We start from the raw sequence: 51,239 nt of genomic DNA, 5'->3' as shown, positions 1-51,239 counted from the left end.
ATTAAATTATTTCTAAGCATTTCCTCATTTTCTAAAAAACTGGTAAGCATTTTGCTCTTATGGATTACCGATAGCGTAAATAACTCTGTATTACACCGATTACAGGGAATGAATTACCAGGACAATGAGGTTTTATGATGCAGAAAAACTTATCATTTTTTATCAACCAGACGCCGTTTACCGAACACCCTAACGCACCGCTGGCACCCTTTAGTCGCCAGGAACTGGTAAAAGCGTTGAATTTTCATCGGTCTATTCCGGGATATGCTCCGACGCCGCTGTATACGCTGCCATCACTTTCTCAAAAACTGGGCGTAAAAAATATTTACCTCAAAGATGAGTCTCAGCGTTTTGGCCTGAAAGCGTTCAAAGCGCTGGGCGGCGCCTACGCGATGGCATGCCATATCGCGGAATTAGTGGGGAAGGATATCAGCGAATTACCGTTTGATGTCATGACCAGTGAAGCAGTACGCCATGACCTGAAGACCGTGACATTTGCCACCACCACCGACGGTAATCACGGGCGCGGAGTGGCGTGGATGGCACGCCAGTTAAAGCAAAATGCGGTGGTTTACATGCCGAAAGGGTCTTCACAGCAGCGGCTGGCATCAATCCGCAATGAAGGCGCTACCGCTGAAATCGTGGATATGAACTATGACGATGCCGTGCGCATGACCGCGGATCAGGCGCAAAAGTATGGCTGGATCGTTGTCCAGGACACGGCCTGGGAAGGGTACGAAAAGATCCCACTGTGGATTATGCAGGGCTACGGCACGCTGATGCTGGAGGCGATTGATCAGCTCCATCAGGTTGCTCCGACGCATGTTTTCGTCCAGGCCGGTGTGGGGTCATTTGCGGGAATGGTACAGGGGATGGTGACGGCCGCGTGGGGCGAAAATCGTCCGAAAGTGATCGTCGCTGAAGCGCTAATTGCTGACTGTCTCTATCGTTCAGCCCGTGCAAAAGAGGGGGATGCTGTTGCGGTAGGCGGCGATTTACAGACCGTGATGGCAGGTCTGGCCTGCGGTGAGGCAAACAGCATTGGCTGGAAGTTACTGCGTGATTATGCCACTGCATTTGCTTCCTGCCCTGATGAAATCGCAGCGCTGGGGATGCGTATGTTGGGTAACCCGCTGGCGGGCGACCCACACATTATTTCAGGTGAATCTGGGGCCGTCACGACAGGTCTTCTGGCGCTGTTGATGACCTCCCCGGATTTGGCCCAAACCCGTGAGCAACTGGGTCTGGATGAGCATTCCCGCGTGTTGCTGATCAGTACCGAAGGTGATACCGACCCGCAACAATATTTGGATATTGTCTGGGGCGGTCAGTACCCGGGCATCAATAAATAATTTCCTGATTGAGAGCATTAACGGAGAAACCCATGTTATCTGCAACCCGTATTGAAGAAGTTATTAAAAATTGTCAGGCGCTGATCCAGCAAAAAAGCTATTCCGGTCAGGAAGGGGACGTGGTAGATGCCATAAAAACAATGATGCAGCATTACCAGTTCGACGACATCCATGTTGATAAGTACGGCAATATCGTCGGCGGTATTGTGGGAAATAAGCCGGGGAAAACGCTGGTTCTGGATGGGCATATCGATACTGTGCCGGTGAACGAAGAGAAGTGGACCCGCAACCCGTACGGCGGTGATATTGACGATGGCAAAATTTATGGCCGTGGCACCACCGATATGAAAGGTGCTGTTGCTGCGATGATCTCCGCCGTAGGCTTTTTTGGCCAGGATAATCAGCGTAATTTCGCCGGGAAAATTTACGTCGCCTGTATCGTTCATGAAGAATGTTTTGAAGGCATTGCCGCTCGTCTGGTCAGTGAGCGCTATAAGCCTGATTACGTCATCATTGGCGAAGCTTCTGAACTGAATCTGAAAATCGGTCAGCGTGGTCGTGCCGAAATTGTGGTTGAAACCTTTGGTAAGCCAGCACACTCCGCCAACCCGCAGGCAGGAATTAACGCGGTGTACAAAATGGCGCAGTTGATCGACAAAATTCGCACCATCACTCCGCCAACCCACCCGGTGCTTGGGCCCGGTATCCTGGAACTGACAGACATTAAATCGTCGCCATACCCAGGTGCATCAGTGGTACCGGATTACTGCCGCGCCACCTACGACCGCCGCTTGCTGGTGGGCGAAACCAAAGAAAGCGTTATTGCGCCACTGGAAAATGCACTTGCGGAGCTAACCGCCCAGGACCCGCAGTTCAAAGCCCGCGTCTCTTACGCCGTTGGCAAGGAGTCTTGCTATACCGGAGCCACCATTGAGGGTGAGCGTTTCTTCCCAGGCTGGGTTTATGACGAGTCCGACGAGTTCGTGCAGGCCGCTCTGGCGGGCGTTCGCGAAGCGGGTTTCTCGCCAACGATTACTCAGTACTCATTTTGCACTAACGGCAGCCACTACGCGGGGGAAGCGGGGATCAAAACCATCGGGTTTGGGCCGTCGCGTGAAAACCTGGCGCATACCATCGACGAGTATATCGAGATCGATCAGTTGACCGGCTCGGCCAGCGGCTATTACAGCATCATCCAGACACTCTATTGCCGTTAAAAAATAAAGATAAAGACCTCTTACCTTACAGGTGGTGCTGCTTCGCGGCACCGCAACGGAGAATAACGATGAAAACCATTTTTAAAAACGGAAATGTGATTGATGGAACGGGGAATCCCGGCCGAATTGCCGATGTAATGGTTGATGAAGGGCATATTGTCGAAATTGGTCAAATTGATGTGGGCGTTAATGAACAGGTTATTGATGCAACAGGGAAAATTATTTGTCCGGGATTTATTGATACTCACACACACTCTGACCTGTCAGCCATTATTAATCCTGCGCTGTCAGCGAAAATCCGCCAGGGCATTACCACCGAGTTGCTGGGGCAGGATGGTGTAGCGCTGGCACCATTGCCGGAGGAATATATTCCGGCATGGCGTAAAAATATTGCCGGACTGGACGGCGACACCGACAAAATTGACTGGAAATATAAAAACACGGACGGCTATCTCAACCTGTTGGCATCCCGGCATCCGGCGACAAACCTGGCGTATCTGGTGCCACACGGTAACGTACGCATGGAAGCGATGGGCCTGGATGGACGCCCTTCCACACGTGAAGATGTGGCGAAGATGTGTGAAGTCCTTGAGCGTGAGCTAAAAGCCGGCGCGTTTGGTCTTTCTACTGGGCTTATCTATATGCCGTGTGCTTTTGGTGATACCGCTGAAATGATTGAGTTGTGCAAGGTCACGGCGAAATATGACGGGATCTTTGTTGTGCACCAGCGCAGCGAGGCTGACGATATTATCAGTTCCACGCAGGAACTGATCGATATCGCCAAAGCCACCGGCGTTTGGTTGCATATTTCACATATGAAAGTCTGTGGGAAGAAAAACTGGGGGCTGATTGACCAGATGCTGGGCATGCTGGAGCAGGCCCAGGAAGAGGGGATCCGTATTTCTTACGACCAGTATCCGTACGTGGCGGGAAGCACCATGCTCGGCGTGATCCTGCCACCGTGGGTCCACTCCGGCGGGACGGACAAATTACTTGAGCGTCTGGCCTCGCCGGAATTGCGCGCCAAAATGATAGAGGATATCCAGCAGGGCATTCCTGGTTGGGATAACTTCATTGATTTTGCAGGCCTGGACCAGATTTTTGTCACCAGCGTCAAGACAGAGAAAAATCAGGATGCAGTTGGTCTGAACCTTGTTCAACTGGGGGAATTGCGCGGTAAAGATCCGTACAACGCCACCTTCGATCTGTTGTTTGAAGAAGAAAACGCCGTTGGCATGGTCGATTTCTACGGTACTGAAGAGCACGTTATTAAGTTTCTCTGCCGGCCGGAACAGAACGTGTGCACGGACGGACTGATGGGCGCGGGTAAACCACATCCACGTGTGTTTGGCGCCTTCCCGCGGGTGCTGGGTAAATACGTGCGTGAAGAAGGATGCCTGAGTTGGGAAGCGGCAATCCGCAAGATGACAGGCAAACCCGCTGAAGTGTTGGGTCTGCAGGATCGCGGATTACTGAAGGTAGGGTATGCGGCGGATATTGTGATGTTCGATCCTAATACTATTGCGGATAAGGGGACATTTGTTGAACCTAATCAGTATCCGGAAGGGATTGAAATTGTGATGGTTAATGGACGCATTGCCTTAATTAATGGCACGGAAAGTTATGCCTGTAGCGGTACTGTTATCAGAAAACAATATTAATAAATAACGCTAAACACGCATTGATCTATCGCGACCATTTTTGGCCGCGGTAGATCACTACACCCCAAGGACATCACAATGAACCTACAAACATCTTTACCTTCAGGTAAACCTAAGACCTGGAAAGCAAGATATACCGTCCTGACGTTAATCTGGCTGGCGTGGCTACTCTCGTTCCTCGACAGAATGGTCATGAGCGTGTCGTTGCCTTATATCGGCAAAGATTTAAATCTTGATACAACCCAACAAGGTTTAATTATTAGCGCCTTTTTCATTGGTTACGCCGCGTTCCAAATCCCCGGTGGTTTACTGGCGGATAAGTTTGGCTCACGTAAAATTATGGCCATTGGTATTGCCTGGTGGTCTGTCTTCACCAGCTTAACCGGTGCGGTATTAACGCTGCCGTTGATGCTGGCTGTTCGCTTCTTCTTCGGTATTGGCGAAGGGTGCTTCCCGTCGGCTTCCTGGAAAATGATTTCCACCTATTTTCCTTCGAAAGAGCGCGGTCGGGCTACAGCAATTCAGTCAACGGTAAATACCTTAGGCCCCGCACTGGCGGTGGTGGTCGCTGCAAGTATTATCGGAGCGTTTGGCTGGCACATGGTCTTTATTGTGCTGGGGATCCCGGGCCTGTTTATTGCTGCGGGTATCTACTTATTTACGCGTGACAACCCGAAAGATCACCCTGCAATTACGCAACAGGATCTGGCCGATTTAGCTGCTGACGATCAGGGGAGCCTGCAAAACACGAGCGCTATCGCGTTTAAAGACGTGCTCAGGATGCCGGTGCTCTGGCAGATGGCCAGTATCTGGTTCTTGTTTGATATCACCTTCTGGGGGTTTTCAACCTGGTTGCCAAGCTATCTGATCACCGTTCGTGAATTCTCACTGGCGAAGACGGGGGTGATGGCGGCAATTCCGTTCCTGTTTGGTGCGGGTGGGACATTAATCGGCGGATATTGCTCAGATAAATTCAAACCGATGCGCAAAACGTTGTATGTCGTGACGTCGGTTATTGCGGCGGGCTTCCTGTATCTGACTTTCAGCGTGAGTAGCGCGGATATGGCGGTGGTTTATCAGTGTATCTCTGCGTTGTTTATGTTCTTTGCCATGGCGACATTTTGGGGCATTTTAATGGATACCATCCCCAGCAATATCATGGGGCGGGCTTCCGGTATCGTTAACTTTGGCGGTCAGATGGCGGGGGTAGTTTCTGCGCCGATTATTGGCTGGCTAATCCAAAGCAGCGGCGGAAGTTACAACAGCGCGTTTATCTTTATGATCGCCGCACTGTTATGTTCCGCCGTGGTGACGTTGACCGTAAAAGGTTCACATGCCGTAGGTGCAATACCTAGTAAAGCCTGATTAGTATCAAACGCCTGTGGCTCTGCTGTTCCAGAGTCACAGGATTTATCGTTATGCTGTTAAATTAAACCTTTAATCGTTCTCTCTAAGGAAAACAATAGCGGATTTTTTAAACTGCAAAAATAAGATGTCTTACTGTTTATTTCACCCAGATCGGGATAGGTGCGTATAACATTGTTATTAGGGAAACAATTTGTATAAACGTCAAGGTGATTTAAAACCTCGGCATTTAATGGCCTGGCTCTTTTATATACCTCTTTGGTGAATGAGCTGCATTTAGAGCAATTGCATTGGCACTCGGTATTTTCAGGGGTAATGATGAAGTCATCATTGTTGATAGTAAAGCCTAGCTTTTCTCGTCTGCTATAGGCGTCCATTATTCCTTTGGCTTCATGCTTGAGTAGTATACCGACGCGTTCACTCCGCTTTAAATAGGGTGTTAATATATAACTCAACAATAAAATAGTCCGTTCATTCATGGTTGGGTATTGATTGAGATAGCTCATTTGCCTGGTCTTGATAATAAAATAGGATGCAATGACAAAGCCAAGGCAACGGGATGTTTTTGCCAGCAGATCCCTGTTTTGTTTTTGCCGGCTATCTGCATAGGCTAATGGTATGAGCGTGTTTTCGAAGGCTAAAAAATCGGCAATAAATTCCATCGTTCTGATGTAGGGAAACAGATTTCCGTTATGCTTACTCAACTCATGCTGGCGGCAGGTGAGATGAACCAGTTCATGGAAAAAAATGAAGTTCATAAAAGATTTTGCTGTGTTAAGTGATATATCTGCTGATTTTATGTCAACTCTATTGGCGATAATACAAAGAGCCGTATCAGCTAATGCGGTGTGTTTAAATATGGTCGTTAAGTCGAGGCTGATGTTTAAATTGTAGATGCCAGCCACAATAATGACCCATGAATAAAATCTTCGATTGACTGCAACATAAGCAATTTCATCTTTAATATTGATCTGGACCAATGGTTCATTCTCGTAAACGAACCCCCAAACTGTCTTCCTGACAGGGACCAGCGAGTCCTTTCCTGGCCAAACATCAAGGATTAAATCGAGTTCAGTAAAAGAATACCAGGTGATATCGGTATCAATATCTGCAGGTGAACACCAGGACTGATAAGGCCATGAGTCGGGCATAATATCAGGGAAAACAACATTGTGTAATGACTCTCGTATTTGATTCATTTTACTCTACACCATCAATCAAATGCTTCGCTTACGACCAGAAGGGCAGCGTAAGTTGCTATTCCGGCACCCTATTTTTCTCCTTTGTGTGTGAAAGTGATGCTTTTAACGTTGGGGGAAATATCCTGCCTGGTTACGCTATTATTTTACTACCCAGTTCCTCAAGCACCTCCTGATCGCCAGTGAGTCAAATTGTTATCACCCAAAAGTATGAGAAAGTATATTTACTGATATATTAACTCATGCCGCACCGATGCAACCCGGCGGGGTGTTCAGAGGTCGCTCCGGCAATATAGAGATGTAGAAATAAGTGTAGGGCAATTTTATGTAGAAATAAAACGCATGGGCAATAAGATATGTGCAGTATGTTGAAAAGTAATGTTTTTATTGATGGATAATTTAGAATATATACGAATATGTCACTTCCCAGCGTAGCGGGTATTTGGCCTCGGAAATCGGACAATTTCAGATTCTGCGGCTTTGCGAAACACAGCCGCAGACGATGTGTTGAAAAATTAAGGTACATTAGGGGGGATGTTTACAGAAAACTACCCGATTTAATGGGTGTTATCTATTTTACATACGATACTCGATCATCCCACTCTTGCTGGCAACCCAGTCATAAAGGCGCTGACCGCGGAGGTTTGTTTCATGTGTGTGCCAGTATAATCTTGAAGCATGGCGCTTGCGGGCGTGCTTTTGAACATACTCGATAAGCTGCTTGCCGATGTGTTTGCCCCGGGTTTCTTCACTAACAAATAAGTCCTCCAGATAGCAATAATCAGACTCCGCCCATGTTGAGCGATGAAAGAGATAATGCACCAGACCGACAATTTTACCGTCAGATTTTGCGACAGCACAAAAAACAGGCTCCACAGGATTGAGAAAACGACCCCAGGTTAATTGTGTGACCTTGTCTGAAATTTCAGTACGATAAAAAATCTGGTAATTTATCCAAAGCGGTAGCCAGCCCGCGTAGTCTTGCTGGGTGACGGGTTCGATGGTAATCGGCGCAGTTGTGTTTGGGTTACTCATAGGTCTCCTGATAATTTTAGTCAGAGTGGTTTTCTATGGCGGTTATCCTAAATATTGCTTAAGCCACCGCAAAGAGACACTTTGCATATATTTCCAGGATCCACTTTTAACGTAAGAGCGAGTGCAATGAAAAAAAATAGTGCACCTTTATTTCAGGAACTTTTTTTAGAGCAAGGCGTTATTAAGGAACAGGTGTACCATGCGCTACGCAACGCAATTGTAGAAGGCCGTCTGCCGCCAGGGACAAAGATACCTTCAACCCGGGGACTGTCCGAGATGATGTCAATTTCACGGAACTCGGTAATTGCGGGTTATGACCGACTGTTAGACGAAGGGTATATTCAGACGCGTAAAGGCGCTGGAACCTTTGTCACGCCAAGTCTTCCTGACCGCAGCATCAGCGGTCTCTATCCTGAAGCGCTGCAAGGCGGTGAACTGCCCGCTGATGGGCAGCTAAATGCGGATATCGTATCCGTTCGTGGATTATGGTCTGGCGATGTTGAAGGGCGTGAAATGAACCGTCTGTTCGCCGTCGGTGTGGGCTGTACCGATCTCTTTCCTCATTCATTATGGGGCAAGTTACTGGGGCGAGTCTGGAGACAATCCCGGCATCAACTCGGATCTCATACCAGCCCCTGCGGTTTTTATCCCTTACGGAAAGCAATTTGTCACTACGTGAAAACGACGCGAGGGGTTAACTGCAGTGAAGATCAGATCATTATCGTCAACGGTATTCAGCAGGCGTTAAATATTACTGCCCGAGCGTTGCTTACGAAAGGAAATGACGTTTGGCTGGACGACCCTGGTTATAAAGGCGCGCGCGGGGTATTTATGTCAACAGGGGCAATGGTGAGACCTGTACCAGTGGATAGCGAAGGAATGAATGTTCAATACGGCATCGATCATTTCCCTCATGCGAAACTGGCCTATGTTGTTCCTTCCGATCAGTACCCACTTAGCGGGACCCTCAGTTTATCCCGACGACTTGAGCTACTGGAATGGGCTCGGGTTAACCGGGCATGGATATTTGAAGATGATTACAATAGTGAATTTCGTTATGCCGCACGTTCTTTGCAAGCCTTGCAGGGATTAGATCAGCATCAGCGGGTAATATATTCAGGGACATTTTCAAAAATGATGTACCCAGAATTTCGTTTAGGTTTTTTAGTTGTCCCGCCAGGATTAAAAGAACAGTTTATCGTGACAAAATATTTCTCCGATATTGGCTCCAGTTATCTTGAGCAGGCGGTACTGGCGAGTTTTATTGAAGAAGGACATTACGCCAGCCATGTGCGACGGGTTCGTAAGGCATGCTACGAGCGGCGAACGGCGTTGGTTAATGCTATTCAATGCTATCTTGCCGATAAAATGACCGTCCAGCCTTCTGATTCTGGGGTGCATATTGTCTGCTGGTTGCATGACGGGTTGACTGGCGATGGGGTCGAACAGAAAGCCAGAATGCTGGGGATGGGGATTCAATCATTGAGTCATTATTATCATGGGGATATCTCCCGGCAGGGGATTTTGATCGGTTTTGCGAATCACCCGCCAGAGGTTATTGTTGAGGGTATTCGTCGTCTTGCCCATGCCATGTAACATCGCTTTGATGCTGATAGCGATGCGCGTAATAATGTCATTAATGGCAGTATTTCTTATTTCCACAACAGTTGCATGATCGGTATTTTTTAATTGTGGATAAGCAATACGGTGCTGGAGTTGGGTATAGCATTGTCATGTGGATCTGTTAAAAACATCTATTGTGGTTCTTTTTACCCCGTCAGATGTCTCTTATTCTGCTGTCATTTGACACTCTATTATGAGAGGTAAATAGCATGTCATCCACGTTTAATGAATTCCAGCAACCCGTTGGTTTAGGGTTACCGGACTGGCAAGGTGCGCGACTTCCCACGGCTCAGCACATCACCGGTCGTTATTGCAAACTTGAGCGTATTAACGTCGAACGCCACGCAAAGGCGCTTTATGACGCCTATTGCGATACGCCTGACTCTCGCGACTGGACCTATCTCGCGTCAGGGCCATTCACGACCTTTGATTCTTTCTTAAGCTATTTAACGACGATTGCGGCGCAGACCGACCCCATGCATTTTGCCGTAATCGATTTGGCCAGTATGCAGGCTGTCGGCACGCTGGCACTTATGCGCATTGATACATCGAATGGCGTAATAGAAGTGGGTTGGGTGACCTATTCATCACGCATGAAACGTTCGCGGGTTTCAACGGAGGTCATGTCGCTGCTGTTAGATTATGTTTTTGTGGTGCTGGGGTATCGTCGCGTTGAATGGAAATGTGATGCGCTTAATGCGCCTTCTCGTGCGGCAGCCACGCGCTTTGGTTTTACTTTTGAAGGCATATTCCGTCAGGCTGTTGTCGTACACCAGCGTAATCGGGACACCGCATGGTATTCAATCATTGATAGTGAATATCCGGCGCTACGCGAAGCGTTCACTCTTTGGCTTGATGAGCGTAATTTTGATAGCGCAGGGCAACAGATTAAGCGCCTGGCAACATTGATAAATAATGAAAGCATGACGCCATAGATGCCCGCTCCGCCATAATACGCCGACAACGTTATATCCGCTCGCGACACCTTGCCGGGAGCGGTTTACTGCATTAATACATCTCTTCCACTTCTTCGGCCAGCAGCGCTACCATCTCTTTACCATGACTGATAATCTCCTCCTCACCCCACTGCTTATTGCGCTTCATCAACTCGAGCATCGCCAGAAGTTTCAGACTGTCGATCTCTTTACGAGCCAGGCTGGCTTCAAAATGCTCTCTCTTTTGCTGGGGTTGGAAATTACTTAGCCGCGAGTTTTTACTGTGGCTAATCAGGCAGAGATTCCCAAAAGCATGTAACTGATCTTCATCCATTCTGGGATGGCCATCTATAGGGTGCTGTGGATAAAAATGTTCCACCGAGCTTCGGAAGGTAAACTCAAAACGGCGGGCAATATCATTATTCGTGTTTTGTTTTTTCCACAGTAGATAGTCAAGATAGTTAAAAACAAAGTTATTTTCGATAGTCCCGAATCGTAATTTAGCGTTGATAGCCTGCGACCAACGTTTGTCACAGATGATCTCTGGAAGAACATCATCATCACCAAAAATCATATTGTAATATGATGCAGCTTCATCCTGGGATAAAAATCTCATAAAGACAAAGCGGCGAGCCATGTTCTCAAGATAAGCCAGGTAGTCTCCAGCATCAATTTCATCTTCCGGGCTGTGCTCATCAAACAAATATGTTAGCGCACCATTGAGCCAGTGTTTATAAACCAGTGTTGGTGTTGAGACATGGAAAGCTGATAGTAACATCAGGACCTGGCGGTTTATATCCTCAAACTCTCCCTCGTTATTATCAAAGGTATTAATATAACCTACACTTTGGGGCGAGTATTGATATAAGCGTTTCAGGCTCCATCCGTCTGTGCCCTGAGTGAATTCTCGTTTAATAATATAGCGATCAAAAAGATATTTGCATTTCAGTAAACTATAAATGAAAGCTTTTGCCGCGGCGATTGGCTTTTCCTGCTTCAGCAGGCGTGACTCAAATTGCTCAACGAGTTGCTTGTCATCAAGTGGCACTCCCTCAGTTGTACCTGGGTCTCTGCTGACAAGACGGAGTACATGAAGAAGGAAATTTGAAAAATTTATCACGCTGTTAAAACGCTCTGAGCCTGCGCTGTCTTCCTCTTGCTGGAGAGTACTATCCAGACGAGTGTCACACAATATTTCTTCCAGAGTTTGCCCCTGGCGTTGATGTTGTGCTTCTGTGGCGTCGGTATCTGGAAATGAGCCCGCTTGATCCAGCAATTCAACCAAATTGGAGAAACTGGTTGGATTAAATTGATGTATATGCTTTTTGCCAAACAGTTGTTGACGTTCTTTTGGCGTAAAACCGTATTGGACGTAACGTTCCATATTCGAACATGCGTCCCATACTCTGGCCAGAGTATCAAGACTTTTGTGTCGCTCTTTGGTATTCCTAATCCCATTCAGGACATTCATCAGACGCGCTTTGACGATTTCGTGTTTTTCGAGTTGTTCGCCGCGATTGTTCATCGCCTCAAAAAAATGATTAAGATCGGTATCTGCTGGCACTTCGATGCGAGAAATCTGCACGTGATTGAACAGATACTTGCAAAACACCTTCAACGCGCGGCCTTTAAGCTGAAGCTCAGCCAACGCTTTGCCGATCATTTCGTAACCTCTGATCAAACCTTCGTTGTAATCGTCACCGCGCATATGTTGCACATCTACGCCTTGCCATAACTTTTCGAAGGTGAGGGTAGAGACAGGGCGACTTTCGAAAGTGAGATTGAGTTTTTGATACCACTGCATATCAACAGATTTATCTGCGTGGCATTTCAGCCAGTTAGCAAGTAGGGAGAGCGTTGTAAAGCGTTGTTGCCCGTCAATAACTTCATAGCAGTCATCCCCCCGGGAAAACACCACTAATGTACCGATGTAATAAGTCTGCGGATGCCTGGCGGAAGCGGATTTTTTCTGATAATCCAGCACATCCTGTAAAAGCTGAGTGATTTCGCCCTGGCCCCAGGCGTAATTACGCTGGTACATTGGAATCAAATATTTTGCGCGGTCGCTAAGTAAATCGTTTATAAAAAAAGGCCGTACGTGGGAATTACTCATAATATCTCATCTTCCTGAATAGCATGATTAGCTCATCTTCAGTTCCATTGCGATTATTTTTATTATCCTGGATGCCGAGCGTGCGCAGGGGGAAAGCATGTAGATCTTTGGGGTGGCGTGCATCACGGATAGTACGTAGTAGGTTGTTATGTAGCACATAGTTATCGACGGTAGCTAATTGAACCACCTGCTGACCGATACGGCAGGTATATGCCCAGATAAAGCATTTTTCTATCGCCAAAGACAGTTCCTGAGTCCCGAATTTATCAATATAAAAAATCAGTGCGCAATCGAACATCGCCCGGACATAGCGATCGCCAGTGCGGGTGCGCCTGACATAGCTGTTCAGGGTGTATAGAATATTACTTGCGCAGGGTTCCAGCACCTCATTCAATAGCGTAATTGGCTTATTCTCATCAGCATCTTTTTCTCTGTTGATAATAACAGCGACCTGCTTTTGATAATGTTCGGCCATTTCAAAGAAACGGCGGCCATTGATGATCATCTGATCCAGACTGAAGGGGAAACTTAGGCTCTGACCGTCAATTTTGCGTTGGTATTGACTGTTGTAATCATCGACATAGTGGTGGGCGATCCGCAATGAACTCACATACGGGAAATGCGCGATCTGAGAAATATTGATCCCTTTAAACAGGTCAACTTCACCTTTGCCAAAGAAGCGGGCTGATTTACCCTCTGCCCACTGACGAACCCGGAACAGGTAATTGGCAAAGAGCGTTGCCAGCCTTTCGCTAGGCATCCTCTCCCAGTGAGCGACGGCTTCAGCTTTTAGCCCAGCTTCATCAGAGGAAAACTCACGTAAGTGGAAGGCTTTAAGTAGATCGTGGGGAGCCAGATCTTTACCGCGTGCATTTTGTGAATCGAAGAACTGAAATGCTTCTGAAACTTCATTCAACACGAAAGTGACAACTTCGCAGCGGTTCAGCATAAAGTCGATAAGTTCTTCGCTGAACTCGGTGCGTTCAACAAGCCTGAGTAACTCCAGGTAATTACGTCGAAGATTGGCTTGTGAATCCAGACTGGCAAAACGCTGACGTGCCATAAAAGCATCGACATCAGGTTTGAGTTTGGTAAGTTGCTCGACCAGGTCTTTGCGTTTGAGGTTGTGCAGGCGAGTTTCTGTCAATGCTTTGACTGCCAGCATTAAGGTCAGGGTTCGTTGTTGACCATCAACAATATCCAGCCACGTTTTTTCTTCTTCCAGGTGCTTATGGAAAACAACGGAACCTAGTCGATAGGCCGTTTTATCGCGGTGCGATCCCAGATCGGCAAAAAGGTCAGCTATATTTTTGCTATTCCAGCGATAAGGGCGCTGGTAACTCGGAATCGCTAATTGCTTAACAGAAAGTAATTGACGAATGGATATGACCTGTTTATCAAGCTGCTCCATCATGCCTCCTGCATGAATTTAAAATGGAGAACAGCTTTTTATTGTCCATGAAACATTCTATTAATGCAATCAATGATGTTCTAACTTATTGTTATTGCTTGACTAAAGCTAAATTTTCATGGTTCGCGGTTTTTTGTTTATTATTAAATTCACTAAGAACTTTACCATTATTTTGGGATGTTATGATTATTATCTATTGTGCCATGTGGTTTTCATTTTTTGTGGATATGTATATTAAAATCGAATGTATTCATTCTATTTTATTCGCCCAATTGAATGGCAGCAAGCAGATGGTATGTTGTTCTAACCACAATTTTTGTGGGGCTAAGGTTAAACCGAACAGAGACAAAACGTCCTCAGCTTATGCCAGGGGCTTTTCACCGGTGTTTGGTGGGCAGGCCGACTTTGAATGGGAATATTGCGAACAGTTCATTGCCGGTGACGAACCGAGCCAGCGCAGAATGCAGGGTTTGCGCAACAGTATCGACGTGACAAAATGGGAGATTAATCAGGCCGCCGTTCGCTATCGCTATATCCGCTCACATGAGGCGGTGCACAATTTTCTCTGGATTTAGCTGGATGTTCTCGGGCTGTAACGGGCACAAAAAAGCCCGCAGGGCTTGCGCCGTGCGGGCTCTTAGGACTTCATCGGATGACTCTGGTAATCACCGATGGCTGGCGGCAGTGTGGTTGGTGGGGAAGGTGATTGAGTTTGTTGGGGATTTTGGTTTTTTACGTTGAAAGGAGGGGGCAAAAGGGGATGATGATATCGATATGGAAAAAGTGTTATATGTTTGATTTTTAATATTATATTTTTGACTGAATTGTGCGTTTTGACTGATGCTTTCAGGACAAATCGTAGGCTTGTCGTTTGCACCTGGACTGTTTGTGGGCCCGTTTCAGAGTTCTCTGCCTGGAAGGGGCTCATTAAGTCGGTAAGGCCAATTATTACATCAATATTTCCCTGTAAGGAGAGAATCCATTGATGCTTTTACTGGTTAATCGCAGGATGATAATACCTGGTATTAGTACTTTTTTTTCAGATGTCGGGTAGGCAGTACGGTTGTATATTTCACCTGATTCAGCGCGAAGCTGGAACGAATACTCGCGACGCCTTCAATTTGTGTCAAACATTCCATAATCAGCACCTGGTATTTTTGTAAATCTTCCACCACTACCCTTAGCAGGAAGTCTGCTTCTCCGGTCATCAGGTAGCACTCCATGATTTCCTCGCGATCGCTTATCGCTTCAGTAAACTTTTGCAGTGAAGTTTTATCCTGCTGGCGCAGGGAGACATGCACGAACACATTGACCGCTAACCCCAACTTCAGAGGATCCACCAGCATGACCGAGCCCCTGATAACATGATTCTCTTTCATCTCTGCCACACGACGCCAGCAGGGGGATACTGACAGGCCGACTTTTTCAGCCAGTTCCGTGTTACTGATATCCGCGTTATGTTGCAGGATATCGAGAATACGTAGGCTAACTTCATCAAGTTGAACAGGATTAGTGGACATAATTTTCCTAAAATAATAGCTACGTGGAAATATTTATTCTTATTTTTGCCATTTAACGGTCAATATAGAACTAATCTACCCTGATAAAGAAATTAACATGGTACGGTCGTTTCTGCTATCAGGAGTCCGTCTTATGTCCATACAAAATTGTGAAAGTGCGAGCGTTTGCCACTCATCTACGACGAAAATGCATACGCTGGGCTGGCTTGCGGTGATGGTTGTCCTGTGGGGAACCAGTTGGCCGGTTACGCGTCAGGCTCTGGATAGCGTTCCGCCACTTTGGCTGGCGACATTACGTTTTACAACGGCCGGAATTTGTTTGTTTGCTTTTGTGGCTTTCAGGGGGAAACTCCGCTTACCGGTTGGTCAGGACTGGCCTGTTATCCTTAGTGTTGGGATTCTGCAAATGATGTTGTTTACCGGATTGGGGATGATTGCGATGCAATATACGGACACCAGTCGCGCGGTTTTGTTGGCTTATACCACGCCGTTATGGAGTATATTGTTGACGGCTATTATGCTGAGAGTTCGCCCGGGTCGTGGGCAGTTGCTGGCATTAATGGCCGGACTCTCCGGGGTGGCGCTGATTTGTTCGCCATCGGAGATGCGCTGGGATCATTACAGCCTCTTAGCGGCGTTGTTATTACTGATTTGTGCAATGGCCTGGTCAATTGTGATTTATCATGTCCGCCATCATCGTTGGGTCTCCACACCGCTGCAACTTGCGCCCTGGCAGATGTTAATCGCGTCGGTTTTATTGGGGATTGTCGCCGTGCTGTTCGAGCGCCCAGTGTCTGATATTCACATCACACATGGCTTACTGTGGCAGTTACTGTTTATTGGTCCCGTCGCAACCTCTTTCTGTTTCGTGATCTCTTCTGAATATGGTCGACGTATTACTACGTTTGCCATGTCCAACTTTACCCTTGGCGTACCGATTATTGGTGCGCTTGCCTCCGCCTTGTGGCTGCAAAATCAATTATCACCTTTATTTATTAGCGGGCTGATACTTATTTGCCTTGGCGTTTTTTTCACTGCATTAAGCAGTCGTCAATAAAGAGAATAACAGGCATCGTTCCTACCAGGAACGGTAATGAAAATGGCGTTAATCCTCAGGGGGATTTTCGTTTTTTGAGTATAACACCTGTCTCTGTTACAAGGTTTTTCTTCCCTACAGACCTGTTTACCATGGCACAGGACAATAATTACATATCTGTTGCTCAATGCAGTGGAAGTCGATTTCTATTGACTGTGTTTTAAGCGCTGTCTGTGCCCATGATGTGTTTACCTGATTATGGAGAATGAAATGAATAAGAAAACGTTAATCGCCAGCTTATTATCTGTACTGATATTTAATTCAACGACTGCATTTGCAGAGACACAGTTTAAAAAAGGTGACCTGGAAGTTGTTGCTGCACTGAATATTCGGCCGGGAAATGTCACCGTCTCTGATGATGGCCGCGTATTTGCAACGGTACACCCTTTGGATCGCCCCTCACGCTGGCGTCTGATTGAGATCACAGGCAAAGAGACCTGGAAAGCTTGGCCCGATGACTCCTGGCAAAAAAACGAAGGCCAAAGTTTATCTCATCAAATTGATACACCATTAGGTATTACACGCGACGCGCAAAATCGTTTATGGCTGGTAGATATGGGTCTAAACTCTGGCAAAACCCGTATAATTAGCTTTGACATAAAAAGTGGTAAGCACCTGATGACCATCGAACTGGATGACACTATCGCGCCTCGTGGTAGTTTTATTCAGGATTTGGTTGTTGATGCACGCGGTGGGTGGATCTATCTGGCAGATATCAGTAATCCTGGACTGATTACCGTTAATATCGCCAGTAAAAAAGCCAGCCGTTTTTCCGGCCATCCTGCATTGCAAAGTGAAAGATCGGCGGTGATGCATATTGATGGTCAGGATACTCTGTTTAATGGCAAGCCAGCTTCGGTTGGCGTGAATCCAATAACACTTTCCGCAGATGGTAAAACCTTATTTTTTGGCGCAATGAACGGTACCACCTGGTATGAAATTGATACTGAGTACCTGCAGAAGGCTGATGATAAAGCCATTGCTCAACATATTCGGACTGCAGGTACAAAACCGGTTTCAGATGGTGCCGCTATTTCTGCGCAGGGCAGGCATTACTTTACTAATCTGAATAATAACGGTGTTGATATGATGGATAGTAAAGGGAAATTGATCCCGCTGGTGCGCTCAGCGTTGCTTGACTGGCCTGACAGCGTGCAATTTGGCGATCAACACTGGCTGTATATTTCGGCTAACCAACTGCATCGAAGCGCTGCGTTTACTGGTGCTGGCGATAAAGGTGAGCCCCCCTATCGTATTCTGCGTGTATGGACAGACGATACACAACCGTTCACATCCAGTCAGTGAATCGTAACAGGCTGGCCGGCACCTGATACTGAGATAATATGATGGATACTCCTCATTTTACGATGCCATAGAACCTGGCTGGATTGTGGCAACACATCCCGAAAAATGAGGAGCATCAGCATGAAGGTATCAACTCCTTGTATTGACCATGCAAAAGTATCCTCTTTTGCCGGAGCTAGTCTCTGCTGGCTGGCTGAACATATTCAGATAATTGAAGCGCAGATTAAACAAGTCGAAGATCTATTAACCTCCTGTTGTTACAGTACAGTTTTTCGCAAACATAAAAACAAGACTTAAATCACATAACTTACTTTGCATTATTCATGTTGCGTGAATTATCCATTCAGTATTGATTGATAACCAAAAACGAACCGCAGTGTTATAAATTAAATGTATTTACCAATGCCCACTTCATATTTCAGCATGGAGGATATATGCATTTAAAGAAAAAAAATTATAATACTGCCGCTTGTCCTGTTATCGGGTTTATCAACTGCCACCGGTTACGCAGCGAGCATGTCTCTTAATAGCGCAGAAGTGAAAGAAGGTGAAAATATAGCTGTTGATTTACTGGCAAATGATTTCGGTTGTACAGGAAAAAATATCCAGCCAGCCCTGGCATGGCAGTCTGCCCCCGAAAATACACGCAGTTTTGCTATCACTTTTTATGATAAAGATGCGGATACGGGGAGTGGGTTCTGGCACTGGATGATGATTGATATTCCTTCATCCCGTCATCATCTGGCAAGAAATGAAATACCGCAGGGAGCATGAGTACAAGCTAATGACACTGGTAACAGCCGTTTTCTTGGTCCCTGCCCACCGGCCGGAGAAGTCCACTCGTATATTTACACTCTGCATGCGCTTGATGTTGAAAAACTGGAGGCCCCGGTAAACTCTACAGCCCCCTTGACCGGTTATTTTATTAACAAGCATTCTCTTGCTAAAGCCACACTAACGCTTCGGGTGTTCAGGACAACTCAGACAAAATAACCTGTTAAAAGGTAAAAAAATGAAAGCGAAAATTTATTATTTGACTTTTATTACAGGGATGATCTCCTTCATCGTCTCAGTTAGCTATCTGAATAACTATGACGGAACATGGTCTGCCATAACGATGGCATTATTCTCATTATTGATCCCGCTGACTACACTTTTATGGCGTAAAAACCGCCTTATCAGCTTTATGCTGACGCTTTTTTTTACGCTGATAGTGGTCAGAAATGCCGATCAGCATGACTGGTCGCGCGTGGGATGGTTAACATCTATGACGTTTATTCCACTACTGATCCAGGCTGTCATAATTTTTCGCGATGGGATTCATCAGTACAATAACCAGGAAGTTGCACTCTCTTTTTTAAGAATGTTTGTTGGATTTAATTTCCTGACACACTGCACGGAAAAATTATTTGTATCATATCATGATGCCGGTCTCGTGAGCTTTTTCCAGAATGTTGTGGGCATGCACACATTTGGCACAGTGCTCAGTGCAAATATGGCATCAGGTATGATTATTCTGGGGGGGCTGGCTGAATTTACTTCAGCTGTTTTAATTGGCTTTGGTTTACTCACCCGGGCAGGTGCTTTCATTGCCGCGATATACCTTATTGCCGCAGAAGTGATGAGTGGACATTTTGGTATTGGTTATACCTGGATGATGTCCGGTGGGGGATGGGAATTCCCGTTCTTTTATTTTATGGTCATTATCCCGTTTTTGTTGCCTGATACCGCCGGACGATTATCACTGGATCAGGAATGGAAAACGGCCTTCCATCCGGCCTTATCTCCTTTCTCGGGTGTAAACACGCGTTTAAAAGACTTCTGATTACGGACAATCGTAAGCGGTAAACAACATGAACCTGTCGTTGTTTACCGTTTCATTATGCAACCAGGCTATCAAATCCGGGAATGACGTTGATACCAGGATTCAACCGCCTGTCGTGGCGTTTTATTCTCTCTGCAAATGAGATAATCCAGTTCGCTGATTGCGTCATTACCTGGAGATAAAGCTTTCAACTCCGCCAGTAACGGGGGTTCAAAATCTCCGATAACCGACCGGGATACAATCAGCGTGGCCTCATCCTGTCCGCCAAGTAATCCTTTTGGCTCTTCTAATGCCCGAATGGTGTATCGGTAATGCAGGAACTGCGGATGCCACAAGGGAACAACGATCCAGCGCTGATCGCTGACAGCCTGTTCAAAATTGCTGTAGCACGCAGCTTCACTGCCATTTTCAAAATAATAACCGGAATGGGTAAGTTGATATTCCTCGACCATAGTACGAGAAAAACGGCTGATTCCTGCCCCCGGATTAATACCCAGGATCCTTTTTTCCATTTTCAACAGGACATCAGGTCTGAGTAAGTCTTCAACAGAGGCCACATCGCTGGGGGAGATATAATCAGGGACTCCCCATATACAGTAAGGATGATACAGGACTGTTAATTTAACCGTATTATCCCGATAAGGGGCCAGATAGACATCGTGGCTGGCAGGGAGCCAGGCTGAAACCAGCATGTCCACTTCTCCTTTCCCATAGCGCTTAAACATCTCTTCATGAGGGCTGGCGGTCATTTCAACCTGCCAGCCATATTTTTCAAATACAGTACAAACCAGCGCTGCACTGGCAGCATGGAAACTTAAATCAATATGACCGATACGAAGTGTTTTTTTCATGCTTGTCCTCAAAGGAATATAGTCGGATAAAAAAAACGCTATGCTGTATTAGCCATAGCGTAAAAGTAACATTTCTGTTACTACGTCGAACTTTAATACCGGGGCGCGGCTGAATAATATTTTTTGTAGAGTATGCGGACTCATAGGAACCATCCCCAACAGAGAACATCCGCTCTTGTCTTTCTTAATGTGTAGAACTCAATATAAATATCACAGAAGTGATGACTGTTAATTTATAGCAAGAGCAGGCTCTCTTATTAATACCGTTAAAAGCTCAGGTTATAAAGTAGCGCAAATCGAACCGTTTAAAAATAATGACTTAACATTAAGACTTATCTCTCAAAAGTGAAAATAACCGGGATAACTGGCCTCAGATTTGCCCATTATCCCTGCATGGTGATATTTAAATTCGATAACCTGCCATACTGCCTGACAATAGATACCGCCATAAACCAGATGCTGACAACAAAGTGACATGCGTACAGACCCGAACCGCTTCAGAAAATAGCATTGTCCATCATGCTGACTCCGGTACAGGTTCACTGAACACCGCTTCAACTAACTGCCCTCCGGGTGCTCGTATAAAAACTCGCCGCTCCTGAATATCAGCCAGGTCCATCAGAGAATAATGTATCCCAAGACCCTGGAGCTTTTCCCGAAAGGCTGTGTAGCCTTCAAGATGAAATGCCACATGGTCAATGCTTTCTTTTAACGCCGTAGCGGGTAACGGGTGCCCTTCGTCGCCCGCAGGAATAATATGCACCAGAGGTTTGTCCTGCGCATAGAGCCAGTAACCGGGAATGCGGTTGCTGATAAGGCCGGGGCGCGCCCCGGGCAGTAAATTAAAGACTGAGATAAAAAAGTCTCGTGTGGCGTCCATGTCACTGCTTCGGAATGTCGCGTGATCGATGTACATTATGACCTCGCTGCCTGAATGTTCAGGCGGGTGTGGCGGCGGTTGAACAGTACATACGCAATGCCGGCAAGCGGTATCAGCGTGGCTACCCAGGGAATACCGGCCGCACCGAAGGTACTGTCAACAGTCAGTCCGCCAATAATCCCTCCCAGGGCATTCGCCAGGTTGAATGCCGAAATATTGGCAGTACCTGCCAGCTCTGGTGCGGCACTGCCGTGTTTCATCACGTTCATCTGCAGCGGCGGAACATTGCCAAAAGAAGCAATGCCAAACAGGAACGTCGCCACCATAAACAGCCAGTAATGACTGCTGACCAGGCCAACAACAATCAGGGATACCACCATCAGCACTGGCCATAAAAGCTGCGCCTGACGCAGATTGCGGTCAGCGGTGATACCGCCAATATGGTTGCCTGCCACCAGGCCAATACCCACCACAAACAGCAGGGCGGTCAGCGCCCCGACACTGTAGCCAGCGACCTGCTCAGCCAGCGGTGCAATATATCCGTACAGGGTCATGAAACCGGTCCAGCTCAGGACGGTAATCGCCAGGCTTGCCAGCAGGGGACCATGGCGAAACACAGCCAGTTGCTGACGGATACTTTTACCTTCCTCAATGGGCTGGCGATGAATGGTGGATATGATGGCAATCAGCGCCACCGCGCCCAGGGCTGCGACCGCGTAAAACGTCACATTCCAGCCGAAGATATTGCCAATCCATGACCCAAACGGCACCCCCAGAACGTTCGCCAGCGTCAGTCCGGCAAACATCTGACCGACTGCCCGGCCTGCCAGGTTTTCTGCCACCAGTCGCGTAGCCACCACCGCGCCGATGCCGTAAAACGGCCCCTGTACCAGTCCTGCCAGTACCCTGCTGACCAGCAGCACCGGATAACTGGTCGCTAAGGCACTGACAAGGTTGGCGGCAATAAACAGCACCATCAGCCCGGCCAGGACATTACGTTTTTCAAAACGGGCGAGCCACAGCGTCAGCACAGGTCCGCCGATAACAATCGCCATAGCATAAGCAGTGATAACGTTTCCCGCCTGGCCGTCGGTGATATTGAGGGCGTGCGCCATGGTGGTTAATAACCCGGCGACCACAAACTCAGCGGTGCCGATAGCAAAAGCGGATAAGGTCAGTATCCAGACCTGTAATGGAATACGTTGCGGTTTCATAAGTGACTCTGGCAGATGAATGATGGGATTCATTCTCGGACACGGAGCTACATTTGATAATGGCAGTAAAACAGAATGGATTATTTCATTTTAATGAATAAACCGGTGACCACTGCGTTATTCATTATCCAGCCAGTGAATAAAGAACTCGCTGAACGCCGTCACCTGCAGGGGCTGAAATCGCCTCTGCGGGTAGACAAACTGGAGACCCACCTGTTTTTTATCATTCCGGCTGAAGCCAATAAAGGTATCGGCAAATAACACGGTGAGCCGGCCTTGTTCGACATCTCGCTTCACATCCCACCATGATTTGCTGGCGATACCCGCACCTGCCAGTACCCACTGACGTAACAGCGCGCCATCATCACATACCATGGCCGGTGTAACCCGCACCACAGAGGGCACATCATGCTCTTCAAAGCGCCACTCGTTCATCAGCGTGCCACGCTGCTCCATCACCAGGCAACGATGCCCGTGAAGTTCATCCGGATGCACAGGTGCCCCGTGTGTTTCAAGGTAGTCTTTTGACGCGACAAGTACCCGATGATTGGGGCGGATAAATTTTGTGACCAGATTGCTGTCCGGGAGGTTGCCGAAGCGCACGCTCATGTCCAGACGGTTAGCAATCAAATCCACCACGCTTTCACTCAGATAGACAGAGCTTCTGACTTCAGGATACAGGCGGGAAAAATCGAGCAGTGCGGCTGAAAGATACTGCCGACCAAAATCTGAGGGGGCTGAAATACGCAGGCTGCCGCTGACTATCCCGTCTTTCTGTGCCAGTTTCGACTCTGCCTGCGCCACTTCCTCCATCACGCGAAGTGCGGCGTGGTAAAAATCCTCACCTGCACGTGTCAGTGCAATTGCACGGGTGGAGCGATTAAACAGCCGGGTCTGATAGCGTTCTTCCAGCGCCTTTAACCGTGCCGTCATGGTGGCAGGTGAAAGATTCATCCGCCTCCCTGCGGCAGCCAGTCCACCGGCTTCAACGACTTCCACCAGTAACGTCATGTCTTCAAACTTACCCATTATTCCAATTTCCTGAATAGATAATCAGTCATCACTGCCATTATCAAAGCGACTCGCAGGACGTAAAGTCAAGCACAATCAACCGTTCCGGAGAACAGAACATGCCTCAACACACACTTTTCGAGACCACATCTGTTGGTACACACACACTTAAAAACCGTATTGTGATGGCTCCTATGACCCGGGCCCGTACCGCGCAGCCAGGCAATGTTCCTACCGCGCTGATGGCGGAATATTATCAGCAACGCGCCAGCGCTGGTCTTATCATCACTGAAGCAACGCAGATTTCAGCCCAGGGGCAAGGGTATTCCTGGACGCCAGGGATTCATTCAGCTGAGCAGGTGACAGGATGGCGTCTGGTAACGGAGGCTGTCCATTGCACGGGCGGCACTATTTTTTCACAGCTGTGGCATGTGGGGCGTATGTCCCATGAAAGTTTTCACCCGGACGGTAAACCGGTGGCTCCCTCTGCGCTTTCACCTGATGCAAAGGTGTGGGTAGTAAACCAGGAGGGCGTCGGTGAAATGGTCGATTGTCCGGTGCCGCGTGAGCTGACCCGTGACGATATTCAGCAGGTGATTGCGGATTACCGTCAGGCGGCCATTAATGCGATGGAAGCCGGATTTGATGGCGTGGAAGTCCACGGTGGTAACGGGTACCTGATTGACCAGTTCCTGCGTCGCTCCTCGAACAAACGTACTGATGAATACGGTGGCAGCCTGGCAAACCGCGTGCGTTTTGCTCAGGAAGTACTGGAAGCCATCAGCGAAGCCATTGGTCCGGAGCGTACCGGTATTCGCCTGGCCCCGTTTATCACCCAGCGCGGCATGGATGACCCACAGGCGATTGAGGCGATTCTGGTGCTGGCTGCCTGGTGCGAAACAAAGGGTATCGCCTTTATCCATCTGGCAGAAGCCGACTGGGATGATGCGCCGCAGGTCCCTTATGAGTTCCGTGAAACCCTGCGGGCGACCTTCAGCGGCACGATTGTTGTGGCAGGAAATTACACCCGGGAAAAAGCGGAAAAACTGCTGGCTGCGGGAATTGTGGACCTGGTCGCTTTCGGCCGTCCGTTTATCGCCAACCCGGACTTTCCTCACCGTCTGAAAGAAAATCTGCCGCTGGCTGCGATGGGTAACCCGGCAACATTGTTTGGCGGTAGTGAAGTGGGTTATACCGATTATCCCTCCCTGACAACCGAGGTCTGAGTTATGACGCAGCGTACACTGATTATTGGTGGAGCAACCGGTATCGGATTTGCAGTGGCGCAACTGCTGGCCGGGCGGGGCGGGCACGTTATTCTTGCTGGCCGGGACGACAATAAACTCTCGGATGCGTGTCAGCGTTTGCAGGTAACTGGTGCCAGTGCGGAAACTGTCGTGTTGAACATCGCGGATGAAAAACAGGTGGCGATACTGGGCAAGACGCTGGAACCAGTGGACCATATTATCGTGACGGCAGGGTCGCAGGCACCAGGTGGCGTGTTGACTGCACTGGATTTATCTGCAGCAAGACAGGCCTTTAATACCAAGTTCTGGGGTAGCCTGGCCGTAGCGCATCATCTGAGTGGAAAAATCAAACCGGGCGGTACGCTGACCCTGACCACAGGTTTCCTTTCGCGGCGTACCGTACCCGGTACGATAGTGAAAACCACCATTAATGCCGCGCTTGAATCCGCGGTGAAAATGCTGGCGAAAGAACTCTCTCCGTTGCGGGTTAATGCCGTCAGCCCTGGTCTCACGAATACCGAAGCCTATGCGGGTATGACGCTTAAGGACCGTCAGAAAATGCTGACCAGAGCCGCTGAGAATTTGCCGGCTAAAGCGTATGGTCGCGCAGAAGATCAGGCAAAAGGGTATTTGTTTGTGATTGATAATCCGTATGTTACTGGCAGCGTGGTGGATATTGACGGAGGTGCGCTTATCAACTGATAACGCCTCTGCCAGCCGATGCTATACCGGGACCTGCTTAAAGGCCCCTTAATCGATACGGCTGACCACACCGACTGTCCGGTGAGGTCTTTCGCTGGTAAAGATTTATCTGTACCCATATGCCTCTCTTTGCATCCCTTCCTTGATTTTTGCAACGAAACGCGCATATCTCAGTAATAATTTAGCGATTTATCGCATGGCACTCGCTAGCATATCCTGTGATACATGATTTTGATTCTAAGGTTACAAGATGACTCGGTGCATAATCTTGTCATTTTTTATGTTAACGCATAGCGTGTGGTTGGTGTGGTCGAACCCTCTCCTGAGGCGAAGTGTTGGCTTTATTGATACCGTCGGTAATCAGGCCTGGTTTGACGCTCATGAGGGCTCGCGTATTGTGTGTGAGAAAATGGTGAAGAAGCATCCGGTTGGTCGCTCCGGTCGACCGGAAGAGGTAGGGGCGCTGTGTCTGTTTTTGAGCAGTGATAAAGCGGGTTTTATTGCTGATACCACCATTTTGATGGACGGTGAAATATTAAATGAGCTGGTGGAAAACACTGAGGTGAGTGAGTCAACTCGAGTGAGTTGATATTATTATTTTTAGGCATATGCTGCATATGATCGAGTAAAGAATTGAAGCATGACGGGATAATATAATTTCCATGATTATGTGCAAAGGGTGATTAACATTTAATCGTAATCTAAAGATATATAAATTATATCTTTAGATTATTGAGTAATGCGATTAGTGGAACTTATTACTGAGACAAACTGAGGATGGTGCGTATATTTCTCGCGCTGGTCGCTATGATATCAATTGCCCCTGTCCGTAATGCTCCCATGATTGACATTGCTTTGGTGTTTTCTGAAGCGATAGCAATCACACATGGAATTTGTCGCAACTCTTCGATACTCAATCCAATGACGCGATCATCCATCACGGTATTGACATGTTTACCCTGGGCATTAAAGAAGTCATAACCCGCGATATCGCCCGTCACCCCTTGATGGAGACTAGCATCGTTGATTTCCTGTGGCGTGAACCAACCGAGTTTTACCATATAGCTGTTCTCGTTCATATCGCCAATACCCACCAGGGCGATATCCGCTTTGCGAGCACGATCAAGCGTCTCCTTGATAGTGCCATTGCGCATGAGTGCCACTTTAAGTTCAGGATTCTCAACATAGGCTGGGGCATAGAGAGATTCACTGCTGCCGCCAAACTTCTTCGCCAGCAAACGGCTAATATGGTCGGCGTTGATAACGTCTCCAGGCCGATGCGTCCCGCCAATGCCGCAAATGAAACGGCAATCTTTTGCCTGGATAGGGCTGGTATATTCAGCAACAGCTGCCACATTACGCCCCTGACCGACCGTGACCACCATATTGTCGCGCAGATTATTCGCCAGATAATTGGAGACCAGAGCAGCCACCTGACGGCGCTGTTCATCTTCGTCATTATGATCAAGGGCAATTAATGCGCGGGTGATAGGAAAGCGTTCCTGCATCTGCTTTTCAAGCTGGGTACTGAACACCGGATGATAGCGGACGTTAATCTCAACAATGCCTTCTTCTTTAGCACGCTTCAGCAATCGTCCGATTTTAATACGTGAAAAGCCAAATCGATTGGCAATCTCTTCTTGTGTCACCTCATCGCAGTAGTACGCAATGGCTATCTCGGTGAGTAGTTCAAAATCCTGAGTCTGGCTGGATTTATCCATGCGAGGTGGGTTCTCCATAAGAAGGGAAAGAATGTTGACACTGCCATTTGGCGTAAATTGTACCAGAACTACTGCAGTAGATAAAAAGATCTACTCCGCCATCAGGGGATGGCGGAGTGTTGCATCAGCGTTTGATTCTGTCGATTTTCAACATTCTCGCGATAACTTTATCCAGTTCCTGCTCTTCAAAAATCACTTTCCAGTCTGGTTTGACGATTTTTTCACGGCCATATTCCATTGCGATCATACAAGCGTCAGAGAACGGGTTGGTTGCGCGGAAGGCGACGGCAAGGGCAATCTGAATGTGCCCGTATAGCATTGCTTTTGCGGCTTCTTCCGGAACACCACTGTGCTTCACCGTCTCATCCAGGGCTTCTTTCATAAAAGCACCGACCATACAGGCCACGGTTTCTACAAGCGTTGGTTCCAGGTAAGCAAGCTGTTTTACCGTGACCCAATGCACCTGCTCAACCGGACCATACATACAGCTGATAACTTTCCCTAATGCGGCTTTTTGTGCATCGCTGCCAGTCTCGTAGGAAGCGGCAACATGCTGTACTGCCGCAATGCCGCCAAAGGCATCTTCATGTTCTTCTTTGGTGTAACGCTGCAGAAATACTGAAGGGTGGCATGGATGCGCAACGGCGTACTCAATGTCCTCGCGTTGGGCGATGAGATTAGCGTAAGCGGCGGCTGGATCCAGGGTCAGCAAAATTGCCCCGGGTTTCATCTGTGGAACTACGGATTCAGAGACTTTCCCTAAAGCAATATCGGGCACAGCCAGAATCACCACATCGCTGAGCGGAACAACGGACTGCGCATCGGAAAGCTCTCGTCCTTTAGCCGTTATCTGTTGCTGCGCAGTTGGTGAGTTTTCACAATAGAAAACGTGGTATGCGCTTTTCTGGAAATTGGCCGAAATACGCATGCCCATTTTTCCGCCGGCACCAATGACGGTAATCGTTTTTAATTCAGCAGACATGATCAGACTCCTTGGATTTTGTTGAAGAAACATTCATTAAGGTTTGTTTATCAAGCAGATACTTCATGTTATGTTCGGTCCAGGCAGCTTCGAGACGACACGTGCTTTCACTATCGCCCTGCCAGGGTAGCCAGTGCTCAATGATCTGGTTAATGTCGCGAGCCTGCGGCTGAACATGCTGATAAATATCGTCATAGCGCAGTAGCCCTTCACCCAGCGGACAACCAGCCAGCGTAAAGCCTACCCACCCGTCGCGGCGGGAGAAGGCGAAATCTTTCACGTGCCAGTTCAGTACGTAAGGTGCAGTTTTCGCCACCACATCCATGGGTAATTCCAGGCTGGCGACACAGTTGGCCGGATCAAGACAAATGCCCACCTGCGCTGCGTTAATCGCTTTCACCAGCGTAATGTTGTCGTCGGTAGGCACCTGTTCATACGTTTCAAAGCAGATCGCCACGCCCAGCTCCATAAACGCCGGCAGCACCGCCTCCACGCTGCGCTGTGCTTCGCTTAGCGTCGGACGATGATCAGGACTGTTGATCATGGTGCGCAGCAGCGAGCAATTCAGCTCGCCAGCAATCGCCAGATAACGTTGCAGATGCTCCGTCTTTACGCCTTTAGTGCCCAACTCCAGCGTGATACCTGCGCGCGCGGCATGTTCCCCCAGACGTACCCGCTCCCGGGAGGACCACTCGGTGATTTGCGGATAATCGCAGATCTGAAATACCGTCGCGCCAAGTCGTTTGCTGTCATCTATGGCGTCGAACAAGCTCATGGGTTTGACCGCTTTTTCTGATAATTGCCAGAAATACGCGTAGGTGCTGAGTCCAGTTTTCATGCGTTTTCCTTCGTCTCGGCGTGAGTTAACAGGGAGTAAGCTTCATCAAGGATTGCCTGTATCGCCGCCGGCTGATGGGCGAAGCGTCCGAGGAACAAACCATCGACATTCGGCCATAGCGCGCTAAGCAAACCGGGTCCGGCGCTGCCGCCGTAAATCACGCGGTGATTGCCCGCGACAGACGACAAATGAGCCCGTAGCCCAGCACACACAGACCGGATATATTCGGCAGAAGCGGGTTGCGGCGCACCAATGGCCCACTGCGGCTCCCAGGCAAAAATCAAATCCCCGGTGAGGGCATGCTGTTGCAGAAAATGAATAATGACGCTCGCCTCCTGAATGGCGAACGCAGTGGCACCGGCAATGGGCAGTTGTTGAGGCTCGCCAATACAAATAACCGGCGTTAACCCATTCTCCAGCGCCAACTGGACTTTGCGGCAAATAACCACATTGTCCTCATGAAAATGACGACGACGCTCAGCATGGCCGATTTCAACAAACTTTCCGCCCATTTCGGCAACCATCGCCGCGCTGTTTTCTCCGGTCCATGCGCCCGGTGCCGTGGGTGCGATATTCTGCACCCCTACCTGCATCGCCGTACCGTCAAAAGCACGCAGCGTTGCATCAATCGCGGGAGTGGAGGGAAAGGTAAACAAGGTGGTTTGCGCATAAGCCTTCAGCAACGGATGTTGCCGAACGATGTCTGCTACCTGTCGGCTCCAGTCAAGGGTTTGCTCATAGCCGAAATACATCTTCAGGCTCACGCCGAGCGTCAGCTTCACTGACATACCGCCCCCTCTTTCTCGCTATCCGGGATGGCCGTAAAGCAGCGACTTACCGCCGTGACGATCATCGCCAGTGAAACCGCACCCGCATCAGGCGTCCCCAGGCTACGTTCGGCAAGCGGACGCGCACGACCTATTTTCGGCAGCAACTGGGCGGTATTTTGCGCACACTGTTCGGCATGGCAGGCGGCGTGACTCCACGCCTGCGACAGCGGTAACCCTTTTTCCACTTCCGCGCTTAACACATCGCTGAACGGCAGTAACACATCCACCAGCGTTTTGTCGCCAGGCTTTGCTTTACCAAAATGCATCACGCCATGCGCAGCATCATGCACGGCGCGGGCGACGGCAGCGGCCTGTGGATGCTGTTGATTGCCAATACCGGTGCCAATGGTATTTAAGATAACGCCCCAGATAGCCCCCGAGGTGCCGCCCGCTTTATCGGCCCACGCGTCGGCAGCCTGCTGCAGAACGGTGCCTGCACCGGCTCCCAGCGCCAGATAATGATGCGCACTGTCCCGTGCCGCACGCACACCGCGCACCATACCGATACCGTGATCGCCATCTCCGGCCACCGCATCGATACGTCCTAACTCTTCCTCATTTTCAATGACCACATCGGCAAGCGCATCCATCATCGCCACCACGCGAACGGCGGCAGCGCGCGAGACCTCAGATGCTGCAGGTACCACTTCCTGCTGGAGTTCATCCCCGTCGCGGGTCCGTAACGGCTGAGCAACGATCACCGAACCACGCTTAAAGGCCGGGCTGTAAGCGGGGGCAAGCCATAGCGTCTCCAGTTCTTCGGTAAACCACGCAAGCGTCAACGAAAGGCCCGCCATATCGAAACTGGTTACGAATTCACCGACCTGGATATCGGCAAGGATAATGCCTTGCTCGCTCAGACGCTGTTGTACGCTGTGCCAGAGCACAAACAACTCTTCATATTTGACCGAGCCAAGGCCGTTTAAGATGGCCCCCACGCGCGCGCCGTTGACGCTGACGCCTGGCGGAATATCGTTGAGCAGATGTTCAACCAGCATGTCGGCCAGTTCATCTGCCCCCGGAACCGCTATTTCGCGGATCCCCGGCTCGCCGTGGATCCCCATACCAAAGCCCATCCGCCCTTCCGGAACGGTAAACAGGGGATGCTCCGCCCCCGGCAATGTACAGCCGGAAAAGGCCACACCGATGGTGCGGGTGCGGTCATTGGCTTGTCTGGCGACGGCCAGCACCGCTTCCAGCGAGGCCCCCCGTTCCGCCGCGGCAGCCGCCGCTTTAAACACCACTAAATCTCCAGCCACACCGCGGCGTTTTTCCATTTCATTTTTTGTTGCGCTGGTAATGTCATCAGTAACGGCGATCAGCTCGCAGGGAATGCCTTCAGCCATCAGACGTTCCCGTGCAAGACCAAAATGCAGGACATCTCCGGCGTAGTTGCCAAACGCTAACAACACGCCGGCACCGTTGTGGGCGGCTTTTGCTACCGCGCAAATCTGCTGTGCTGAGGGCGAGGCGAATAAATTCCCCATCGCCGCGCCGTGGGCCAGTCCCTGCCCCACCAGCCCGGCAAACGCCGGGTAGTGTCCCGATCCACCGCCGATAACAATTGCCACCGTTCCTGGCTGACTTTGGGTATTGCGAATAACCCCACCCGGCACCTGGCGTACGACTTCAGCATTGGCGCTGACGAAACCAGCGACCATTTCTTTGGCAAACTCGGAGGGATTATTAAATAGCCATGTCATATTAGTGCTCTCCTGCTCGTTTCATCTTCACATCGGCAGCATTGGACGTGTGGGGAATACGGCTTAATACCAGCATCAGGATTGCCGACAACAGCATAAACCCGCCCACCACCATCATTGGTGCCAGATAACTGTGCGTCACATCATGCAGCGCACCGGTAATGTAGCCCGCCGAAAAACCAGCCACATTACCGAGGGTATTGATGAGCGCCACGGCGGCGGCGGCGGACGCGCCAGACAGAAACTGAGTCGGCAAGGTCCAGAAGTTTGGCAGTGCGGCAAAAATGGCGCTGGCGGTTAGCGAGATCACCACCATGGTGGCAAACGGTGTGTCCATATACAGCGCGGTAGGGACGGAAATTGCGCCGACCAGGGCTGGCAAAGCGATATGCCACGTTTTGCAACCACGCCGCGACACATCCCGGGACCAGAAATACATGACAATCGCTGCCACCAGGTACGGCGCGCCGGTGATCAGACCTTTCTCCATTACGCCGAAGGTCACGTTAAACTGGCTCTGGAAACCGCTGATGATGGTGGGAAGGAAGAACGCCAGCGCGTACAGACCGTAGACAAAACCAAAGTAGATCAGGCACAGCACCCAGACGCGCGCGTTGGACATGACCGAACGCAGGCTATGGTTAGCAGCACTGGATTTCTGTGCGTCTTCACGCGCCAGTTCGCTATTCAGCCATGCCTTTTCTTGTCGGGTCAGCCATTTGGCATCGTCAGGCTTATCAATCAGATAGAACCACGCGATGATACCCACAACGATGGCCGGAATGGATACGCCAAGGAACATAACGCGCCAGCCTTCCAGACCAAACAGACCGTGCTGATTGATAAACCAGGCTGCCAGCGGTGCGCCAAATACGACGGTCAGCGGCTGCGCCAGATAGAACAGCGCCAGAATTTTGCTGCGATGACGAGCCGGAACCCAGGCGCTCAGGAAGAATATGGCCCCTGGGAAGAAGCCCGCTTCCGCCACACCCAGCAGCAGGCGCAGGATATAAAGCCCTTCAACATTACTCACCCAAGTGAATAACAGAGAAACGATCCCCCAGGAAACCATGATACGCGCCAGCCAGCGACGCGCGCCGTATCGGTGCAATGCCAGATTGCTGGGGACTTCCAGAAGAATATAGCCAATAAAGAAAATCCCTGAGGCCAGCCCGAATTGCGCAACCTGGAGGCCAAGGTCCTGCATCATGCCGTTAGGACCAGCGAAAGAGATCGCGGTTCTGTCGAGGAAGTTAATAAAGAACATCAAAGCCACAAAGGGGACGAGACGCATGGAGATCTTACGAATCGCTGATTTTTCTACGTCAACCGCTACGTTTTGATGAGTGCTGGTCACAGTATCTCTCCTTCCGGGCAACCTGGTTACCGGTGGGATCAGAGGGTAAATGTTCTTGCCGTATTACTAGCAATGATGAATAAGCGTAATTCCATTCCTGGTTGTGTAATCCATTTACATTCACGCTACATGACAAATGAACATTAGCAGTTCATAAGATTCGTGCATATGAGCATCAAATGAAATTGTGATCGCCCTCAAAATGTCTTTTTTAAGCGATGCGAGGGGTTGCATAGTCATTATTGGGGGTGGTAGCAATCTTTTTGACTGTTCATATGAAAACATATTGAACTTATGTTTATTAAAAGCTACTTTTTACTCAACCAGAATTTGTTCATATGATAGATCTTCGTTCACATGAACATTTCAAATCCCCTGTTCCACAATGTGAGGAAACCGTTATGTTAACAATCGCGATTGGTGCTGATGATGCGGCAACTGACCTGAAAAACCAGGTGAAATCCCACTTACAGTCGAAAGGCATAGAAGTTGTCGACTTCAGCCATGATGTCGATGACAACCCGCTGATTTATCCGGATATCGCTTTTAATCTGGCCAGCGCCATTGGCGACGGTACCTACCCACGCGGCATTCTGTTGTGCGGTACGGGGATCGGTATGGCGATTGTGGCTAACAAAGTCCCCGGCGTACGCGCCGCGCAATGCCATGATACCTATTCCGCCGAGCGCGCACGCAAAAGCAACGACGCTCAGGTAATGACTTTAGGCGCACGCGTTATCGGTCCGGAACTGGCAAAAAACATCGTTGATGTCTGGCTGGCATCTGAGTTCGAGGGGGGGCGCTCCGCACCGAAAGTCGACAGAATCAGCCACTACGAGAAATTGGGTAAGTCTGCATAACACCATTAGCCGCTCAACCTCTGTTCTTTGAAAGGATCAAGATTATGAGTCAGTTAGATGAACTTAAACGCCTTACCACCGTCGTGGCTGACAGCGGTGACATTGAAGCAGTGCGTCGTTTTAAACCTCAGGATGCCACCACTAATCCGTCGCTCATTCTCAAAGCCGCGGCAATCCCGCACTATCAGCACCTGATCGATGATGCCGTTGAATTCGCCATTAAACAGGGCGGGTCCGAGGCCACACAGATACTCAACGCCAGCGATAAACTGGCAGTGAATATCGGGCTGGAGTTATTGCGTCATGTACCTGGTCGCGTCTCTACCGAAGTCGACGCCCGCCTCTCCTTTGACCGTGGCCTATGTGTCGCCAAAGCACGCAAACTTATTCGCCTGTATCAGCAACAGGGCATTGATAAATCTCGCATTCTTATCAAACTCGCCGCGACCTGGCAGGGTATTCGCGCCGCGGAAGAACTGGAAAAAGAAGGCATTAACTGCAACCTGACGCTGCTGTTCTCTTTCGCCCAGGCCCGCGCCTGCGCTGAAGCCGGGGTGTACCTGATCTCACCGTTTGTGGGGCGGATTTACGACTGGTATCAACAGCATCAGCCGCAAACAACATACCAGGCAGACCGCGATCCGGGCGTAGTATCGGTACGAGACATCTACCACTATTACAAAGCACACGGTTATCCGACGGTCATCATGGGGGCCAGCTTCCGCAAAACAGAGCAGGTACTGGCGTTAGCCGGGTGCGATCGCCTGACGATTTCCCCTGCTCTGCTGAGCGAACTGGATGCGCACGAAGGTGAAGTTGAAAGAAAACTGCGTACCCCTGTTGCGATGGAACACCGTCCATCGCCGATAAGCGAAGCTGAATTTTACTGGCAGCACCATCAGGATGCGATGGCGGTGGATAAGCTGGCTGAAGGCATTCGTCTGTTCGCCCAGGATCAGGAGAAACTTGAAGCGCTGCTTGCCGCCCGGCTGGCAACGCAAAAGGGGACCGCCGATGCCAGCGCGTAAAACTCTTGCCAATGCTATTCGTGCGCTGAGCATGGACGCAGTACAGAAAGCCAAATCCGGTCATCCGGGTGCCCCGATGGGTATGGCTGACATTGCCGAAGTCCTGTGGCGTGATTTCCTGAACCATAACCCGACTAACCCGGCCTGGGCTGACCGTGACCGCTTTGTGCTGTCCAACGGTCACGGCTCCATGCTGATTTACAGCCTGCTGCACCTCACCGGCTACGACCTGCCGATGTCTGAGCTGCAGAACTTCCGTCAGCTGCACTCCAGAACCCCGGGTCACCCGGAAGTCGGTTACACCGCCGGTGTGGAGACCACCACCGGCCCGCTGGGTCAGGGTATTGCCAACGCTGTCGGTATGGCTATCGCTGAAAAAACGCTGGCGGCGCAGTTCAACCGTCCGGGCCACGACATCGTTGACCACTTTACTTACGCGTTCATGGGCGATGGCTGCATGATGGAAGGCATTTCTCACGAAGTGTGCTCCCTGGCCGGTACCCTGAAGCTGGGCAAACTGGTGGCGTTCTACGATGACAACGGCATCTCCATCGACGGTCACGTTGAAGGCTGGTTCACCGATGACACCGCCAAACGCTTTGAAGCCTACGGCTGGCACGTGGTGCGTGGCGTTGATGGCCACGATGCTGACGCGATTAAGCGCGCCGTTGAAGAAGCCCGCGCGGTGACCGACAAGCCGTCCCTGCTGATGTGCAAAACCATCATCGGTTTCGGCTCTCCGAACAAAGCCGGCACCCATGACTCTCACGGTGCACCGCTGGGTGATGCAGAAATCGCGCTGACCCGTGAACAGCTGGGCTGGAACTACGCGCCGTTCGAGATCCCGTCTGAAATCTACGCGCAGTGGGATGCGAAAGAAGCCGGCCAGGCAAAAGAAGCGGCCTGGAACGAGAAGTTCGCTGCTTATGCCAAAGCCTTCCCGCAGGAAGCCGCTGAATTCACCCGTCGTATGAAAGGCGAAATGCCGTCTGACTTCGACGCAAAAGCGAACGAGTTCATTGCTAAACTGCAGGCGAACCCGTCCAAAATAGCCAGCCGTAAAGCATCCCAGAACGCCATCGAAGCGTTTGGTCCGCTGTTGCCGGAATTCCTCGGCGGCTCCGCGGACCTCGCGCCATCGAACCTGACTATCTGGTCTGGCTCGAAAGCCATTAATGAAGACGCTGCCGGTAACTACATCCATTACGGTGTGCGTGAATTCGGTATGACCGCTATCGCGAACGGTATCTCCCTGCACGGTGGTTTCCTGCCGTACACCTCCACCTTCCTGATGTTCGTCGAATATGCCCGTAACGCGGTGCGTATGGCGGCGCTGATGAAACAGCGTCAGGTGATGGTCTACACCCACGACTCCATCGGTCTGGGCGAAGACGGCCCGACTCACCAGCCGGTAGAGCAGGTGGCTTCCCTGCGTGTGACGCCGAACATGAGCACATGGCGTCCGTGTGACCAGGTTGAATCTGCCGTTGCGTGGAAATACGGCGTTGAACGTCAGGACGGCCCGACCGCGCTGATCCTCTCCCGCCAGAACCTGGCCCAGCAGGAGCGTACTGCAGAGCAGCTGGCGAACATCGCTCGCGGCGGCTACGTGTTGAAAGATTGCGCTGGTCAGCCAGAACTGATCTTCATCGCGACCGGTTCTGAAGTTGAGCTGGCGGTTGCAGCGTGGGACAAACTGACTGCTGAAGGCGTGAAGGCGCGCGTGGTTTCCATGCCGTCTACCGACGCGTTCGACAAGCAGGATGCCGCATACCGTGAATCCGTACTGCCGAAAGCGGTCTCCGCTCGCGTTGCAGTGGAAGCGGGTATCGCTGACTACTGGTTCAAATACGTGGGCCTGAACGGCGCAATCGTCGGGATGACTACCTTTGGTGAATCTGCTCCGGCAGAGCTGCTGTTTGAAGAGTTCGGCTTCACCGTCGACAACGTTGTCGCGAAAGCAAAAGAACTGCTGTAATTGTTTTTTCTCTGAAATGAAAGGGTCGCTTTGGCGGCCCTTTTTATATCGACACGTGGTTGGCTGCACTTTATGCCTGCACGTTGTGCGATATGGCACCGCACTCGGAAAAAAGAGTAGCAAACCTGGTATACTTAGGAAAGAGTATGGATAAATCTTTCCGACTAATGCTTATAATAACTTGCACAATTAGCTGTGCGAATAGCTGAAAGTGGCGAATATATCACCCTATAGACTTTGTCGTGCTTTTAGTAGTATTCATGTTTTATAACCTCTGAACTTCATCAAAGGGATAACAATAGCAGTGAAAAATAGAAATATAGTTTGGTAGAACGACGATACAGCATCAAAAATAGAGTGGCCCATTTCGAGAGTTATACTCGGGAAGCTGAAAAAGATTTAAAAACATATTGAGGGTGAGGGGATGTACACTAAGTATCTTTCTTTGGTTGCAGCGCTGATAGCAGTGGCTAACGGAATTATTATTGCGGGTAACGATCTAGTGTTTGGTACGAGATCTGGTTTGCCTGTAGTAAGCGCGGTTATTGCAGTTATATTTGTAGCGCTGGGTTTTTTTGTTTGGCGGTTGGGGCAGCTTTTCTGGCAGTTGGAGCGTGAGATAAATACATCAAGTAGCACTTACAGAGCGCTCTCCCGGTTAATGGTGATAGCTTTTACGATTGTCGGTTTGGTGATGCTGTGTGCTCTTTACGGCTTATATAGTAGAATTTTGCAAGATGCAGCTATTTTTGGATGATGACATTAAAAACAGGGCGATTGGGTATAAAGCAGAACGGTAGACTGGTCGTATCATGCCGATGTGGTGCTTATCTGTGAACTTGATGAACAGTGGCGTTTTGTCGGCAACAAGGCGCTGTAGCACTGGTTCTGATAGTTGTATAGCACGAAAACAGGTGATGATCTGGTTTACCTATTAGTTCGCGAATCGCTGACATTATTTTATCGACAGAGTCCGATACCAAGATGATAGCCAGTGACAACTGGGGATGTTACGCCCGAGAAGTGCCGAAGGGTAAATATCTAGCGGCTAAAATTTTCAATTAGCGCATTGAGTGTAATAGCCTGACACTGAGAACCAGAATCAAACAACTGCACAGCTTTCTGTTCCATCGACTGAGCCTGGTCAGGAGTCACATCAGTTCTTAATCCCATATCCATTGTGTAGGCCATACACCGCATTACAGCATTCATCTCGTTCATATCTGCCTGAGAAACACCTTCAGCATTGACGCATGTAACCGTGAACAATCCCAGGATAAGTACCAGCACTTTCTTCATTATCTACCCACCTACAAAAAAACCGCCATAGTTGAAGGGGTAGATTATTACATTATTAGTAAGCGCACAGCGAGAGCCGTATTGACGGGGATGAGTCATTCAGTTGGCGGGGTTACGCTTCAGGGTAACAGTTCGCTGACCTGATTGACTGGCCAGTCAGCTAGGGGTCAGTTTGGATATCGAAAATTATCGTACGTAAAGGTTGATTTTTGTACTACTAGGCTGCGATAAGGGAGATAGACCACGTTGATAGGATGCTTTGAGCGAAGTGCAGACATTTTACTCATGGCAGTGGAGCGTTCCCGATTAATTAGACAGCACTTTCCAGTAACAAATTTAATTTGTATTTTTCGATCCCGGACAAGCAATACTTGTTGCAATTGATGATCGATGAATTCTTTTTTGAGTGCCTGCAACGATTAACATCATTGGTAATCACGGAAAGTAAGATGTCTTAATACTTGCATATCTTTAACAGAAAATTCATGTAGTTGATGACTATGATGGTCATCGCCTTTAATGAAATATCTACGTCCCAAAATCCCGTTCTAACCGCGAGTAAAATATCCGGCGTGGGGCATCAGGGAACAACGGCTGAAATTATCCCGCATTACGCTGGCGCCAGCTTAGCCCTGGCCACCAGCTTGAAGGGAGTTTCCGCTATTGATTTCTGAAGAACGCGGTCCTTGAAAGGGTCATTTGCGTCTGGCAGTCGACCATTTTCTTGACTTCAGCATCTGTTCCCTGCATTGAAACTTTACCGCACATAGCGTCCTTAGTTTTGATCCACTGGCGCTGAGAAGGCAGCAACTCTTTTTTCTTCTCTGGTGTTAATGTGCTCCAAGCGGTATTCAAATCAGAGTCAGCATTCGCAAAAGCCATTCGGGACTGATCAAGGTTGTCAGCTTTTTGTTGCTGAGGCTGCTGGTAGGATTGTTGTTGAATGGTTTGCTGAACCTGCTGCTCCGCCTCATATTTAGCCTGTTGCTGCGCCCTGAGTTGTGCCTGTTGTTCCGCTTCAATTTGACTTTGCTGGGCATCCTTAGCCTGCTGGATTTTCTGCTGCTCAACGATCGGGTTGATGATGGAAAGCGATGTCAGTGCAGCGGCACCCACTGATATTGGGTTATCAGAAGAAGCTTTCACAAAAACGTTTTTCTGATCGTCGGTTGCCTGTGCGGTGTAGGAGATGCGTTTTGAAAAGGCGTTTGCGTTGTTATCCAAAGACAGGCTTTCCATTTGCTTGTCGAGATTACGGTTAAAGTTCTTTCTGTAAGCATCAGAAAGCTGTGCGTACTCGTTCGCAGGTAGGGTCATCGTCACGGTCCCTTCACAAGTTTTCATTGTGCTGCCCGTGTCACTTGAAGTTGTGGAGATTTCAGAGATGGTCAGTTTAATCTTGTCCAAAGCGCTTCGTTTGGTCTGATTAGTGACGTCAGGGTATTTGTCGACCTGTTCAGAGAGACCTTCATAAGCAGATTTTTTTATTAAATCCATGAGAGCTGACTGGGTCATTTCAGAGGAACAACCGATCACGTCTTTTTTGTTATCACAGCCTGTAATGGCAACGGCGAGTAAGAGTGCTGAGTATTTTAATCTCATGAGTTCCCTTTAGAGTAAGGATTGGCTTTTAAGAGGCGGTCTGTAATCAGTCTGGAGGGCTATAGCAAACAGCGCTGAACACTGAACGCATCACAAGCAAGAACCAAGGTGGTATCGGCAAAGACTGTGGAATCTTTAATTCAACTGATGAGAACGGTATGCACAAGGTTCAGTATCGATTATCCCGATGCAGGAAACCTGCAAGGCAGGTTTTGCTGCTGAACTTAAAAAAAGCTAGGTAAAGTCGGTACTGGCGTACCATTTATGACCTTTCACCTCCGCGGTGCACGAAAAAAATTCCGCAGAAATTCGTTCTTGGCTCATGTGTTCTGCTCCCTTCAAATTAATGCAGACCAAACTTAGCAACTTCCGCTCCTGGCACGAAGCCGACTATACGCCTGAAGTATCATAGCTTAATTGGTTCGCTACACTCGCCACTGGGAGCGACTACCTACGTTCTCTTCCCCCGTCCCATCTTCAGTACCTCATAAAAGGTCCCTCGCCCAAGCCCGTCTGACAACAATTCTCGCTCCTGAGCCAGCGTTTTCAGCTTTCGAAGTATCCGATCCGAAGCCGGCTTATCAGACGTCCCGTAACGCCCATCAGTCTCCTCAACCAGAAGCTGAACCAGTAGCCAGCAGAGTCGGGCTGTATTCTCCCGCGCTTTGTCACGCTTATGCATCCCACGCTGGGAAGGTTGTGCTGAAGCAGTGAGATCCGGTAGCGCATCGTCGCCGAGTGTCTTCAGCCACTTGCGGCCACGGCTGTTGCGTGACAGTTTCATCACCGCCTTAAGGCTGCGGGCCTTAATTTCTGGCGGCGTGAGTTCGTCATCAATAAGCCGCCAGGCCAGGGCAAACATTTCATCGGCATAGAACATGCGTTTATTCGCCGGGGCGCTGATCATGCCCGTTGCTTTGATGGTGCGGCTGATGGCGTCGTGCAGGATACGGTAATTTTCCTGATGTTCTTCCGGCAGGGCGTTTGCAGGTTGGGAAGCATCGAGGCCGAGAAGCAGAAGGGCGATATGCCGCGCTTCCAGCAGCGGCATATCACATTCCCGTTCAAACAGATTCTGACTAATGGGGCTGGTCACATTATTCTCCTTTCACGATCTGCAGCGGTTCTTCTGCACCGAGCAGCGCCTGTCGTCTGGCAGCATCAACGTAGTTTCCCCACCACTGCATCAGCGGTCGCCTTTGTTCCAGGTAATCGCTGCGGTTATAGGCCGCTTCGATCTCGTCTTCTTTCTGGTGTGCCAGCGCAGATTCCAGAACTTCACGGGGGAAATGACCTGCGCCTGCGGTCCTGGCGATGCTGCGCATGCCGTGGGCGACCAGTTCACCGCCAAACCCCATACGGATAAGCGCGGCGTTCGCGGTCTGTTGGTGCATATGCTCCAGTGGTTTGCGAATGCTGGGGAAAACCCACGGACGATGGCGGCTGACTGGCTCCATGATCTGAAGAACGCGCAGTGCCTGTTTGCTGAGCGGCACCGTATGCGAACGGTTCATCTTCATAAAGGTGTCAGGGATACGCCATTCTGCTTTTTTCATATCGATGTCACACCAGCGGGCGCTAACGGCTTCGCCGGGGCGAACCCAGGTCAGTAGCTCCCATTCGATAAGGCAGCGGGTTTCCTTGCGGATAGAGGCGTTCTGTAGCGCCAGCATCAGCCTACCCAACTCGCTGGGGTGGAGTGCGGGCATGTTCTGCTTTTTCGGTTTCTTGAAGCGGCGACCAGGTTGTCAGCCGGATTGAACTCGATGAGCTCTTCGGAGATGGCAAAGCGGAAGATTTCATTGAGCCGCGAGATAACCCGCCGCAGCGTTTCGAGGATGCCCTGTTCTTCCAGCGGTGTGAGGTGTTCCTTGAGTATTTTCGGGCGGATCTCGGTGACGGGCGTATGGCCCAGAGAAGGAAAGACGTGCATCTCCAGCGAACGCCAGATATCTTTGACGTGATCTTCGCTGAGTCCACAGGTCCGTTTTTTCTCTTCCAGCCACTGTCCGGCTACCTTTTCCAGCGTGCATTCATTCTGGATGCGTTTTTCTTCGGCTATTTCAGCTAAGTGTTGACGAGGAGCGATGCCCTGCCAGAGCAGCCGTCTGTACTGCGTGCGAGTTTCGCGGGCCATCGCCAGTGTAACGACCGGGTAAGGGCCAAGGCTGGTTTTGGTGCGCTTTTTGGTGACGGGATGATAATACTCGAAATGCCAGGCCTTCCTCCCTGAAGTCTTAACCAGCAAGTACAGGCCTTCACCGTCCCGTAGTTCATAATCTGTGCTACGGGGCTTCGCGCCAGCGATCTCCACATTTGTTAATGGTTTCAGTTGCTTAGGCATGTTTTAGCACCACGCTTTTTTAGCCCCACGATACCGTGGTGCTAAATATGGTGCCAAAAGGTCAAGATTCATACAGAGATCATGACCACACATGCAACAAAAAGCCTGCAACTCGTTGAAGTTACAGGCTTTTTTAAGGTTCATGATGCATCATGAATGAATGTTTGGTGGGCTGGCGGAGTCTGAATAATATTTTCAACATCATGTTTTTATTGTTTATTTTTCAATTCAACTTTCATTGGTATACCTAAGCGTATACCAATGGCGATTTGTTGCAATGTTTCCTGTGGTTAAGCGAACTTGTTTTTGAATAGATCACATCAAGAAAAAAACTTTTTTTACGGAAAACTGTTCACACTGTTCACTCGCCATTATTTATCTTTAATTTCAATGCGATATCCAGTGAACAGTCCGTGAACAGTGAACACTTTACTGTTCACTTTCCGGGATTTCAGATAAAAAAAGACCGGCTGATGCCGGTCCGGGTAGGTTATGTCGCGGTGGTTTCGTCGCACCGGGGCAGCCAGTCGGCGTTGCTTTCTTCCCTGAGCGCAAGATTCGTCTGCATACCCTGATTTGTTCGCCGCCTGGCGTAATTCAGCCCGTACTCTTTCAGCATCGATGACAGCCCTTTGCCGAACATGGTCAGGCTGAGTGTGTTCTTGTAGCCGTGTGCCTCCATGTAGACCAGATAGGCGTGATACAGGTACAGGCGCGGCTGTCGCGGGATGATATTCGCATTCCCCATGTACATACCGTCAGGCTCGGGCAGTGCCTCCAGATAGCCACAAAAATCGAACGTCGGGTCAGCGTCGCGCTTGATGCTGAGTGCCTCGTCGGAGTTCTGCTGCGACTGGAGCAGTGTGCGCGCGGTCATCGGGTCGCTGAACGTCTGCATGAGCTGGCGCACGATGACGGCCAGCTCCCGGGCGATTTTATCTTTCAGCTTCGGGTCACGCTCTTCCGGGGCAATCTGTTCCGGGAAGTGCATTATCACCCGGCGACGGGACACCCCGCCGCTGCGGTCGGTGAAGCGCATCGGGTTATTGTTCACGGCCAGTATCACCGCCGGAATATGGGTGGAGTATGCATCGCGGTATTTCGGGTCGACGGAGACCGCATCCCCGCCGGTGATAGCCTTGAGTCCTGCCCCGTCACCGCTCCATTTTTCCTGGTCAGGCAGGCGTATCAGCGAGAAGCCAATCAGCGCCGCGCGTTCGCGGGGCGACTCCAGCGTTTCGATAGTCGCCGACGTGGCGTTATCTTCCCCGGCGAGCATGGTCGCAATTTCGGCCAGAATACTTTTCCCGCTGCCGCCGGGACCGGTCACTTCGAGAAAGAGCTGCCAGTCGTAACGGTTCGCCAGCACCATAAACAGCGCGGCGAGTATCACGTCACGTTTATCGGCACGCGAACCGGCAGCGCGGTCGAGCCAGCGCCAGAAATTCGGCGCGTGCGTCTCCAGCGTTTCCCCCTCCACCGGCGGGGTGAAATCCACGTCGCACAGGGTGCGCAGCCAGTGCGATTTTCTGTGCGGGCTGAATATACCGCTTTTGGTATCAAGCACGCCGTTGCGAAAGCCAATCAGCCGCCGTGACGGGGCGTCCTGCTGCGGAATAATCAGTTTCAGGGTGTCGACCACCGAGGCAATTTTCCCCGACGAAAACGGGGCGCGCAGGCGCTGGAACAGCCCGGCCACGTCGCGCGCAAAGTCCGACGGCGGGATGATTTTCCAGATTCCCGCCTCATAGCGGGACAGGAGCTGCCCGTTTGCATCCACCGCCAGCGCTTCGCCGTAATGCTCATGCACCCGCATGGCTTTCTCACTGGTGCTCATGGCGGTAAATTCCGCCTCGCTCATGGTAGAGAAAGGGCTGTCAGCCGGTGGCCGGATGGCGTCATACATGGCTTTACGCGTGGCCTCCCCGCCGTGCTGTGTATACGCATCATTCCAGTCCCCGAACACCGGCGGCAGGGCGAGCACGCCCTCGCAGGACTCTGCGGCCGCAGACGCTTTGGTCTGGCCGTCGCCGTTAAGGTCGCGGTCGGCGGCCAGCACAATCCGGCAGGCCGGGTATCTGTGACGGGCAAGGCTCGCCAGAGAAAGGAGGTTCACCGACGACAGCGCCACCATGACGGTTTCCCCGGTCAGGTGATGCACGGTGAGCGCGGTCGCATAGCCCTCCGCTATCCACAGCCGTTTTCCCGCCTCTTTTTTCCCGTCGAGAATATGACATGCCCCTTTTACCTGCCCCCCTTTCAGGGTGCGCTTGAGGCCGTCTGCGTTAATGAGCTGGACGTTAACCAGTGCGCCGCTATCGTCATACAGCGGGACAACCACATCCCCGGCGCGGTACGTCACACCGCCGGTTTTATGCAGGGTGGTGAGCGTCAGACATTCCCGACCGGGGAAGCCCTTGCGGGTAAGGTAGGCATTGCCGGTGGCCGGTCGGGCTTTCTCCATCAGTCTGGCGGCCAGCGCGGCCGCCGCTTTGCGGTCGGCCTCAGTTTCAGCGTCTGCGGCCGCAGTCACCGCCGGGGAGACCGGCGGCAGGTTGCCGGTCACGGCGTTCACCTTCCCGGCCGCCTCTGACGGGGTCACGCCGAACACTTTCTCAACCAGTTTCAGACCGTCTCCCGCGCCGCACTGGTTACAGAACCACGTCCCGCGCCCCTCTTTATCGTCAAAGCGAAAGCGGTCGGAGCCGCCACACACCGGACAGGCCTGATGGCGGTTTTTGATGACCGTTACCCCCAGCGCCGGGAGAATGCGCGGCCAGTGACCGCACGCCTGTTTTACGGTGTCCGTTACGTTCATTTTCATTGTGGTTGTCTCCCTCAGTGCAGTGCCGGTGCGGTGATATGACGGGCGCAGAGTTCATCCATCACGGCCAGCCCGAGAAAGGACAGCGACGGGGCGGCTTTCAGTGGTCCGGCTTCCATTAAATCTTCGAGCAGGGCACAGGCAATCTGACGGCCTTTTTCCTCGCCATGCTGGCGCAGATAGAAGCCCTCCAGCTCGGCCGCAATGGCGCTTTCCAGCGTACTGAGCGTGAGCTGCGGGTAGCGGTGCTGACGTTCGCACAGGGTCAGCCAGGCACAGGCGACCGCACGGCGGTAAAGTGCAGCGCGCAGAACGGGAGATAATGCGGTTTTCATACGTTGCCCTCCCCGGTCAGCCAGCGCTGATTACAGCGGTCGACCACACCGTCGAGCCGGGCAGTCATGAAGTAAATCACCGAGGTGAGCTGTAGCTGCTGCGCCGGATTGTGGCGCAAAGAGGTGCAGTCCTGCACCTGCATCAGGTCGCCGACGAGCTGGCCGACGTTGCGCATATGTTCGAGGCATTCAAGGTCTGCCCGGCTGATGGTGGGCTGGTTTATATTCTGCGGCCGTTCCGTACTGTTAACAGGCATTATTTCGTCTCCTGAGGACGTGCGTATCCCTGCGCAGATACGCACATTTAATATTCGTTATCGTTTTTTAATTACAGATAATGGCGGTAGCTGTTATCCGGTTTTATTTCCGTTTCCGGCCTGAAATTATTCCGCCATTTATGCGCCACCGGCGCCGGGCGTTTAACCGGGGGAATATCGTCAGGATATTTATCGATATTCCGCGCCCGGTATTGCTGTAATGCCGGGTCAGCCGCTATTTCGCGTAATACGGCATGGCGGTTTTCAGGGTTGCGCTTAAATACATCGGGATGCTCACAGGTAAAGTCCCGCAAAAAACGACCGAGCGGAATTTCTGCCATACGGCCACCGGCAATTATACGAATGAGGATGGTGTAGGTGCGCCGGTACGGATTCCAGACCAGCCCCGGACAGCGGTACGGCATATCCCACGGAATACCGTCGGCCAGCACGCCCGACACCACCACATCAGGAAATCCTGTACAGCGATATATTTCACCCGGCTGAGGGAAATCAAACATGGTGCTCACCTCCGTTTCCCGACGTCGTGGCGAGAAAGTCACGGCACAGGCCTTTGGCTTTCAGCTCTTCCAGGACGTAGCTGACGTCCTCATGGATATAACTAAAAATCTGCGGCAGGTATAGCTGGTGTAAACCGTTCAGCTCACGGCGCAGCAAATCTCCACCGATGAACTGCGAGACGGCGCTGGCGCGATTGAGTTTATGGTACGCCTCTATGCTGAGGTGTTCCTTCATGGGGTTAAGGTCATCACGACGCGCTGAGACGGTCTGAGGGGTGTTTTTATTACGCATGTGACACCTCCACAACCGGCAGGCGGGCGGCAAGGGAAAGCACGTATTCGCGGACAAGGGTGCGGCGGGCGGCCAGCTCGTCACCGGCCACGGTGCGGAGCATACAGATACGGGGTTTACGGTCTGCGCGACGGACGGCGGCAAACACAAAGACAAACTGCGGGTGTGACGGGGTGAGGGTCGTAGCCATAAGGGCAACCTCCAATAAGTAGCGGTTATTGCCACCACCGGAGTTCCTACACTCATGGGTGGTAGCCCGGACGGGGGTAGGAATACCGGCCTTATTGGAAACCGGCCAGCCCGAAGGCTGCCCCGCCCGGACCACCATTATCTGATACAGGCCAGTGTGAAACCACCACAGCCCGAAAAATGGGTGTACCTGAGCAACGACGTAAAAAAACACGCATGGCGCGTGTTGAGTCGCCAATAAGTAACACGGGTTCCTACGCCCGGCTGTCGATTTTGCGACAGCGACAAAACTGTACCAGGAAACACACAACGGATGCAAGCCAGAAAAAGGGGCTTTGTGAAATCGGCTCTGATTCATGCGTCGTATTTCCGGTTGCGGTGCGCGACACGTTCTGCCATCCACGCCGTGATTTCAGACTGTAGCCAGGCGACATTTTTACCCCCGAGGGAAACCTGTGCCGGGAAAGCATTGCGGGCGATTAAATCGTAGAGCGTGGAGCGGGACAGGCCGCACTGATGAATGACTTCCGGGAGACGTAAAAAACGTTCCTGAACCGGGGCTGAAACCGGCATCAGGTGCGTGCCAGTGGGAGAAGGTGGTACTGATGAAACCGTGTGCATAACGCTACCTCGTTAATATCCGCAGAGATCCGGACGTGTCCGTCCGGTATCAGGTAGCGCTCTATTTTGTGAATATTTTTTCTCAATGCAACAGGGGGAAATTGTACAAAGCACGGGACAACGGATGCTGTTTTTTTACTCAAGACCATTTAAAGGCACTGGAAGGAGTTATAAGGCACTGGAGATTTCAAAAGTGAAATGCAAATTGATTTAATCACCCTAACAGCATGAATTAATAGGATATACCGCATAAAATTTACATTCGGGATGTTCAGACCAGTGAACAGTAGTGAACAGTTGGTGAACACTTCTTTCTCAACTGTTCACTCTTTAATTTATTGTTTTACTTATATTTTTATACTGAGTGAACAGTAGTGAATAGTTATATGTAAAAAAACAAACAGAGAGAAGGGTTTTCCTGCGACCTTTCTCTGGCCAGCCGGGTTTTGAAGTCCTGTTTGTGCCATGTCTGCTACAACGGTAATGAATCGAGTTGTTGTCTGAGGGACGGCAGAATGGCGTCAGGTTGAAAACACAGAGAGAACCCGACGATGAAACCAGATTTGTTTACCGCGGTAATGAAAACCATCGGCAGCACGCAGGATGAGAACATCCGCACGGCCATTGACAGTGCACTGGACAGCCTTAACGAGAAAGCAAACCAGAACGCAGAGGCCACGATAAATAATGCGCTTGAGGCATTCAGCAAGGCCAAATCCGTGCACACGGAAAATATGCTGAAACTGAATGATATTGATGCCGCCATTACCCGCAGCGGGAAAGAGCGTCAGAACGCCCTGAATGAAAGTGCCGAAGCCGAACAGAACTGGCGTACCCGTTTTCGCGAACTGCGCGGCATGATGACCCCTGAACTGAAAGCCGAACACAGTCAGCGAGTGGCTGGTCGGGAGCTGGCGGAGGAATTCACCGCCCTGATTGATGAGCTCAACGATGATAAAGCCAGTACCATGCTGGCCGCCTGTACATCAGGAGATAAGTACGTCGGCACGCATTTTACGGTGTTCTCTGCCTACTCCCGGAATGAGTGGGCGGCCGTGATGAAAGACATCCCTCCCTCACTGGTGCGCGCATTTGCGTTACGTCTGCGTGAACTCGAAATGAAAGGAGAAGAACACCCTCACAACGTTCTCATTCAGGAACTGGGGGAGAATGTACTGGCGCAAAGCAGGTACTACGCATTCAACATGACGCAGGAGCCGGTAATTTCAAAAATTGGGCTTCACCGTCCGGCACTCACCGGCGTGGATATGAAACTCTATAAAAGCCCTGTTCTCAGAATGGCGCGGGCTAAAGAGCTGGCACAAAAGAAAAAATCGCGGGGGGTTAAGCCATGATGCGCTGTCCGTACTGCAAACAGGCTGCCCATGTCCGTACCAGCCGTTACCTGTCGGATAACGTCAAGCAGAGCTACCTCCAGTGCGTGAATGTCTTTTGCTCCGCAACCTTTCGCACCACCGAGTCTATCGACGAGGTGATACGGCCACCGGCAGAAGAAAAGCCCGAACCGCCGCAGACAGTACCAGAAACACCGCCCCGAATTCTGGACTGCGCCCGCTCATCGCTGCGCCACTGATTCAGGAGAAAAGACAATGGCACGAGCACTACTGGAACAGGCCTTTGAAACCTGTCAGAAGAATAAATCGGACTGGATGAGCAGCAAGTCAGCACTGGCGCGGGCTGAAATGGCGCTGAAAGAGCTGGAGCTTACCTGCACCCGTTATGAACCGGAGGCCGCACAGGCGCTGCGGGATGATATTGACCTGAAAAAATGGGCGGTAAATCAGTCGGCCGGGCAGTACATCCGGTCACATGAGGCCGTGCAGCGTATCAGTATCCGGCGTCAGCTCCACGCCTTTATGCAGGTAAGCGGCGACGCGCTGGCCGCCGCACTGGCACCGGAATTAATGCACCTCAGCGAACAACCTGACATCGTCAGAGAACGGGCTCTCGACCGGGCGGCCGCCAGTGTTCGCGAAGCGCTGTCCGTTCATGTTACCCGCGGAGGAAATATTGATTATGCAGAGGAAGATCGCGACATTCTGACAACCATCGGTTTCCGGCCTGACAGAGCATCGAGAGACGACAACCGGGCAAAATATACGCCTGAACAGAGTCAGATTTTCATGCGCCGACAGGCCGCGCAGACCCGCAAAAAATCCGCATAAAACGCCCCGAAAATACCCGTCTTTTTAATAAAAATAGCCATGCATGCCTACGCTGCATGGCTTTGCATGCAAAACCCTGAATTTTCCACCCCGCGCCGCACCAGCACTGGCGCGGCCTGAGTCCCTTCATGCACCTGCATTAAAAGTGCCCCACGAAGCGGGCAGGCGTGGCGGGGAGAGCATTGCGCGCCAGAGTTCTGAATGATAATTTGACAGCATTGTTATCGTTTAGCTTGTAGTTCTTAATGAAGAGGGTTCTATGAATACCGATACCTTAATTTTAAGGTTCCGTGATTTGGTAACAGAGAGTGGTGGTACAATTGCCGAGCACTTAAAAATCATCAAAGAACATGGTTATGTTTATTGGGGATGGTGGGCTAAACCTGGTGAACAAGTTCCTTCATATTTTATGGATATATCAAAAGAGCTGAGGGAGACAACAAAGAATATATATCTTTTTGACTCTGGAACAGGGAAGTTATACGCGGCGATCTTAAATGAAATGATTTTCAGTGGCGTTGATATAAAGTGTCCGGACACTAATTTTACGCCTAGTTACTATACAAGTCGTTCATGTTCTGCTTGGTTGAAGTTGATAGATATCACCGAAGTAGATGATAAAAAAATATATGAAACTCTTAATTGTTTGTCGTATTCAGAAACGAACTCTCAAATGTTTTTAGATGGTACTAGTTTTTCAGACTTTGAAGGGAAGCAAGTATCAAGCCTAAGGGAGTTACAGTATCAGGAACGAACGCTTTGGTTTGTTAATGATTTTATTAAAGGCAAGCATGATACGCATGAGATTCTATTAAAAAATGCAAATGTTAGTATTCCTCGGGTTTTTCATGAGAAACATATTGTTTCAAAGTCAGGTATATTTCATTGGCTGTCGGATTTGCATTTTGATGATGCCAATAAGTTTCATCAATTTACTGGTTTTAATAAGCGCACCTTGCAAACACTATTAGATGAATATTTCCAAGATGAAATTGAGTCGTTGATTGTATCTGGTGACATTACTTGGAAGGCAACGGAGCAGGAATTTAATATCGCTCTGGAATTTTATAGAAATCTGTGCGCTAACAGTTCTTTAACTTTTGACTCGATCGGTATATGTCCTGGAAATCATGATGTTAGCTTTAGTGAAGGTCTCTCTCATGATACTTTATCTGCGCTTCAAAAGTTGCATGAAAATATGCATCAAAAAAAGGAAGAAATACCACTTGATAATAATGGTGATGGTGGCAAAGATATTGAAATAAAAAAGGAGGATAATGTAAATAAACTAAGTGGTGAAGAATGGGATTTGTTAGTTTCAACAGAGCTTGGAGAAGATTCCAAAAACAACTATCGCCAACATTTTAAAAATATCTATAATATTGAGCCAAATAAATATCTATCAATGGGTAGAAAGTATTTGGTTAAAAACCAACGATCTGTTGAGATATGCTACTTAAACAGTAATCTTTTGCAACAACATCGATTGGCCTTTCAGGGGCAAGGTTTTATAGGTATTGAGCAACTTAAAGATGCAGAAGAAAAAATGGGTTGGAAAGGTGTTCCTAAAATGATGGGAACAGTAAGATTAGTTGTATTGCATCATAACCTATTTGCGGTAAATTATTTTTCCACTCCTACTATGGGGATGCCCGGTGGGATTGTGTATGATGCGGAAGCGGTAGTTCAATGGTGTTTTAAAAATAGAGTAAATGTTATTTTACATGGACATACCCATGAAAGGAGTATGACTAAACTTACCCGTAAATGTGAAGGTGGAGGTGAGTATAGTGTATGGGTGGTTGGGTTAGGTAGCACTGGTGTTGTTAGCTCTCATTTGGTTAACTCTAAATATAATGAAATGGCTACCTTTGATTTCAATCATGAAGAAATAAAACTAAATATATACC

The 51,239-nt window shown here is 49.9% G+C and carries 46 protein-coding genes and 3 pseudogenes; 23 read left to right on the top strand and 26 right to left on the bottom strand.

The window, feature by feature from the left end:
• Positions 1–137 precede the first annotated feature (137 nt).
• The 4 genes from dpaL to NNN64_RS14180 all read left to right on the top strand — a co-directional run bounded on the left by dpaL (position 138) and on the right by NNN64_RS14180 (position 5,595).
• Positions 138–1,352, top strand: coding sequence for a diaminopropionate ammonia-lyase (gene dpaL, locus NNN64_RS14195; RefSeq protein WP_271441774.1), 1,215 nt, complete (start codon positions 138–140; stop codon positions 1,350–1,352).
• Positions 1,353–1,384: 32 nt separating this feature from the next.
• A complete protein-coding gene (locus tag NNN64_RS14190; RefSeq protein ID WP_271441772.1) occupies positions 1,385–2,569 on the top strand; it encodes a YgeY family selenium metabolism-linked hydrolase in 1,185 nt (394 codons plus the stop codon).
• Positions 2,570–2,637: 68 nt separating this feature from the next.
• Entirely contained in the window at positions 2,638–4,230 is a 1,593-nt protein-coding gene (locus tag NNN64_RS14185) for an N-acyl-D-amino-acid deacylase family protein (RefSeq protein ID WP_137383618.1), read from the top strand.
• Between the two features lie 78 nt (positions 4,231–4,308).
• Positions 4,309–5,595: an MFS transporter gene (locus tag NNN64_RS14180; RefSeq protein WP_271441771.1), complete on the top strand. Its 1,287-nt coding sequence runs from the start codon at positions 4,309–4,311 to the stop codon at positions 5,593–5,595.
• 59 nt (positions 5,596–5,654) lie between these two features.
• On the opposite strand, the gene NNN64_RS14175 is transcribed toward NNN64_RS14180, so the two are convergent.
• Complete coding sequence (locus NNN64_RS14175; protein WP_271441770.1) at positions 5,655–6,794, bottom strand: hypothetical protein; 1,140 nt, start codon at positions 6,792–6,794, stop codon at positions 5,655–5,657.
• Between the two features lie 576 nt (positions 6,795–7,370).
• Complete coding sequence (locus tag NNN64_RS14170; RefSeq protein WP_137383621.1) at positions 7,371–7,829, bottom strand: GNAT family N-acetyltransferase; 459 nt, start codon at positions 7,827–7,829, stop codon at positions 7,371–7,373.
• Between the two features lie 126 nt (positions 7,830–7,955).
• On the opposite strand from NNN64_RS14170, the gene pdxR reads away from it, so the two are divergent.
• Together pdxR and NNN64_RS14160 are read left to right on the top strand one after the other, a co-directional pair.
• A complete protein-coding gene (pdxR, locus tag NNN64_RS14165; RefSeq protein WP_271441773.1) occupies positions 7,956–9,425 on the top strand; it encodes a MocR-like pyridoxine biosynthesis transcription factor PdxR in 1,470 nt (489 codons plus the stop codon).
• Between the two features lie 236 nt (positions 9,426–9,661).
• Positions 9,662–10,387 carry a GNAT family N-acetyltransferase gene (locus tag NNN64_RS14160; protein ID WP_271441769.1) on the top strand — a complete coding sequence of 242 codons (726 nt, stop codon included), beginning with the start codon at positions 9,662–9,664 and terminating at the stop codon, positions 10,385–10,387.
• Positions 10,388–10,460: 73 nt separating this feature from the next.
• On the opposite strand, the gene NNN64_RS14155 is transcribed toward NNN64_RS14160, so the two are convergent.
• Together NNN64_RS14155 and NNN64_RS14150 are read right to left on the bottom strand one after the other, a co-directional pair.
• A complete protein-coding gene (locus NNN64_RS14155; protein ID WP_271441768.1) occupies positions 10,461–12,500 on the bottom strand; it encodes a DUF262 domain-containing protein in 2,040 nt (679 codons plus the stop codon).
• Positions 12,493–13,911, bottom strand: a complete 1,419-nt coding sequence (locus NNN64_RS14150) for a DUF262 domain-containing protein (protein ID WP_271441767.1) — start codon at positions 13,909–13,911, stop codon at positions 12,493–12,495. Before NNN64_RS14150 ends, NNN64_RS14155 begins: the two co-directional genes overlap by 8 nt.
• A gap of 23 nt (positions 13,912–13,934) precedes the next feature.
• Between NNN64_RS14150 and NNN64_RS23370 the strand changes: the two genes are divergently transcribed.
• Positions 13,935–14,486, top strand: coding sequence for a phage polarity suppression protein (locus tag NNN64_RS23370; RefSeq protein ID WP_442870705.1), 552 nt, complete (start codon positions 13,935–13,937; stop codon positions 14,484–14,486).
• Positions 14,487–14,936: 450 nt separating this feature from the next.
• On the opposite strand, the gene NNN64_RS14140 is transcribed toward NNN64_RS23370, so the two are convergent.
• The gene (locus NNN64_RS14140; protein WP_267453886.1) at positions 14,937–15,431 is read right to left on the bottom strand and encodes an Lrp/AsnC family transcriptional regulator; all 495 of its coding nucleotides are present in this window, start codon (positions 15,429–15,431) and stop codon (positions 14,937–14,939) included.
• Positions 15,432–15,564: 133 nt separating this feature from the next.
• On the opposite strand from NNN64_RS14140, the gene NNN64_RS14135 reads away from it, so the two are divergent.
• The 4 genes and pseudogenes from NNN64_RS14135 to NNN64_RS14120 all read left to right on the top strand — a co-directional run bounded on the left by NNN64_RS14135 (position 15,565) and on the right by NNN64_RS14120 (position 19,657).
• Positions 15,565–16,488 carry a DMT family transporter gene (locus NNN64_RS14135; RefSeq protein WP_271441766.1) on the top strand — a complete coding sequence of 308 codons (924 nt, stop codon included), beginning with the start codon at positions 15,565–15,567 and terminating at the stop codon, positions 16,486–16,488.
• A 249-nt stretch (positions 16,489–16,737) separates the two neighbouring features.
• Positions 16,738–17,832, top strand: coding sequence for an L-dopachrome tautomerase-related protein (locus tag NNN64_RS14130; RefSeq protein ID WP_271441765.1), 1,095 nt, complete (start codon positions 16,738–16,740; stop codon positions 17,830–17,832).
• A 516-nt stretch (positions 17,833–18,348) separates the two neighbouring features.
• A pseudogene (locus tag NNN64_RS14125) lies at positions 18,349–18,825 on the top strand (YbhB/YbcL family Raf kinase inhibitor-like protein).
• A 19-nt stretch (positions 18,826–18,844) separates the two neighbouring features.
• The gene (locus NNN64_RS14120) at positions 18,845–19,657 is read left to right on the top strand and encodes a DoxX family protein (protein WP_271441764.1); all 813 of its coding nucleotides are present in this window, start codon (positions 18,845–18,847) and stop codon (positions 19,655–19,657) included.
• A gap of 71 nt (positions 19,658–19,728) precedes the next feature.
• Here NNN64_RS14120 and NNN64_RS14115 read toward each other — a convergent pair whose 3' ends face one another.
• From NNN64_RS14115 to NNN64_RS14100, 4 genes are all read right to left on the bottom strand, one after another.
• Positions 19,729–20,508 carry a glycine betaine ABC transporter substrate-binding protein gene (locus tag NNN64_RS14115; RefSeq protein ID WP_267447003.1) on the bottom strand — a complete coding sequence of 260 codons (780 nt, stop codon included), beginning with the start codon at positions 20,506–20,508 and terminating at the stop codon, positions 19,729–19,731.
• A 517-nt stretch (positions 20,509–21,025) separates the two neighbouring features.
• Entirely contained in the window at positions 21,026–21,424 is a 399-nt protein-coding gene (locus NNN64_RS14110) for a VOC family protein (protein ID WP_267429143.1), read from the bottom strand.
• Complete coding sequence (locus NNN64_RS14105) at positions 21,424–22,602, bottom strand: MFS transporter (RefSeq protein ID WP_267453888.1); 1,179 nt, start codon at positions 22,600–22,602, stop codon at positions 21,424–21,426. The genes NNN64_RS14110 and NNN64_RS14105 overlap by 1 nt, the downstream gene beginning before the upstream one ends.
• 117 nt (positions 22,603–22,719) lie before the next feature.
• Complete coding sequence (locus NNN64_RS14100; protein WP_271441763.1) at positions 22,720–23,631, bottom strand: LysR family transcriptional regulator; 912 nt, start codon at positions 23,629–23,631, stop codon at positions 22,720–22,722.
• 101 nt (positions 23,632–23,732) lie between these two features.
• Between NNN64_RS14100 and NNN64_RS14095 the strand changes: the two genes are divergently transcribed.
• From NNN64_RS14095 to NNN64_RS14085, 3 genes are all read left to right on the top strand, one after another.
• On the top strand, positions 23,733–24,839 hold the full coding sequence (locus NNN64_RS14095; protein ID WP_267446999.1) for an alkene reductase: 1,107 nt from the start codon (positions 23,733–23,735) through the stop codon (positions 24,837–24,839).
• Positions 24,840–24,842: 3 nt separating this feature from the next.
• Positions 24,843–25,562 (top strand): SDR family oxidoreductase, encoded by a 720-nt coding sequence (locus tag NNN64_RS14090; protein WP_271441762.1) that lies wholly within the window; start codon positions 24,843–24,845, stop codon positions 25,560–25,562.
• Between the two features lie 280 nt (positions 25,563–25,842).
• Positions 25,843–26,151 (top strand): SDR family oxidoreductase, encoded by a 309-nt coding sequence (locus tag NNN64_RS14085; RefSeq protein WP_271441761.1) that lies wholly within the window; start codon positions 25,843–25,845, stop codon positions 26,149–26,151.
• A gap of 169 nt (positions 26,152–26,320) precedes the next feature.
• Here the strand turns inward: NNN64_RS14085 and NNN64_RS14080 are convergent, their stop codons facing one another.
• The 6 genes from NNN64_RS14080 to NNN64_RS14055 all read right to left on the bottom strand — a co-directional run bounded on the left by NNN64_RS14080 (position 26,321) and on the right by NNN64_RS14055 (position 32,993).
• Positions 26,321–27,283 (bottom strand): sugar-binding transcriptional regulator, encoded by a 963-nt coding sequence (locus NNN64_RS14080; protein ID WP_265640322.1) that lies wholly within the window; start codon positions 27,281–27,283, stop codon positions 26,321–26,323.
• 124 nt (positions 27,284–27,407) lie between these two features.
• A complete protein-coding gene (locus NNN64_RS14075) occupies positions 27,408–28,265 on the bottom strand; it encodes a phosphogluconate dehydrogenase C-terminal domain-containing protein (RefSeq protein WP_267437361.1) in 858 nt (285 codons plus the stop codon).
• Positions 28,255–29,103, bottom strand: a complete 849-nt coding sequence (locus tag NNN64_RS14070) for a sugar phosphate isomerase/epimerase family protein (RefSeq protein WP_267439456.1) — start codon at positions 29,101–29,103, stop codon at positions 28,255–28,257. The genes NNN64_RS14075 and NNN64_RS14070 overlap by 11 nt, the downstream gene beginning before the upstream one ends.
• Positions 29,100–29,891 carry a triose-phosphate isomerase family protein gene (locus NNN64_RS14065; RefSeq protein ID WP_271441760.1) on the bottom strand — a complete coding sequence of 264 codons (792 nt, stop codon included), beginning with the start codon at positions 29,889–29,891 and terminating at the stop codon, positions 29,100–29,102. Before NNN64_RS14065 ends, NNN64_RS14070 begins: the two co-directional genes overlap by 4 nt.
• Positions 29,882–31,636 (bottom strand): dihydroxyacetone kinase family protein, encoded by a 1,755-nt coding sequence (locus tag NNN64_RS14060; protein WP_267439460.1) that lies wholly within the window; start codon positions 31,634–31,636, stop codon positions 29,882–29,884. Before NNN64_RS14060 ends, NNN64_RS14065 begins: the two co-directional genes overlap by 10 nt.
• A 1-nt stretch (position 31,637) precedes the next feature.
• Complete coding sequence (locus NNN64_RS14055; RefSeq protein ID WP_271441759.1) at positions 31,638–32,993, bottom strand: MFS transporter; 1,356 nt, start codon at positions 32,991–32,993, stop codon at positions 31,638–31,640.
• A gap of 401 nt (positions 32,994–33,394) precedes the next feature.
• On the opposite strand from NNN64_RS14055, the gene rpiB reads away from it, so the two are divergent.
• The 5 genes and pseudogenes from rpiB to NNN64_RS14030 all read left to right on the top strand — a co-directional run.
• The gene (rpiB, locus tag NNN64_RS14050) at positions 33,395–33,853 is read left to right on the top strand and encodes a ribose 5-phosphate isomerase B (RefSeq protein WP_267439463.1); all 459 of its coding nucleotides are present in this window, start codon (positions 33,395–33,397) and stop codon (positions 33,851–33,853) included.
• A 44-nt stretch (positions 33,854–33,897) separates the two neighbouring features.
• Positions 33,898–34,881, top strand: a complete 984-nt coding sequence (tal, locus tag NNN64_RS14045; RefSeq protein ID WP_271441758.1) for a transaldolase — start codon at positions 33,898–33,900, stop codon at positions 34,879–34,881.
• A complete protein-coding gene (gene tkt, locus NNN64_RS14040) occupies positions 34,868–36,859 on the top strand; it encodes a transketolase (protein WP_271441757.1) in 1,992 nt (663 codons plus the stop codon). Before tal ends, tkt begins: the two co-directional genes overlap by 14 nt.
• Before the next feature lie 424 nt (positions 36,860–37,283).
• Positions 37,284–37,616, top strand: coding sequence for a hypothetical protein (locus NNN64_RS14035; RefSeq protein WP_271441756.1), 333 nt, complete (start codon positions 37,284–37,286; stop codon positions 37,614–37,616).
• 230 nt (positions 37,617–37,846) lie between these two features.
• Positions 37,847–37,921: pseudogene (locus NNN64_RS14030) on the top strand (IS1 family transposase); the annotation flags it as partial.
• Here NNN64_RS14030 and NNN64_RS14025 read toward each other — a convergent pair.
• The 11 genes and pseudogenes from NNN64_RS14025 to NNN64_RS13975 form a co-directional block, all read right to left on the bottom strand.
• Positions 37,901–38,158, bottom strand: coding sequence for a hypothetical protein (locus tag NNN64_RS14025; protein WP_271441755.1), 258 nt, complete (start codon positions 38,156–38,158; stop codon positions 37,901–37,903). The pseudogene NNN64_RS14030 and the gene NNN64_RS14025 sit on opposite strands and share 21 nt — an antisense overlap.
• Before the next feature lie 660 nt (positions 38,159–38,818).
• Positions 38,819–39,760: a lysozyme inhibitor LprI family protein gene (locus tag NNN64_RS14020; RefSeq protein ID WP_071692583.1), complete on the bottom strand. Its 942-nt coding sequence runs from the start codon at positions 39,758–39,760 to the stop codon at positions 38,819–38,821.
• 451 nt (positions 39,761–40,211) lie between these two features.
• Positions 40,212–40,856: a hypothetical protein gene (locus NNN64_RS14015; protein ID WP_271441754.1), complete on the bottom strand. Its 645-nt coding sequence runs from the start codon at positions 40,854–40,856 to the stop codon at positions 40,212–40,214.
• Position 40,857: 1 nt separating this feature from the next.
• Positions 40,858–42,104, bottom strand: a pseudogene (locus NNN64_RS14010) (integrase domain-containing protein).
• Positions 42,105–42,594: 490 nt separating this feature from the next.
• A complete protein-coding gene (locus tag NNN64_RS14005; RefSeq protein WP_271441753.1) occupies positions 42,595–44,928 on the bottom strand; it encodes a primase-helicase zinc-binding domain-containing protein in 2,334 nt (777 codons plus the stop codon).
• 14 nt (positions 44,929–44,942) lie between these two features.
• Entirely contained in the window at positions 44,943–45,263 is a 321-nt protein-coding gene (locus NNN64_RS14000) for a DUF5375 domain-containing protein (RefSeq protein WP_016151192.1), read from the bottom strand.
• Positions 45,260–45,520, bottom strand: coding sequence for a hypothetical protein (locus NNN64_RS13995; protein WP_370867245.1), 261 nt, complete (start codon positions 45,518–45,520; stop codon positions 45,260–45,262). Before NNN64_RS13995 ends, NNN64_RS14000 begins: the two co-directional genes overlap by 4 nt.
• 71 nt (positions 45,521–45,591) lie before the next feature.
• Positions 45,592–46,041, bottom strand: a complete 450-nt coding sequence (locus tag NNN64_RS13990) for a hypothetical protein (protein WP_087052143.1) — start codon at positions 46,039–46,041, stop codon at positions 45,592–45,594.
• The gene (locus NNN64_RS13985; protein ID WP_087052142.1) at positions 46,034–46,333 is read right to left on the bottom strand and encodes a Derepression protein; all 300 of its coding nucleotides are present in this window, start codon (positions 46,331–46,333) and stop codon (positions 46,034–46,036) included. The genes NNN64_RS13990 and NNN64_RS13985 overlap by 8 nt, the downstream gene beginning before the upstream one ends.
• Positions 46,326–46,880 (bottom strand): host cell division inhibitor Icd-like protein, encoded by a 555-nt coding sequence (locus NNN64_RS13980; RefSeq protein WP_087052141.1) that lies wholly within the window; start codon positions 46,878–46,880, stop codon positions 46,326–46,328. Before NNN64_RS13980 ends, NNN64_RS13985 begins: the two co-directional genes overlap by 8 nt.
• Positions 46,877–47,143, bottom strand: a complete 267-nt coding sequence (locus NNN64_RS13975) for a helix-turn-helix transcriptional regulator (RefSeq protein WP_071692543.1) — start codon at positions 47,141–47,143, stop codon at positions 46,877–46,879. The genes NNN64_RS13980 and NNN64_RS13975 overlap by 4 nt, the downstream gene beginning before the upstream one ends.
• A 551-nt stretch (positions 47,144–47,694) precedes the next feature.
• Between NNN64_RS13975 and NNN64_RS13970 the strand changes: the two genes are divergently transcribed.
• The 4 genes from NNN64_RS13970 to NNN64_RS13955 all read left to right on the top strand — a co-directional run.
• Complete coding sequence (locus tag NNN64_RS13970; protein WP_087052140.1) at positions 47,695–48,498, top strand: capsid protein; 804 nt, start codon at positions 47,695–47,697, stop codon at positions 48,496–48,498.
• Positions 48,495–48,737: an ogr/Delta-like zinc finger family protein gene (locus NNN64_RS13965; RefSeq protein WP_000984214.1), complete on the top strand. Its 243-nt coding sequence runs from the start codon at positions 48,495–48,497 to the stop codon at positions 48,735–48,737. The genes NNN64_RS13970 and NNN64_RS13965 overlap by 4 nt, the downstream gene beginning before the upstream one ends.
• A 16-nt stretch (positions 48,738–48,753) precedes the next feature.
• Entirely contained in the window at positions 48,754–49,329 is a 576-nt protein-coding gene (locus NNN64_RS13960; protein ID WP_000090076.1) for a phage polarity suppression protein, read from the top strand.
• Positions 49,330–49,588: 259 nt separating this feature from the next.
• Positions 49,589–51,239 (top strand): metallophosphoesterase family protein (locus tag NNN64_RS13955; RefSeq protein WP_271441752.1); only part of this gene is annotated, 1,651 nt, incomplete at its 3' end.

This window comes from Citrobacter sp. Igbk 14 (assembly GCF_028069825.1).
GTDB lineage: Bacteria > Pseudomonadota > Gammaproteobacteria > Enterobacterales > Enterobacteriaceae > Citrobacter.
This window is presented reverse-complemented; position numbering and strand designations above follow the sequence as displayed.

What these genes read in the sequence shown, in the direction of transcription:
- dpaL (WP_271441774.1), top strand. Translation starts at nt 138, where the DNA reads ATGCAGAAAAACTTATCATTTTTTATCAACCAGACGCCGTTTACCGAA.
- NNN64_RS14190 (WP_271441772.1), top strand. Translation starts at nt 1,385, where the DNA reads ATGTTATCTGCAACCCGTATTGAAGAAGTTATTAAAAATTGTCAGGCG.
- NNN64_RS14185 (WP_137383618.1), top strand. Translation starts at nt 2,638, where the DNA reads ATGAAAACCATTTTTAAAAACGGAAATGTGATTGATGGAACGGGGAAT.
- NNN64_RS14180 (WP_271441771.1), top strand. Translation starts at nt 4,309, where the DNA reads ATGAACCTACAAACATCTTTACCTTCAGGTAAACCTAAGACCTGGAAA.
- NNN64_RS14175 (WP_271441770.1), bottom strand. Translation starts at nt 6,794, where the DNA reads ATGAATCAAATACGAGAGTCATTACACAATGTTGTTTTCCCTGATATT.
- NNN64_RS14170 (WP_137383621.1), bottom strand. Translation starts at nt 7,829, where the DNA reads ATGAGTAACCCAAACACAACTGCGCCGATTACCATCGAACCCGTCACC.
- pdxR (WP_271441773.1), top strand. Translation starts at nt 7,956, where the DNA reads ATGAAAAAAAATAGTGCACCTTTATTTCAGGAACTTTTTTTAGAGCAA.
- NNN64_RS14160 (WP_271441769.1), top strand. Translation starts at nt 9,662, where the DNA reads ATGTCATCCACGTTTAATGAATTCCAGCAACCCGTTGGTTTAGGGTTA.
- NNN64_RS14155 (WP_271441768.1), bottom strand. Translation starts at nt 12,500, where the DNA reads ATGAGTAATTCCCACGTACGGCCTTTTTTTATAAACGATTTACTTAGC.
- NNN64_RS14150 (WP_271441767.1), bottom strand. Translation starts at nt 13,911, where the DNA reads ATGGAGCAGCTTGATAAACAGGTCATATCCATTCGTCAATTACTTTCT.
- NNN64_RS23370 (WP_442870705.1), top strand. Translation starts at nt 13,935, where the DNA reads ATGGAGAACAGCTTTTTATTGTCCATGAAACATTCTATTAATGCAATC.
- NNN64_RS14140 (WP_267453886.1), bottom strand. Translation starts at nt 15,431, where the DNA reads ATGTCCACTAATCCTGTTCAACTTGATGAAGTTAGCCTACGTATTCTC.
- NNN64_RS14135 (WP_271441766.1), top strand. Translation starts at nt 15,565, where the DNA reads ATGTCCATACAAAATTGTGAAAGTGCGAGCGTTTGCCACTCATCTACG.
- NNN64_RS14130 (WP_271441765.1), top strand. Translation starts at nt 16,738, where the DNA reads ATGAATAAGAAAACGTTAATCGCCAGCTTATTATCTGTACTGATATTT.
- NNN64_RS14120 (WP_271441764.1), top strand. Translation starts at nt 18,845, where the DNA reads ATGAAAGCGAAAATTTATTATTTGACTTTTATTACAGGGATGATCTCC.
- NNN64_RS14115 (WP_267447003.1), bottom strand. Translation starts at nt 20,508, where the DNA reads ATGAAAAAAACACTTCGTATCGGTCATATTGATTTAAGTTTCCATGCT.
- NNN64_RS14110 (WP_267429143.1), bottom strand. Translation starts at nt 21,424, where the DNA reads ATGTACATCGATCACGCGACATTCCGAAGCAGTGACATGGACGCCACA.
- NNN64_RS14105 (WP_267453888.1), bottom strand. Translation starts at nt 22,602, where the DNA reads ATGAAACCGCAACGTATTCCATTACAGGTCTGGATACTGACCTTATCC.
- NNN64_RS14100 (WP_271441763.1), bottom strand. Translation starts at nt 23,631, where the DNA reads ATGGGTAAGTTTGAAGACATGACGTTACTGGTGGAAGTCGTTGAAGCC.
- NNN64_RS14095 (WP_267446999.1), top strand. Translation starts at nt 23,733, where the DNA reads ATGCCTCAACACACACTTTTCGAGACCACATCTGTTGGTACACACACA.
- NNN64_RS14090 (WP_271441762.1), top strand. Translation starts at nt 24,843, where the DNA reads ATGACGCAGCGTACACTGATTATTGGTGGAGCAACCGGTATCGGATTT.
- NNN64_RS14085 (WP_271441761.1), top strand. Translation starts at nt 25,843, where the DNA reads ATGTTAACGCATAGCGTGTGGTTGGTGTGGTCGAACCCTCTCCTGAGG.
- NNN64_RS14080 (WP_265640322.1), bottom strand. Translation starts at nt 27,283, where the DNA reads ATGGATAAATCCAGCCAGACTCAGGATTTTGAACTACTCACCGAGATA.
- NNN64_RS14075 (WP_267437361.1), bottom strand. Translation starts at nt 28,265, where the DNA reads ATGTCTGCTGAATTAAAAACGATTACCGTCATTGGTGCCGGCGGAAAA.
- NNN64_RS14070 (WP_267439456.1), bottom strand. Translation starts at nt 29,103, where the DNA reads ATGAAAACTGGACTCAGCACCTACGCGTATTTCTGGCAATTATCAGAA.
- NNN64_RS14065 (WP_271441760.1), bottom strand. Translation starts at nt 29,891, where the DNA reads ATGTCAGTGAAGCTGACGCTCGGCGTGAGCCTGAAGATGTATTTCGGC.
- NNN64_RS14060 (WP_267439460.1), bottom strand. Translation starts at nt 31,636, where the DNA reads ATGACATGGCTATTTAATAATCCCTCCGAGTTTGCCAAAGAAATGGTC.
- rpiB (WP_267439463.1), top strand. Translation starts at nt 33,395, where the DNA reads ATGTTAACAATCGCGATTGGTGCTGATGATGCGGCAACTGACCTGAAA.
- tal (WP_271441758.1), top strand. Translation starts at nt 33,898, where the DNA reads ATGAGTCAGTTAGATGAACTTAAACGCCTTACCACCGTCGTGGCTGAC.
- tkt (WP_271441757.1), top strand. Translation starts at nt 34,868, where the DNA reads ATGCCAGCGCGTAAAACTCTTGCCAATGCTATTCGTGCGCTGAGCATG.
- NNN64_RS14035 (WP_271441756.1), top strand. Translation starts at nt 37,284, where the DNA reads ATGTACACTAAGTATCTTTCTTTGGTTGCAGCGCTGATAGCAGTGGCT.
- NNN64_RS14025 (WP_271441755.1), bottom strand. Translation starts at nt 38,158, where the DNA reads ATGAAGAAAGTGCTGGTACTTATCCTGGGATTGTTCACGGTTACATGC.
- NNN64_RS14020 (WP_071692583.1), bottom strand. Translation starts at nt 39,760, where the DNA reads ATGAGATTAAAATACTCAGCACTCTTACTCGCCGTTGCCATTACAGGC.
- NNN64_RS14005 (WP_271441753.1), bottom strand. Translation starts at nt 44,928, where the DNA reads ATGAAAATGAACGTAACGGACACCGTAAAACAGGCGTGCGGTCACTGG.
- NNN64_RS14000 (WP_016151192.1), bottom strand. Translation starts at nt 45,263, where the DNA reads ATGAAAACCGCATTATCTCCCGTTCTGCGCGCTGCACTTTACCGCCGT.
- NNN64_RS13995 (WP_370867245.1), bottom strand. Translation starts at nt 45,520, where the DNA reads ATGCCTGTTAACAGTACGGAACGGCCGCAGAATATAAACCAGCCCACC.
- NNN64_RS13990 (WP_087052143.1), bottom strand. Translation starts at nt 46,041, where the DNA reads ATGTTTGATTTCCCTCAGCCGGGTGAAATATATCGCTGTACAGGATTT.
- NNN64_RS13985 (WP_087052142.1), bottom strand. Translation starts at nt 46,333, where the DNA reads ATGCGTAATAAAAACACCCCTCAGACCGTCTCAGCGCGTCGTGATGAC.
- NNN64_RS13980 (WP_087052141.1), bottom strand. Translation starts at nt 46,880, where the DNA reads ATGAATCAGAGCCGATTTCACAAAGCCCCTTTTTCTGGCTTGCATCCG.
- NNN64_RS13975 (WP_071692543.1), bottom strand. Translation starts at nt 47,143, where the DNA reads ATGCACACGGTTTCATCAGTACCACCTTCTCCCACTGGCACGCACCTG.
- NNN64_RS13970 (WP_087052140.1), top strand. Translation starts at nt 47,695, where the DNA reads ATGAAACCAGATTTGTTTACCGCGGTAATGAAAACCATCGGCAGCACG.
- NNN64_RS13965 (WP_000984214.1), top strand. Translation starts at nt 48,495, where the DNA reads ATGATGCGCTGTCCGTACTGCAAACAGGCTGCCCATGTCCGTACCAGC.
- NNN64_RS13960 (WP_000090076.1), top strand. Translation starts at nt 48,754, where the DNA reads ATGGCACGAGCACTACTGGAACAGGCCTTTGAAACCTGTCAGAAGAAT.